The 56,350-nt window shown below is 61.5% G+C and carries 61 protein-coding genes and 1 pseudogene; 51 read left to right on the top strand and 11 right to left on the bottom strand.

The window, feature by feature from the left end; all coding sequences use genetic code 11:
- Nucleotides 1-273: 273 nt before the first annotated feature.
- Complete coding sequence (locus FJV43_RS06370; protein ID WP_239625494.1) at nt 274-660, bottom strand: hypothetical protein; 387 nt, start codon at nt 658-660, stop codon at nt 274-276.
- An 87-nt stretch (nt 661-747) separates the two neighbouring features.
- Between FJV43_RS06370 and FJV43_RS06365 the strand changes: the two genes are divergently transcribed.
- From FJV43_RS06365 to FJV43_RS06205, 33 genes and pseudogenes are all read left to right on the top strand, one after another.
- Nucleotides 748-1,440, top strand: coding sequence for a hypothetical protein (locus FJV43_RS06365; protein WP_239625492.1), 693 nt, complete (start codon nt 748-750; stop codon nt 1,438-1,440).
- Between the two features lie 89 nt (nt 1,441-1,529).
- On the top strand, nt 1,530-1,997 hold the full coding sequence (locus tag FJV43_RS06360) for a hypothetical protein (protein WP_239625490.1): 468 nt from the start codon (nt 1,530-1,532) through the stop codon (nt 1,995-1,997).
- 49 nt (nt 1,998-2,046) lie between these two features.
- Nucleotides 2,047-2,340 carry a hypothetical protein gene (locus FJV43_RS06355; RefSeq protein ID WP_239625488.1) on the top strand — a complete coding sequence of 98 codons (294 nt, stop codon included), beginning with the start codon at nt 2,047-2,049 and terminating at the stop codon, nt 2,338-2,340.
- A gap of 1,076 nt (nt 2,341-3,416) precedes the next feature.
- Nucleotides 3,417-5,054 carry a hypothetical protein gene (locus FJV43_RS06350; protein ID WP_239625486.1) on the top strand — a complete coding sequence of 546 codons (1,638 nt, stop codon included), beginning with the start codon at nt 3,417-3,419 and terminating at the stop codon, nt 5,052-5,054.
- Nucleotides 5,047-5,346: a hypothetical protein gene (locus FJV43_RS06345; protein ID WP_239625484.1), complete on the top strand. Its 300-nt coding sequence runs from the start codon at nt 5,047-5,049 to the stop codon at nt 5,344-5,346. The genes FJV43_RS06350 and FJV43_RS06345 overlap by 8 nt, the downstream gene beginning before the upstream one ends.
- 103 nt (nt 5,347-5,449) lie before the next feature.
- Nucleotides 5,450-6,562 carry a WD40 repeat domain-containing protein gene (locus tag FJV43_RS06340; protein WP_239625482.1) on the top strand — a complete coding sequence of 371 codons (1,113 nt, stop codon included), beginning with the start codon at nt 5,450-5,452 and terminating at the stop codon, nt 6,560-6,562.
- Nucleotides 6,559-7,286 (top strand): annotated as a pseudogene (locus FJV43_RS06335) (M23 family metallopeptidase). Before FJV43_RS06340 ends, FJV43_RS06335 begins: the two are co-directional and overlap by 4 nt.
- A gap of 90 nt (nt 7,287-7,376) precedes the next feature.
- Nucleotides 7,377-7,853, top strand: coding sequence for a hypothetical protein (locus FJV43_RS06330; protein ID WP_239625478.1), 477 nt, complete (start codon nt 7,377-7,379; stop codon nt 7,851-7,853).
- A complete protein-coding gene (locus FJV43_RS06325) occupies nt 7,811-8,344 on the top strand; it encodes a hypothetical protein (protein WP_239625476.1) in 534 nt (177 codons plus the stop codon). Before FJV43_RS06330 ends, FJV43_RS06325 begins: the two co-directional genes overlap by 43 nt.
- Nucleotides 8,345-8,353: 9 nt before the next feature.
- Complete coding sequence (locus FJV43_RS06320) at nt 8,354-8,989, top strand: hypothetical protein (RefSeq protein ID WP_239625475.1); 636 nt, start codon at nt 8,354-8,356, stop codon at nt 8,987-8,989.
- A gap of 242 nt (nt 8,990-9,231) precedes the next feature.
- Nucleotides 9,232-9,531 (top strand): hypothetical protein, encoded by a 300-nt coding sequence (locus tag FJV43_RS06315; protein ID WP_239625473.1) that lies wholly within the window; start codon nt 9,232-9,234, stop codon nt 9,529-9,531.
- Nucleotides 9,510-10,025 carry a hypothetical protein gene (locus tag FJV43_RS06310; protein ID WP_239625471.1) on the top strand — a complete coding sequence of 172 codons (516 nt, stop codon included), beginning with the start codon at nt 9,510-9,512 and terminating at the stop codon, nt 10,023-10,025. The genes FJV43_RS06315 and FJV43_RS06310 overlap by 22 nt, the downstream gene beginning before the upstream one ends.
- A 206-nt stretch (nt 10,026-10,231) precedes the next feature.
- The gene (locus tag FJV43_RS06305) at nt 10,232-11,194 is read left to right on the top strand and encodes a DUF5309 domain-containing protein (RefSeq protein ID WP_239625470.1); all 963 of its coding nucleotides are present in this window, start codon (nt 10,232-10,234) and stop codon (nt 11,192-11,194) included.
- 69 nt (nt 11,195-11,263) lie between these two features.
- Nucleotides 11,264-11,626, top strand: a complete 363-nt coding sequence (locus FJV43_RS06300; protein WP_239625468.1) for a hypothetical protein — start codon at nt 11,264-11,266, stop codon at nt 11,624-11,626.
- A 1-nt stretch (nt 11,627) separates the two neighbouring features.
- Nucleotides 11,628-11,939 (top strand): hypothetical protein, encoded by a 312-nt coding sequence (locus FJV43_RS06295; RefSeq protein WP_239625466.1) that lies wholly within the window; start codon nt 11,628-11,630, stop codon nt 11,937-11,939.
- An 8-nt stretch (nt 11,940-11,947) separates the two neighbouring features.
- Entirely contained in the window at nt 11,948-12,271 is a 324-nt protein-coding gene (locus tag FJV43_RS06290) for a hypothetical protein (RefSeq protein ID WP_239625464.1), read from the top strand.
- On the top strand, nt 12,268-12,921 hold the full coding sequence (locus FJV43_RS06285; protein ID WP_239625462.1) for a hypothetical protein: 654 nt from the start codon (nt 12,268-12,270) through the stop codon (nt 12,919-12,921). The genes FJV43_RS06290 and FJV43_RS06285 overlap by 4 nt, the downstream gene beginning before the upstream one ends.
- A 9-nt stretch (nt 12,922-12,930) precedes the next feature.
- Nucleotides 12,931-13,362 (top strand): hypothetical protein, encoded by a 432-nt coding sequence (locus FJV43_RS06280; protein WP_239625460.1) that lies wholly within the window; start codon nt 12,931-12,933, stop codon nt 13,360-13,362.
- A 1-nt stretch (nt 13,363) separates the two neighbouring features.
- Nucleotides 13,364-14,779 carry a hypothetical protein gene (locus FJV43_RS06275; RefSeq protein ID WP_239625458.1) on the top strand — a complete coding sequence of 472 codons (1,416 nt, stop codon included), beginning with the start codon at nt 13,364-13,366 and terminating at the stop codon, nt 14,777-14,779.
- 1,715 nt (nt 14,780-16,494) lie between these two features.
- Nucleotides 16,495-17,967 (top strand): hypothetical protein, encoded by a 1,473-nt coding sequence (locus FJV43_RS06270; protein ID WP_239625456.1) that lies wholly within the window; start codon nt 16,495-16,497, stop codon nt 17,965-17,967.
- Nucleotides 17,964-18,278 (top strand): hypothetical protein, encoded by a 315-nt coding sequence (locus FJV43_RS06265; protein ID WP_239625454.1) that lies wholly within the window; start codon nt 17,964-17,966, stop codon nt 18,276-18,278. Before FJV43_RS06270 ends, FJV43_RS06265 begins: the two co-directional genes overlap by 4 nt.
- 944 nt (nt 18,279-19,222) lie before the next feature.
- Entirely contained in the window at nt 19,223-19,843 is a 621-nt protein-coding gene (locus FJV43_RS06260; RefSeq protein ID WP_239625453.1) for a tetratricopeptide repeat protein, read from the top strand.
- Between the two features lie 760 nt (nt 19,844-20,603).
- Entirely contained in the window at nt 20,604-20,855 is a 252-nt protein-coding gene (locus tag FJV43_RS06255; protein ID WP_239625451.1) for a hypothetical protein, read from the top strand.
- Between the two features lie 265 nt (nt 20,856-21,120).
- On the top strand, nt 21,121-21,900 hold the full coding sequence (locus FJV43_RS06250; protein ID WP_239625450.1) for a hypothetical protein: 780 nt from the start codon (nt 21,121-21,123) through the stop codon (nt 21,898-21,900).
- A gap of 354 nt (nt 21,901-22,254) precedes the next feature.
- Nucleotides 22,255-22,533: a hypothetical protein gene (locus tag FJV43_RS06245; protein WP_239625448.1), complete on the top strand. Its 279-nt coding sequence runs from the start codon at nt 22,255-22,257 to the stop codon at nt 22,531-22,533.
- 76 nt (nt 22,534-22,609) lie between these two features.
- Nucleotides 22,610-23,473, top strand: a complete 864-nt coding sequence (locus tag FJV43_RS06240; protein WP_239625446.1) for a tail fiber domain-containing protein — start codon at nt 22,610-22,612, stop codon at nt 23,471-23,473.
- A 2-nt stretch (nt 23,474-23,475) separates the two neighbouring features.
- On the top strand, nt 23,476-24,675 hold the full coding sequence (locus FJV43_RS06235) for a hypothetical protein (protein WP_239625445.1): 1,200 nt from the start codon (nt 23,476-23,478) through the stop codon (nt 24,673-24,675).
- A gap of 78 nt (nt 24,676-24,753) precedes the next feature.
- Nucleotides 24,754-25,215 (top strand): hypothetical protein, encoded by a 462-nt coding sequence (locus FJV43_RS06230; protein ID WP_239625443.1) that lies wholly within the window; start codon nt 24,754-24,756, stop codon nt 25,213-25,215.
- 115 nt (nt 25,216-25,330) lie between these two features.
- Nucleotides 25,331-25,852 (top strand): hypothetical protein, encoded by a 522-nt coding sequence (locus tag FJV43_RS06225; RefSeq protein ID WP_239625442.1) that lies wholly within the window; start codon nt 25,331-25,333, stop codon nt 25,850-25,852.
- A gap of 58 nt (nt 25,853-25,910) precedes the next feature.
- Complete coding sequence (locus FJV43_RS06220; RefSeq protein ID WP_239625440.1) at nt 25,911-26,177, top strand: hypothetical protein; 267 nt, start codon at nt 25,911-25,913, stop codon at nt 26,175-26,177.
- A complete protein-coding gene (locus tag FJV43_RS06215) occupies nt 26,174-26,662 on the top strand; it encodes a hypothetical protein (protein WP_239625438.1) in 489 nt (162 codons plus the stop codon). Before FJV43_RS06220 ends, FJV43_RS06215 begins: the two co-directional genes overlap by 4 nt.
- Nucleotides 26,628-26,849: a hypothetical protein gene (locus FJV43_RS06210; RefSeq protein WP_239625437.1), complete on the top strand. Its 222-nt coding sequence runs from the start codon at nt 26,628-26,630 to the stop codon at nt 26,847-26,849. Before FJV43_RS06215 ends, FJV43_RS06210 begins: the two co-directional genes overlap by 35 nt.
- 73 nt (nt 26,850-26,922) lie before the next feature.
- Nucleotides 26,923-27,918 (top strand): tail fiber protein, encoded by a 996-nt coding sequence (locus tag FJV43_RS06205; RefSeq protein WP_239625435.1) that lies wholly within the window; start codon nt 26,923-26,925, stop codon nt 27,916-27,918.
- Between the two features lie 14 nt (nt 27,919-27,932).
- Here the strand turns inward: FJV43_RS06205 and FJV43_RS06200 are convergent, their stop codons facing one another.
- Together FJV43_RS06200 and FJV43_RS06195 are read right to left on the bottom strand one after the other, a co-directional pair.
- Nucleotides 27,933-28,877: a glycosyltransferase family 2 protein gene (locus tag FJV43_RS06200; protein ID WP_239625434.1), complete on the bottom strand. Its 945-nt coding sequence runs from the start codon at nt 28,875-28,877 to the stop codon at nt 27,933-27,935.
- A complete protein-coding gene (locus FJV43_RS06195) occupies nt 28,868-30,139 on the bottom strand; it encodes a hypothetical protein (protein ID WP_239625432.1) in 1,272 nt (423 codons plus the stop codon). The genes FJV43_RS06200 and FJV43_RS06195 overlap by 10 nt, the downstream gene beginning before the upstream one ends.
- Before the next feature lie 63 nt (nt 30,140-30,202).
- On the opposite strand from FJV43_RS06195, the gene FJV43_RS06190 reads away from it, so the two are divergent.
- From FJV43_RS06190 to FJV43_RS06155, 8 genes are all read left to right on the top strand, one after another.
- Nucleotides 30,203-30,892 carry a hypothetical protein gene (locus FJV43_RS06190; RefSeq protein WP_239625431.1) on the top strand — a complete coding sequence of 230 codons (690 nt, stop codon included), beginning with the start codon at nt 30,203-30,205 and terminating at the stop codon, nt 30,890-30,892.
- Nucleotides 30,889-31,119: a hypothetical protein gene (locus FJV43_RS06185; protein ID WP_239625429.1), complete on the top strand. Its 231-nt coding sequence runs from the start codon at nt 30,889-30,891 to the stop codon at nt 31,117-31,119. The genes FJV43_RS06190 and FJV43_RS06185 overlap by 4 nt, the downstream gene beginning before the upstream one ends.
- 1 nt (nt 31,120) lies before the next feature.
- On the top strand, nt 31,121-31,504 hold the full coding sequence (locus FJV43_RS06180) for a hypothetical protein (RefSeq protein WP_239625427.1): 384 nt from the start codon (nt 31,121-31,123) through the stop codon (nt 31,502-31,504).
- The gene (locus FJV43_RS06175) at nt 31,501-31,800 is read left to right on the top strand and encodes a hypothetical protein (protein ID WP_239625425.1); all 300 of its coding nucleotides are present in this window, start codon (nt 31,501-31,503) and stop codon (nt 31,798-31,800) included. The genes FJV43_RS06180 and FJV43_RS06175 overlap by 4 nt, the downstream gene beginning before the upstream one ends.
- Before the next feature lie 60 nt (nt 31,801-31,860).
- A complete protein-coding gene (locus FJV43_RS06170; RefSeq protein WP_239625424.1) occupies nt 31,861-32,289 on the top strand; it encodes a GNAT family N-acetyltransferase in 429 nt (142 codons plus the stop codon).
- A gap of 221 nt (nt 32,290-32,510) precedes the next feature.
- Nucleotides 32,511-33,779 (top strand): CoA transferase, encoded by a 1,269-nt coding sequence (locus FJV43_RS06165; protein ID WP_239625422.1) that lies wholly within the window; start codon nt 32,511-32,513, stop codon nt 33,777-33,779.
- Nucleotides 33,780-33,867: 88 nt separating this feature from the next.
- Nucleotides 33,868-35,073 carry an acyl-CoA dehydrogenase family protein gene (locus FJV43_RS06160; protein ID WP_239625420.1) on the top strand — a complete coding sequence of 402 codons (1,206 nt, stop codon included), beginning with the start codon at nt 33,868-33,870 and terminating at the stop codon, nt 35,071-35,073.
- Between the two features lie 9 nt (nt 35,074-35,082).
- Nucleotides 35,083-35,646 (top strand): flavin reductase family protein, encoded by a 564-nt coding sequence (locus tag FJV43_RS06155; RefSeq protein WP_239625419.1) that lies wholly within the window; start codon nt 35,083-35,085, stop codon nt 35,644-35,646.
- A gap of 15 nt (nt 35,647-35,661) precedes the next feature.
- Here the strand turns inward: FJV43_RS06155 and FJV43_RS06150 are convergent, their stop codons facing one another.
- The gene (locus tag FJV43_RS06150) at nt 35,662-36,579 is read right to left on the bottom strand and encodes an NAD(P)-dependent oxidoreductase (RefSeq protein ID WP_239625417.1); all 918 of its coding nucleotides are present in this window, start codon (nt 36,577-36,579) and stop codon (nt 35,662-35,664) included.
- 166 nt (nt 36,580-36,745) lie between these two features.
- On the opposite strand from FJV43_RS06150, the gene FJV43_RS06145 reads away from it, so the two are divergent.
- From FJV43_RS06145 to FJV43_RS06120, 6 genes are all read left to right on the top strand, one after another.
- Entirely contained in the window at nt 36,746-37,729 is a 984-nt protein-coding gene (locus FJV43_RS06145) for an ABC transporter substrate-binding protein (protein ID WP_239625416.1), read from the top strand.
- Between the two features lie 74 nt (nt 37,730-37,803).
- Entirely contained in the window at nt 37,804-39,498 is a 1,695-nt protein-coding gene (gene ilvD / locus FJV43_RS06140) for a dihydroxy-acid dehydratase (RefSeq protein WP_239625414.1), read from the top strand.
- Between the two features lie 127 nt (nt 39,499-39,625).
- Complete coding sequence (locus FJV43_RS06135; RefSeq protein WP_239629329.1) at nt 39,626-40,438, top strand: ABC transporter ATP-binding protein; 813 nt, start codon at nt 39,626-39,628, stop codon at nt 40,436-40,438.
- A complete protein-coding gene (locus FJV43_RS06130) occupies nt 40,435-41,220 on the top strand; it encodes an ABC transporter permease (RefSeq protein WP_239625413.1) in 786 nt (261 codons plus the stop codon). Before FJV43_RS06135 ends, FJV43_RS06130 begins: the two co-directional genes overlap by 4 nt.
- Nucleotides 41,217-41,984, top strand: coding sequence for an ABC transporter permease subunit (locus FJV43_RS06125; protein WP_239625411.1), 768 nt, complete (start codon nt 41,217-41,219; stop codon nt 41,982-41,984). Before FJV43_RS06130 ends, FJV43_RS06125 begins: the two co-directional genes overlap by 4 nt.
- A 31-nt stretch (nt 41,985-42,015) precedes the next feature.
- A complete protein-coding gene (locus FJV43_RS06120; RefSeq protein WP_239625410.1) occupies nt 42,016-43,062 on the top strand; it encodes a peptidase M29 in 1,047 nt (348 codons plus the stop codon).
- On the opposite strand, the gene FJV43_RS06115 is transcribed toward FJV43_RS06120, so the two are convergent.
- The 5 genes from FJV43_RS06115 to FJV43_RS06095 are packed head-to-tail and all read right to left on the bottom strand — an operon-like array spanning nt 43,059 to nt 48,777.
- Nucleotides 43,059-44,051, bottom strand: coding sequence for a 3-hydroxybutyryl-CoA dehydrogenase (locus FJV43_RS06115; protein ID WP_239625408.1), 993 nt, complete (start codon nt 44,049-44,051; stop codon nt 43,059-43,061). The two genes, FJV43_RS06120 and FJV43_RS06115, sit on opposite strands and share 4 nt — an antisense overlap.
- A gap of 3 nt (nt 44,052-44,054) precedes the next feature.
- Nucleotides 44,055-45,143, bottom strand: coding sequence for an NAD/NADP-dependent octopine/nopaline dehydrogenase family protein (locus tag FJV43_RS06110; protein WP_239625406.1), 1,089 nt, complete (start codon nt 45,141-45,143; stop codon nt 44,055-44,057).
- On the bottom strand, nt 45,140-46,675 hold the full coding sequence (locus FJV43_RS06105) for a long-chain fatty acid--CoA ligase (protein WP_239625404.1): 1,536 nt from the start codon (nt 46,673-46,675) through the stop codon (nt 45,140-45,142). The genes FJV43_RS06110 and FJV43_RS06105 overlap by 4 nt, the downstream gene beginning before the upstream one ends.
- A 2-nt stretch (nt 46,676-46,677) precedes the next feature.
- Nucleotides 46,678-47,967, bottom strand: coding sequence for an acyl-CoA dehydrogenase family protein (locus tag FJV43_RS06100; protein ID WP_239625403.1), 1,290 nt, complete (start codon nt 47,965-47,967; stop codon nt 46,678-46,680).
- Between the two features lie 12 nt (nt 47,968-47,979).
- A complete protein-coding gene (locus FJV43_RS06095) occupies nt 47,980-48,777 on the bottom strand; it encodes an alpha/beta fold hydrolase (RefSeq protein WP_239625401.1) in 798 nt (265 codons plus the stop codon).
- Nucleotides 48,778-48,988: 211 nt separating this feature from the next.
- On the opposite strand from FJV43_RS06095, the gene FJV43_RS06090 reads away from it, so the two are divergent.
- The 4 genes from FJV43_RS06090 (at nt 48,989) to FJV43_RS06075 (ending at nt 54,384) form a co-directional block, all read left to right on the top strand.
- The gene (locus FJV43_RS06090; RefSeq protein ID WP_239625399.1) at nt 48,989-49,750 is read left to right on the top strand and encodes an SDR family oxidoreductase; all 762 of its coding nucleotides are present in this window, start codon (nt 48,989-48,991) and stop codon (nt 49,748-49,750) included.
- A 43-nt stretch (nt 49,751-49,793) separates the two neighbouring features.
- A complete protein-coding gene (locus tag FJV43_RS06085; protein WP_239625398.1) occupies nt 49,794-50,630 on the top strand; it encodes an enoyl-CoA hydratase family protein in 837 nt (278 codons plus the stop codon).
- A gap of 100 nt (nt 50,631-50,730) precedes the next feature.
- Nucleotides 50,731-53,082, top strand: a complete 2,352-nt coding sequence (locus tag FJV43_RS06080) for a bifunctional salicylyl-CoA 5-hydroxylase/oxidoreductase (RefSeq protein WP_239625396.1) — start codon at nt 50,731-50,733, stop codon at nt 53,080-53,082.
- A 51-nt stretch (nt 53,083-53,133) separates the two neighbouring features.
- Nucleotides 53,134-54,384, top strand: coding sequence for a flavin-dependent oxidoreductase (locus FJV43_RS06075; RefSeq protein WP_239625394.1), 1,251 nt, complete (start codon nt 53,134-53,136; stop codon nt 54,382-54,384).
- 109 nt (nt 54,385-54,493) lie between these two features.
- Here the strand turns inward: FJV43_RS06075 and FJV43_RS06070 are convergent, their stop codons facing one another.
- Nucleotides 54,494-54,949 (bottom strand): cupin domain-containing protein, encoded by a 456-nt coding sequence (locus FJV43_RS06070; RefSeq protein WP_239625393.1) that lies wholly within the window; start codon nt 54,947-54,949, stop codon nt 54,494-54,496.
- A gap of 30 nt (nt 54,950-54,979) precedes the next feature.
- Nucleotides 54,980-56,155 carry an ABC transporter substrate-binding protein gene (locus FJV43_RS06065; protein ID WP_239625391.1) on the bottom strand — a complete coding sequence of 392 codons (1,176 nt, stop codon included), beginning with the start codon at nt 56,153-56,155 and terminating at the stop codon, nt 54,980-54,982.
- Nucleotides 56,156-56,350 lie beyond the last annotated feature (195 nt).

The raw sequence follows: 56,350 nt of genomic DNA, 5'->3' as shown, positions 1-56,350 counted from the left end.
TTGATTTGGTGGGGCGTCGGTTATGCCGTGGCACGACCGGTGCTACCTCTTGTTTCTTTCGGCAGGCTCCGGGTTGGGACTGCTCGCGACTCCAGCGGATTTGGTTGGGTGGGTCTGCGACGCACCGAAGAGGGGCGACTTGAAATCGAGGCCACTTTCGCCGCCCTGATCGGTCTGGTGATCTGTTGCGCCTTACTTGCAGCGGTTCTCCACTTTCTTCACTCGCGGTGATTTTGTGGTTCATCCAATGCTTTGCGCCAGCTCGGCACGCCGCTAGGCGAAGGAGCAGATCGCAAAGATCGATGCGATGCCGGCAATCGACCAGGCGAGCGCAAGACGCTCGTGCCGGGCGGCGTTCGCGAGATGAAGGCGGCCAGTATCGGTCAAGCAAGCGGGATCGCATTGGGAGATGCGGATCGACGCAGCATGACCTATCTTCAAGACGCGACCAATCGTCAATGACACGACGGTGAGAAGCAGGATTTCAAGTGATGCGAGCGACACAATGGCCGTCGTCTCGTGCATCCAGCGTGGGCGCGCGGGTAGCATCGACATCTGCGCGCCAGGCGCCACGCTGTTGAGCACCACGCGGAGGTCATTGAGATAAAGCCCCGCGATGAGAAGAAGACCGCAAACCCAGATCGCTGCGAGGATGGTCAATACCAAGGTCATGTCGGACGCCGTTCGGATCTCGAGCCGCTTTCAACATCGCCAAAAGATTCGCTGCGGTCAACAAAGGAGATTGTGATGGCGGAAAGCCACAACCCGGATCGATGGCCGGATGGCTTGTCGTTCTCTGCGCCGTTTCCGCTCCTGCCCATCGGCAGGATTGGCGGAACGTATTACTGGAATCCGGGCTCCGCGACGGCGCCGCGGTGGACCGTGAACCGCAGTCTGGGTGCGCCGGGAGCGGGATTGGAGACCGTTTTCCTTACACCTGGAATGACCAGCCGCGATACGCTCGGATTCGGTGTCAGCGGGAATGCTTCGACGTTCGTCCCGTCGGTGAGCTTGAATGCCACGTTCCCCGATCTGGGTGGGCTTCTTCCACGGCTCGCGGCACCCAAGGTGACGTCCGTGGGGGCAGGGGTGGGTACGCCGAACATGTCGCCCTCGTTGACGACGACGATGACGCCGGAGCAGATCGCCGATTGGCTGCAGATGTTCTTTGCTCCGCGCGCGATGGGCCCTTTGGATGAAGCGTCGCCGTTGGTGCGGACGTTGACGTCCGGCCGCGGCACGATTGGTGCCGCCGCAGCTGCGCCGCCTGTGGGATATCTGAACGCGGGCGACAGGAGCCCGTTAGGTGGCGGGATGGACGATTGGAGGGCGTCGGTCACACCTTCGGCGCCGCAAGAGTCAATCCAATCACCTGCCGCTGGACGGCCCGGTGGACTTCTTGGCCTCATCCAGGATGTCATGCGCGACAGGGGCTACTAGCCCGACCGGCTGCGTTTCGGCGCTGCTCGCAACTGAAAGTTCAACAAAACATGCCCATTCCCTTGCTAGCCCCGGCGCCGCCTGCGCCGATGGGCTCTCCTGTCACGCATGACGTGACCATCGTCACCACGCGCAAGCTTGCGCAGGCGTGGGTGATGGACGTGCCGCCCGAAGAATTCGGCATCGAGCGCAGTGCGCGCAGCATCGGCGATTGTAATTGTTGCTTCCACGAGGTCGTGACCAAGACCGAGGCGCAGCTGATCGCCGAAGGTTTTGACGCGAGCCAGATCAGGGCCTTGCTGCCGCACCCCGGCACGACCGAGATCGAGGCGCTGGCGCGCGACACCGTGGAGGAGCATCTGTCGGCGATCGCGGGCGGCGGCAGCGCCAGTTCGGCCGCACGGCTGGTGCGCATCACCGAGCATTATGTGCGGATGGACTACGAGGGCTCGGCGCCCCACTGCCTCTATCAGGTGATCATCGGCGGCGATCAGGCCGAGATCCTGGGCAGGCACGACAAGGACTGTATGCGGCTGGGAGCAAGTCGGCCGGATTGAACTGTTGTCGGTGCGATCAGTATGGCAGTATGATTTTGCTCAGTGATGTGTGATCGCCGACGACTTCTTGTTTTCGTCATGGAGCCAATATCAGATGGTAGTCGGGTGGTTTCTGGAGCTGATTTGGTGGGGCGTCGGTTATGCCGTGGCACGACTGGTGCTGCCTCTTGTATCTTTCGGCCATGTCCAGGTCGGGACTGCTCGCGACGCCGGCGGATTTGGTTGGCTAGGTTTGCGCCGCATCGAAAATGGACGACTTGAAATCGAGGCTACTTTCGCTGCCCTGATCGGCCTGGTGATTTTTTGCGCCGGGCTTGCAGGGGTTCTATATTTTATCCACTGAGCGAGCGCATTTTCGTTCCTCGTATCGGAAACGAGCGGATGACGCCGCACCTTTGGGTGTGCTGCGCCTTGGTTGTCTGACACGACCGCTAAACGGCGCGTCCCAATTTTGAAATATTCCACGATCCTCGATCAACGCTGCTCTTTCGAACCATCTGAGTTCGATCGACAGGGCTGTCGATCGACATTCGTAGAAAAAAGATATGGAGAGCGAATATGTCGCGACTGCCTACCAAAGTCGGAAAGGGAGCTGCGGTTTGGGCAGCGGCTCAAGCTATGGCCAACGAGATCATGAAGCTCGAGCTAAATCGCGATGAATCGTATGTCGATCGCATAAAACGAGAGCTCAATCTTCGGGGATATGAGCAAGCGCGAGCCCTCTACGATTCGAATCCTACCTATTGGCGGAAGCTGTATGGTAGCGATCCTCTTAACTCGCTAAATCATCCCGCCTCGCCGCCAAGCAGTTTACTGCCACAGGATCCGTCGGCGCACGACCGTGGCAATATTTACCTTAATTCGGAACCAATGGACGCCGGGACGCATGGCCCGTTCGGGACTGGCGGACAGTTCGTGCCAAGCCCGGCTGTCTCGTCACGGCCGCTCTACGAGACGCGCTCGTTTGCAGCGTCATCGGACGACGCCGCGCGAGGCGCTGTCGATCATAGGAGGCCGGTACGGCAGCTCGTCCGGGTGCCCGATGGAAGTAAGGCCCCGTCAGACGCGGAAGCGTTCAGGGCCGCGCCGATTCCCTTTGTGGATGGCACAATACGGGTCCAGCAGTCGCTCGACAACTCGCTTCCGGCGCCCGGGGCGGCGCCTTGGGATCTCTCGGACCGCTTCGGCAGTTGGAACGGCCTTGGTGGTGTATTCGGACCCCTGAGATAGATAAGTGAAGGTCGAGCCTGTCAGTGCGGTGCCGCTTCGGTGTACGCCACGCAGACTGCTCTTCCGGTCTGAAGCTGTAGCGCGGCAGCGCCAACTAAATTGGCGGCTCGCGGCAATTAGCGCCCGGCGCGATCGAAAGTTCAACAAAACATGCCCATTCCCTTGCTAGCCCCGGCGCCGCCCGCGCCGATGGGGTCTCCTGTCACGCATGACGTCACCATCGTCACCACGCGCAAGCTTGCGCAGGCGCGGGTGATGGGTGTGCCTCCCGAAGAGTTCGGCATCGAGCGCGGTGCGCGCGGCATCCGCGACTGCAATTATTGCTTCCACGAGGTCGTGACCAAGACCGAGGCGCAGCTGATCGCGGAAGGCTTCGATGCCGGGCAGATCAGGGCTTTGCAGCCCCATACGGGCACCACCGAGATCGAGACGCTGGCGCGCGACACCGTGGAAGAGCATCTGTCCGCGACCGCGGGCGGCGGCGGCGCCAATTCGGCCGCAAGGCTGGTGCGCATCACCGAGCACTATGTGCGGATGGATTACGAGGGCTCGGGCCGCCCCTGCCTCTACCAGGTGATCACCGGCGGCGATCAGGCCGAGATCCTGCGCAAGGACGGCAAGGACTGCATCACGCCGTTCGACGAGATGCCGTTTGCGGCGACCACGCCGGTGCCGGTGACCCATCGTTTCTTCGGCCGCTCGATCGCCGACCTCGTCATGCCACTGCAGCGCGAGAAGACGGCGCTGAAGCGCGGCGCGCTCGACAATCTCTATCTGCATAACAATCCTCGCGTCGAGGTTGCCGAGCAGAATGCCGGGCCGAACACGCTGGACGATTTGCTGGTGTCGCGGCCGGGCGGGGTGGTCCGCACCAAGACGGCGGGCGGGCTGAACTGGCAGGTGGTGCCCGACATCACGACGTCGATCTACCCGATGCTGCAATATATCGACGCCGAGCTCGAGATCCGCACCGGGCTCGGCAAGCAGACGCAGGGCATCGACGCCAACGCGTTGCAGAACCAGTCGGCGACGGCGGTCGCCCAGGTGTTCTCGGCCTCGCAGATGCGCATCAAGCTGATCGCGCGCATCATGGCCGAAGGCGTGCGCGATATCTTCGCGCTGCTGCATGGCACGATCCGCAAGCACGGCCAGCGCCAGGAGACGGTGCGGTTGCGCAATTCCTGGGTCGAGGTCAATCCGCGCAACTGGAAGACGCGCGACGACATGACCATCAATGTCGGCCTCGGCGCCGGCGGCAAGGCGCAGCAATTCGCCCAGACCATGGCGATCGCCAACGTCCAGAAGGAGCTGCTCGCGGGCGGCAAGCTCAACCTGGTCGGCGACCGCCAGCTCTACAACACGGCGGCCGAGCTGACCCGGATCATGGGGCACCGAAATCCCGATCAGTTCTTCAACGATCCCATGGCCGTCAATCCACAGACCGGGCAGTTGCTGCATCCGCTCCCGGCACCGCCGCAGCCGCCGCCCGACCCGAAGCTGCTGGCCTTGCAGGCGCGGCTCCAGGCCGACCAGCTCGCTGCCGCGCACAAGGCGCAGATGGAGCGCGAAAAGGCGCAAGCCGATGCAATCCACCAGCAGGTGAAGATGCAAGCCGAGATCGAGATCGCCAGGATCAGGGCGGGCCTGGATGCGAAGATCGCGGTGCTCGATGCGCATCTGAAGGCGCTTGGCCACGAGCAGAAGCGTGAGCATGCGCAGGAGCAGCATCGGATGGATGTCGCGGAAGCCGCGCTCGATTTCGCCGCATCGGCGGCGCGTCGCGAGATGAAAAGGCGGCCGAACGAGGGGGAGGGGAGCAATGTCTGACGAGAGCACTCTGGAGCGGGCGGCGGCAAGGGCAGTCAGGGCCAAAGCATTGCTCGATGATGAAATCCTGAATGAGGCGTTCGCGGCGCTCGAGAAGAGCTACGTCGCAGCCTGGCGTGCCACCACGGTGGACGACGCCGCCGGTCGCGAAAAGCTGTTCCTCGCCATCAACATCGTCGGCAAGGTGCGGGACCACCTCGCTGGCGTCGTTGCCAACGGCCAGCTGGCGCGGGCGGAGCTGAAGGAGCTCGCGGAGACGGCGGAGCGGCGGAAGCGGTTCGGGATCATTTAGTTCTTGCAACCAAGGCGAGAGCGTTCAATAATGTTCTTTGTTTGTTCTTTAGCTGGTGATGGGCATTGTGCAGGTGGCCTCACCCCAAGGCTTGAGTAATTGCATGCGGTTCTGCCCGATCGATCTTGATCTCCGTTCTTCGTTCTTTTTCGCTGTGCTGGGATTGCTTGTTACGGCCACTGTGTGCCGTGCCGAAGGGGCTTCGCCTGGACCGCCAGCCAAGCCTCCAGCCGTTCCGACCTTCGAGAAATTGCCGCATACGCCGCTGCCGAAAGGCGAGTTCATCGCGTGGTGCGGAGATCGGGAGCGCTATCTGCTCGCGACGGATGGTCAGTATGTCGACGCATACGATGGAAGCGCCAAGATCTCCGCCCCTTCCCCTACAGGGTCCAGATGGGTCCAATGCGGAGCGGACGGGCAGTACATCGTTTTTCCTGAGGATGATGCCGGACGTGTGCGGAAGTTCGAGCTCGAGACCGGCAAGAGTGCGATCCTGGCGACGTTCGACGGCCGATCACGTCCGGACATTGGCATAGCATTCTCCCCAGACATGAAGACCGTAGCTTCGGACAAGCCGCTGCAATTGACGGCCGAAGCCGGAGAGTTGCGCACCATCAGCGTCCCCGCGACGACGAGGCGGCCGGTCTCCAAAATCGTTTGGTCTCCCGACAGCTCGAAGTTCTTCGTGGCCTACTCCGATACAGTCGATGTCATGGACGCGCAGGGCAAGAGAATCGGAGGAGGCAAGATTCGAAAAGATTCGGCTGTCACCGCAGGGTGGTTCGACGCTGAACAGAAGTCACTGTTTCTGTTTCTCTTCTCGGACGAAATTCAGGGCATCGGCTCTTTTGTGAGATGCCGCATCGCGGATTGGCGATGTGTGCAACTCAAGGAGCGGGTTGAGCAGGCCGCAGGCGGTGGCAAGGGCTTGATGGGCATCGTCGTTCCGATCGACCGCCCGAAGCTGCCTGACGACGATTCAAGCGTTCCCTACCAGCGCTACGCGGCGGAGCTTCGCGACAATTCATTTCGTCTGCTGTTCCGGCAGGAGTTTACCCTGGCAGCCGGTCAAACCAACCCTCGGCTTTATGTGTCCCCATCGGCCGCTACCGCATTGCTGTCGTGGCGGCTGACGGAACGCGCGAAATGCCCCGATCCGGCCAACGACAAGTGCCAGCCCGGATGGATACTGGATATTGGAAAGGCCATTGAATGAGTGATCCTTACAACTCCGGGCCGCCGTTTCGCGGCACCTCGGCTTATGGCAGGCGAAAAGATCCGATGACCGGTGAACTCGGAAAATTCCACTCAGGCCAGGATTTCGCGGCCCGCCCCGGCACTCCGATTCCGGCAGCGGCACCTGGAGAAGTCGTTTACTCTGGTTTCAACGACAACTTTGGCAACACCGTCATCGTGAGGAATGAAGCGGGCTCTATGCTCATATGCAGGAAGGCAGCCCGATGCCGAAGCCCGGCCAGCGCGTCTGGCCCGGAGATATCGGCAACGTCGGAAGCACTGGTGCCCGCAGCACCGGACCTCATTTGCATTACTCGGTCATTAAAAATGAAAATGCGACCCCGGCCTTGGGACGAGACTATCGAAATGGAGGAGCTCTTGGCGTTGCCGTAAACCGCGACACCACGATTGACCCTGCAGGATTTGACACCAGTGTCCCTCATCTGGTTCAGGCGGCGGCCGCCGCCGGGGCGCCGGTCACTTTGGCTCCCCTGCGCGGATTGGGCTTTCCAAGTCGCGACGGTGTTGTTGCCGATCGCTATGGCGCTTGGAATTCTCGGCCGGGTGACCCTGCCGCCGCTCAATCGGCAACGGCACCGCGGCCCGGCGGATTGCCGGGCATGATCGCGGACTATCTGCGCCAGAGCCACGGCACGGCAGGCAACCATTGGCTTACCCGCGGTGCCATTCGTGACGGAAGATGATCCATTGTCGGAAGGGCGGCCCGCCAGTTTCAAAGATCGCTTCGGCGACTGGTCTGCCATTCGCCAATTGTCATCGCGCTGGGAGTCAAGGTGACTATCGGCGACGATGCATTGGCGCGTGCGCTCGTGAGGCTAGTCGGAAACCAGGCGGCGAACAGCATGCTCGTACGAAACTTCACGCGCGTCGGTGTGGTCGGCATCTTTCGTTCGCTCACAGGAATGCTCTCGTTCTGCACTTTCACTCTCCTCCTCTTCGGTCAGTCAGGCGCCCAAGAGAACTTGTTCGACAAGGCGGCATTCCATCGCGCGGCTGATTATTGCCGTAGTGTTGTCGAGCGTCCAATCGCGCTCAGCGACGATCAGGCAATCCTGTGTCTTGACGGCCGGATCGAGAAGGATGCCGACGTATCGCCGGCGAAGAAGCTGAAGGAAGGCGGTCGCTTCGTCGTTCGAAGCGCCGGAGGCGCATCGCGTCCGCGATTGCTCTTGCCGAGGTACTGCGTGAACGACGCGCGGTGGTCGTCGTGTACGACCAGTGCCTGTCGAGTTGCGCCAACTATCTTCTGATTGCGTCCGATCGGACCTACGTACTGAAGGGAGGTCTGGTTGCCTGGGACTATGAGAGCACCGATCCCGCGTTTCCATCCTGCGCCAACTTCGCGATGGAAAAGACGCGAGATGGAGATTTCCGCCTGCAGCGCGGCTCCTGTCGGCCCTTGCCGGCTGACGAGGCTCGTTGGCAGGACATCCTGCTGGCCCAAACCGGATTTTACAAGGAACGCATGGTCGACCCGTACTTCGAGCCGCCGCCGGACAATCGCTATCTGCGAAAGGCCGTGAAGTCCCTCTATACCGATACTCATGCTTACCACCATATCGGCTGGACTCTTCACCCCAGATACTTTGCGAACTTGTTCAAGGCAAAGATTGTCTACGAGTCCTATCCAGAGGGGGCAGGCCGAGGTGGACGAAATGGTGGCCCGGCTACGGCTCGACATGAAGGTGATTTACGATCCGTAGCCCGGGCGCTCGTTCGATGGCGAAGTGAACCAATTTGAGGGAATCATATGAATTCCGATCAGGCGCTGCCCGCTCGGGCAACTTTCGGCGGAGAGATTTTCCGGCGGCAACCCTGGCTGACCTACATCTTCGCAGCGATGACCCTTCTGGGCTGGTTCGGCGGGCGCTTCCTGACGTTCCTATTCCCGGACGCGTCCTACTGGTTGCTGCTGATCGGCGCATTTGGTGCGGTTGTGGCGCTGATCTGGCTGATCGCCTGCGCCTTTCTGCCCAAGCCTCGGAGCGCGCCGATTCTCCTTGCGACCCTGGTGATCATTCAGGCTGCAGGGATGATCAAAGCGCAGTCCGGCGGAGGCCTTACGGGATGGGGATTTCGCATCCACGCTTCGCCGATCGAGCAGTATCTTGCGAAGTGCAAGAAGTTCGATTTCGCAGAGAATGGCGAAATGCACACAATAAGCGCCTGCGAGAGCAGTGCTTTTGAGCCGGGATTTCCCCCCGGATTGGCGTATCTCACGGTCATACATGATCCCACGGGGAATCTTCTCAAGCCGGAGTCTAAGAGGTCGCAAGAATGGAACAGGGCGCTCTACAAAGTTAGAGAGACTGAAGCGGCGATCTTGAGGTTTGAGGGCGCTACACGGCTATCTAACGATTTCTATCTTGCTACTCTTTCATACTAGAGCTGCTCCCCAAGAGATCCGGCTGGCGTTCCGCGAAGGCCGGTGACCATTCTTACGTCCTAGATTGCAAAACCGGTTCGGTTGGCTCCTGTCATCAAGGCAACCAGCCAAGCTGGCGCGATCCGATCCGCATCCGGCGCACGCTCCGCGACCGTTGCGTGCAAGCGCTCTCGATCAGATCAACCGACGCGCATCTGCTGAAACGTCAGTGTGCACTGACTCGACATATTTAAGGAGATGATATGACAGATCCGACATTCTACGTTGCAGCACAGGAGCGCGGTAGCAGCAAGATAACCGGCTACGTTCCATCGACGTTTCTCATGCGTAACGGAAAGTATGTGATTGATCCAGCGGCCGGAGCATCACAGCAGTTCCTCTACTCCGATTCATTGGGGGGCAACAAAACGCCTGGCTCGATCGCGAATCCCAACAACTACGTGATCGTTCCAAGAGTCCATGATCAGGCTGCGGCCAGACGTGTCGCTGACTCGATCGCGGCGATGCGAGGGCTGGTACAGTGCCGGTATTGGCGCTGTTGACGCATTCATTCATGGCGGATGGACCCGAAGACCTGCAGCGCCATCAGCGCTGGGGCATCCCGTCAAACTCGTTCGTTCCCGCCTATACTAGCTCCGCGTCTGATCATTTCGGATATGTGACCGGGGCCGCGGGACTACCGCGCGAACTGGCCGAGACTGGTGGAGGGATGCGCAATCTGTTCAACAGGATCAGACATCCAAGGGATAACATTGACACCAGTGGAAAGCTCTTTCTGAGCAAGATCAATGAAGCCAATATTGCTCAAGGTTATGAAGCTGGCGCCGCGGCAAGGCAACAGCCGTCGGCCTATAGCGATTACGGCTATCCCGCCTCAGCTCGGAACACCGCAAAGGGGATCGGTGAGGGCGGTGGCGTCTTGTCGTTTCTGCCTTCGCTGACAGGCGTAAATCCGGACGAGCCAGCGCCGCCCGCGTGGCCGCCACAGACTGCTGCGCCGGTGCGCCATCTCAGTTCGTACATTGTGCGGCCATAGCGTCGCATTTCGCCGCAACGCCGCCCCCGCCTTTGGCGGGCTCCCGGCAAAGAGGTTTCGCGCTGCCGAACCGGAATCGCAATTCCGCGCGATCGTTTCAGGCGAGACCGCAACGTCGAAGATTGAAATATCCACGCCTTGACGCGCCGACGGCAGGACTACGGCCTGCACGCCAGGTGACGCGCGGCTTCTTTGAAGGAATCCCGATGGCCCTACCAACTTCAACTTTCGTCACCTACTCCGCGGTGGGCAACCGCGAAGACCTCAGCGACATGATCTATCGCATCGATCCCGTCGACACGCCGTTCATGAGCGGCGTCGACAAGGAGAAAGCGACTGCCGTCAACCACGAATGGCAGACGCAGGCTCTCGCGGCGGCTGACGCCGCCAATGCGCAGCTCGAAGGCGACGATCCCAACACCAACACGACCACGCCCACCGTGCGGCTCGGCAATCTCTGCCAGATCTCCTACAAGGTCGCGCGGGTCTCGGGCACGCAGCAGGCGGTGGATCACGCCGGCCGCGACAACGAGCTCGCCTATCAGGAGATGCTCAAGGGCCTCGAGCTCAAGCGCGACCTAGAGACTATCCTGTGCGGCACCAACCAGGCCAAGGTCGTCGGCAACACCACGACGCCGCGCAAGACGGCCTCCGTCCTGTCCTGGATCGTGTCAGCCACGTCGAAGGGCACCGCCGGCGGTGCGGCGGATCCGGCCGCGGCCGACGGCACCGGCACGCGAACCGACGGCACCCAGCTCGCCTTCACCGAGGTGCGCCTGAGGACCGTGCTCTCCTCGATCTGGACCAATGGCGGCAAGCCCGGCACCATCATGACCGGCGCCTTCAACAAGCAGGTGTTCTCGACCTTCACGGGACGCTCCACCGCAATCGAGGAGTCCAAGTCGAAGAAGATCGTTGCATCCGTCGATGCGTATGAGTCCGATTTCGGCAAGCTCAAGGTGGTCGCCAATCGCTTCCAGCGGCCGCGCGACGTCCTGGTGCTCGAGCTCGATAAATGGGCGGTGGCCTATCTCAACGGTCGCAACATGATCTCGATCCCGCTCGCCAAGACCGGCGATTCCGACCGCCGGCAGATCCTGGCCGAATACGCGCTGGTGTCCCGCAACGAGAAGGCCTCCGGCGGCATCTTCGACAACACCACTTCCTGAGCGACCACGATCATCCATCTCAACCTCGGGGCAGCCTTCGGGCTGCCCTTTCCTTTTGGAGAGCCAAAGATGCCGCTTCCCGGCAATCGTACCCTCAATACCGCCGAGCTCACCGCCTACACGCCGTCCTGCGGCGCGAGCCCCGTCGCCGCCTATGTCCGCGTTCCCTTTCGCTGTCGCTTGCTGAAAGTCGCCGGCATCCTCGGTGGTGCGATCACGACCGCCGACGGCACCATCACCGCCTCGTCCAATGCGACGACGCTGGCGACGTTCACCGTGACGCAGGCAGGATCCGCCACGGGCCAATTGTTCTCGGCCGTACCGCCGTCACCGACCTATCTCAATGAGGACGACGTGATCGCGCTGACCCCTTCGGGCGCTTCCGGCACGACGATCCCCATGCATTTCTCGATCTCCGTGAGGACCGCCTGACATGTCGTTCTTCTCCAAACAAAACTCTTCGCGTGTCGGTCCGACCCAGACAGTCGCGTATGACAGCAGCGTCGGCGCCACCAACGCATTCGGACCGGAGACCTTTCAGGTCCGCCTGGTCGCCAATTCAGGCTGCTGTTACCGGATCGGCGATGGCGCACAGACGGCCACCATTTCCGACCCCTATCTGCCGGCCAATGTGGTCGAGTACGTCACGGTCAGTCCTGGCCAGCGCATTGCCGCGCTGAAAGCCGCGACCAATGGCCTGGTCACTGCGACTGCCGGCACGCTGTGGGTGACGGAGTTGTCGTGATGGACGGCATGACGATCAGACCTCACCTCGACAGCAACGGCCGCGAGCTTGCGATCGAGCACATCCAGGACGTGGCGCCGATCCTGGAGTGGAACAGGCAGGCGCGCCAGGACGAGCAGCACGGTGACTGGGGGCGGCACGTCGCCCGCATTCCCAATGTCATCTACGTCCAATGGCTCAACGAGGAGCACGCAAGGGGCAACACCTCGCTGCGGCTGTTCACGCCCGAATTCGACGCGATCGTGCAGCGCAAGCTGGACGATCCCGAATGGGCCTACTTGCGAACCGACAGGCCGAAATTGCAGGCCGGCTGGTCAGCGGAGCTCACGTGACCCAGATCACCGATTACATATCGTTGCAAACGGCAGTGACCGAGTATCTTGCGCGCGATCAGGATGCGACGCTGATCGCGCGAATCCCGACATTCATTCAGCTCGCTGAGGCCAAGTTCAACCGCCAGCTCTTCGTCCGGCAGATGGAGCAGCGCGCGACGGCGGTGGTCGATCTCGGCTCAAACGAACCCGAGTTCATCTCGTTGCCATCGGATTTTCAATCCATGCGAAGGGTTCGGCTGTCGAGCGCGACAGGGAAGCCGAGCCTTGAATTCAAATCGGGAACGCAGATGGACGAATATCGCTTCGCGACGTCAGACATCGCCGCGCAGCCGCGGTACTTCACCGTGTTCGGCAACGAGCTGGAACTCGCACCGACGCCCGATGCTGCATACACCATCGAAATGGTCTACCGGCAGAACGTGCCGCCGCTCGGGTCGAGCAGCAGCAATTGGCTGCTGACCATGGCGCCCGACCTGTATCTCTACGGCGCTCTGCTTGAGACCGCTCCGTACATCAAGGAAGACGCCCGCATCCAGACCTGGGGCCTCGGGTTCACTTCGGCGCTTGCCGATCTGAACAATCTCGGGCTGACGTCGACCTTCAATGCCGGGCCGATGACGGTGCGCGTTTCCGGACAAGTCATCTAGGAGACGACAATGGCAAGTTTCAACAAGTTCTATTGCTTCGTGCAGGACGTCGCCAACGCGCTGCACGACATGAGAACAGGCACGGCACAGGTTTACAAGGTCTATCTGACCAACACGGCGCCGCTCGTCACCAACACGGTGTACAATACGCCGGCAGACCTTGCGGCAGGCAACGGGTATACCGCCGGCGGCAACAGCGTCGGCACCATCACCGGTGCGCAAACGACGGGGACGTTCAAGTTCGTCGGCGGCACCGATCCGGCATGGACCGCCTCGGGTGGATCGATCGGACCGTTTCAATATGCGGTGCTCTACAATTCGACGCCACCCACCAAGCCACTGATCGGCTGGTGGGACTATGGCACCGCGATCACGCTGACGAACGGCAATACCTTCACCATCGATCTCGACCAGACCAACGGCATTCTGACGATCACCTGACATGGCTGCTTTTCTCAACAATTGCCGGTTCATTCCGTCGGCCGGCGGCACGACGGATTGGGTCTATTCATCGACGGTCGGTGGCTGCCAATCGCCGGCGCTCGCCGGAGCGGTCGACGGTCGCAAGTACAAATTCATCGCGATCAGCAACGACCTGGCTCAATGGGAGATTGCGGAAGGGGTTTACACGGCCGCGAGTGGAACGTTTGCACGCGCGACCGTACTTTGTAATTCGTCAGGATCCGGCGTGGCCGCGGGGCAGTCGGGCGCGGGTTCCAGGATCAGCTTCATCGCCGCGCCGAACGTTGCCATCGTCGGCGTGAAGGAAGATCTGATTTCGATCGAAGAGCCGAACGGCTTCACCGCGGGTCAGATGGCGCAAGCCCGGGCCAATATCGGCGTGACCAAGAAGAACTATATCGTCAACGGCGGGATGCAGGTTTCACAGGAAAACGGCACGGCGGCGGGTACGACCTCCGGCTACTATCCGGTCGATCAGTGGCGAAACGAATTCAGCAACGCTGGTGCCGTCAGTACGGCACAAGTCGCAAGTTCGACACCAGGCGGGTCGCCATATCGCATTCGAGCGACGGTAATGACGGCAGATGCTTCCGTTGCGAGCGCGGACTATGCCGTCATCTCGCAAAAGATCGAAGGAAATCGCGTCGCCGATCTGAGGTTCGGCAATGCCGCGGCGAAGACGATCACGGTGCAATTTGGTGTCAAGGCGCCTGCCGGGACCTATTGCATTGCGGTTCGAAACGGCACCCAAAACCGGATCATCGTCGGCGAGTACACCATCGCCGCCGGCGAAGCAAACACTGACGTGGTCAAGAGCATAACCTTCGCGGGCGACGCGACCGGGACTTGGGCCTTCGACAATGCCGCCGGAATGGAGGTGATCTTCGTTCTGATGGCGGGTTCAAGCCTCGTCCAATCTCCCAATGCGTGGAGCGCGGCTTCCAGCGTTATCGCGACCCCGAATCAATTCAACTTCATGGGTACGGTCGGCAACGTGTTCGAGATGTTCGACGTCGGTCTCCATGAGGGCAATTCGGCCCCGCCGTTTCAGCTTCCGGACTTCAACGAGGAGTTGGACCGTTGTCAGCGCTACTGGGAAAAGAGCTATGACTACGCGACTGCGGTCGGAACCGCGACCAACAATGGCGTCCGCGGCTCGTTGCAGAACTCGGCGCCGGCTTCATATGGCGCGGGCACGTTCCTGAAACGCAAGCGCGTGGCGCCAACGGTCACGCTGTACTCGCCGAACAACGGCGCGTCCGGCAACGGATTTGATACCGTGAACCGCGCGGCCAGCGCCTCGAACGTCGGCGAAACGCAGTACATGATCGTCAACGCCTTCGGCTCCTCCACCACACCGATCCTCTACCATTTCACCGCGAGCGCGAGGCTGTAGATGTCTCTTCTCGGCTTTGACGCTCTCGGACGGTGGGCGCTCGGCCAGCTGCCGAGCAGCGGCAATTTTGTGCTTCTGACGACGCGAGGCTCGGTCGCTTTCGCAGGACAATCGGTGGCGTTCGCGACATCCGAGCCGGCGACGACTACCGGTTTCCTGGAGACAGGGATATCGGCCGGCTTCAAGGTGACACAACCGGGGAGTCCTGGGTCAGCCGCCTTCGCTGGCAATGCAGCAGCATTCGGAGTCCGACCAGCGAGCCTCGCTGGATCGTTCCTGTTGACTGGTGCAACGGCGAACTCGACGGTCCGCACGGCCGCTTCGGCGAATGCGATCCTTCTGTCAGGGACGTCGGTCCCATTTATCACGTCGCTCGGCTCTGGACCCGGCGCATTTGCGTGGGCTGGTGGCAGTACAGCCTACGACTGGGACCATGAGGCCTGGGTTCGGCGACCGTTCGACACAATGTCATGGCAGGTGGCGGCGACGTTGCCGCCGCCGGCCTGGAGTGGAGCCACCGCTGCTGCAAGCGCCTGGACGGCCGATGTGCAGAGCGAGAACGCCTGGATACCTGCTTCGATTGACCCCGAACCATGGACGGCCGAATAATGCCGCTTCGAGTTCTGGCGAAGACTGAGGGAATTTTGGAGCCTCGTTTCGCCTCGTGTAGGCATATCAGGTGGCGGCGGCGACTTTAATCGCTGCCTACGCGCGGCCAGTGGAAGCACTCAGGACTGGGAGGAATTTTGCCGGAGCATTATCTGATGAGCAAGACAGTGGAGGTGAAACTGCGAAACGAGCTTGCTGGTCGAAGACATATGAGAGCGGAAACAACAAGACCGAATGGTGTGACAATCAATTTGGCAACTTCGACGCCTCCCGCGCGGTTTGACATTGTTCCCTGTTTGTTCTATAGATGGCGTTTGCTCTGTATCTTTGTTTGACTGCAGTCTGTTGGACGTCCGAATGGGCTACGTCAATGCCGTGGAATGAACGCGCTCTCATAGAATATGAATTTAACTACGGTAGACAGCAACGTAAGGCGGTAGCTCGGCTCGGTTTTCCCGAACGCGATGAGGCGTACGAGGACGAGTGGGTTTGCTCATTTCAGATCGAGGGCCTCAAAGATAGTAAAGTCCGTAGAGCTCGAGGGGCGGATGGACTTCAAGCTCTGACAATTGCAAGTATGGCGGTTCGCGCCTCGCTCGACCGCTTGAAAATGGTCAAGGTTGGCCGGGAGCCTTACGAGGTCGTTTTTCCACGGTATTTGCCGTTCTGTTTCGGTGTCGAATTTCAACGCCAGCTATGCGAGATGGTCGATGAGGCCATAGCGAAGAAGAGGCGGCAGATCTCCAGGCGACGTCGGCAAAGAAGATCGCGCTTATGAGAACGGGCTGGCTGCCGGTTGGGTGCCTCGATTGCGTGGGCCCATCGCGGCTGATTCAAGGCCAACCATCGCGCCGGAATCCAGCGGCTAGATGGTCGCAAATCCAAACAAGTTCCTCGTCGTTCAGGCACCGCGCCCTGCCACAACATTGAAGATCGAATCTTCTTCAAGATCCTTGCCGGCCGTGGCTGGCGAGTGATGCCGACCGATCCGTTTCCGATGAGGATATGGCGAGCTTGGGTTTGCGAGGTGCGTGCTCGACACGGTCGCCACCGAATTGAGCGGAACAACGCATCTGCGCTTACACCTTGAAATGGAATTAGCGAATATGCCACTTCTTGCCTACGGCGAATACCGCCCTGATGTCAGCGACTATGAAGGCCTGGCCTCGCGCAACATCCTCAACGTCATTCCGCGCGGCGACGGTTATGGTCCGTTTCCTTCCTTCTCCGCCTACACGTCGGCACTGCCGGCGCCATGCCGGGGTGCGTTTTACGCGTTGAAGTCGGACGGCACGGTCGTCACCTTCGCCGGCACGAGCACCAAGCTCTACCGGCTCAACAATATCGACTTCACCTGGGTCGATGTCTCCAACGGAGCCTCGTCTTATTCGGCGCTGTCGGCAACCGCGCAATGGCAGTTTGCTCAGACCGGGAACTTCGTCTTTGCCACGCAGGCGAACGCCGTGTTGCAAGTCTTCGACCTTTCGTCGTCGACCGCCTTCACCGACGCACTCGGTGCGCCGCCGCAGGCCGCCTATATCAGCGTGGTCGGACGCTTCCTGGTGCTGTCAGGTCTGCTGTCGACGCCGTACAGGATCCAGTGGTCGGGGCTAAACAATTTCAACGCCGCCGACAGCTGGACCAGTGGGATCAAGTCGTCCGACTTCCAGGACTTTCCCGATGGCGGCATCGTTCGGGGCGTTGCCGGCGGCGAATCCGGCATCGTGTTCCAGGACCAGGCGATCCGGCGCATGTCCTATGTGCCGGGCTCGCCGATCATCTTTCAGATCGACCGCATCACCCAGGACAAGGGCCTCTACGCGCCATACTCGATCATCCGCGCCGGCGAGCGCATCTTCTTCTACGCCGGCCAGGGATTTCACAAGATCGAACCGGGCGGCGTGCCGCAGCAGATCGGCCGCGAAAAGGTCGACCGCAGCTTCCTCGCGGATCTCGACAAGGGCAATCTCCAGCTATTCATGGGCGCGGCCGATCCACGCTCGACACGGGTTTACTGGGCCTACAAGTCGGTCTCAGGCATCGTCGGCGCTTACGACAAGCTGCTCGGCTACGACTTCCTGCTCGACCGCTTCTTCCCGGTCGCAGTCACGGGCGAATACCTGCTCGGCATCTCACAGACGGGGCTGACGCTGGAGAATCTCGACAGCATCTCATCGTCGCTGGATGCGTTGACGCTGAGTCTCGATGCCTATGCGACCGCAGTGCAGCCGGAGATCGCGCAATTCTCGAATGCTCATGTGCTCGGCTTCTTCCGCGGTCCCAATCTGGAGGCGACGCTGGAAAGCGCGGAGCAGGGCACGGACGAAAACCGCATCACCATCCGCGGCTTTCGCCCGGTGACTGATGCGGCGACGCTGTTCGGGTCGGTGTCCTGGCGCGATACGCCGGCCGCAGCCGCAACGCCTGGTTCGGAAGTGCTGGTCAATGCGAGGACCGGCCGCTGCGACGTCAGGCGCGACACCCGCTACGCCCGTTTCAAGGTGCGCATCCCGGCTGCGACCGATTGGTCCTTCTGCGCCGGCATCGTTCCCGATCTCACACCCAACGGCACGCTATGACGGCTTACGTTCCGGGCATCACCGAGACCGACCTGAAGAAGATCGTGCTCGCGATTCAGCAGCTTGCGGCCGGCAGATCGAACGCCGTCGGCAGCGTGACGCTGACACCGGGTGCATCGAGCACGACGGTGACAACGGCGAATTGCGCGGCGGGATCGGTGCCGATCCTGGTGCCGGCATCAGCGAATGCCGCGGCAGAGGCAGGCAACGGGACGATGTATGTGAGCGCAGTTGCGAACGGCGCGTTCACGGTCACGCATGCGAACTCCGCGACGGCCGGGCGGGTGTTCTTGTATGCGGTGGTGGGGTGAGGCTATCGAAGCTGATTTCCCGTTAGGGAATAGTTGTGCCTCCTCGATTGCGGCCCTTTGATAAAGGTTGTTTTATTGCATTCGTGAGCAGGGGCGACGGGAGGAGCGAGTGATTTCGATAGCTGAACGTATTGTGTCCCTCTCGTTCAGCTATCGTATGATGAACTTGAATTCCTTCTGCGAGCTGAACGAGAGGGCTCCCCCCAGGCAACTAGTCTGGTCGGGTTGCCACAGGCACTTCAAGAGAAAGTCGCGCAGCTTGAAGGGAAGCGTACTCGCGCTAGATACCTTCTCACCGGCCTCGACGCTCTGAGTTTCAATCTCATGGAGTGGGAGTATTGGACTGATGCTGAACTCGTCTCAAGGGAGCTTGTGCGATTGTCCTTGACCTACGATGAGGTTTTTTTCTCGATGATGCTAGCTTGAGGCAAGCAGCCTGCCTCAAGCGCCTGGGCCGAACACAGGAATCTGAAGCCATAAAAAGTAAAATTCCAGAGGGCACAAGATTTTGGACGCGGAACAGATTTTGGTATGTTGAGGACGTGTAACTCGCAAAGGCTTTCGTGAAACCCCATATCAAGTCCGCTGCGCTGCAAACGACCGGATGAATTGCGGCGATTGGACAATTGGAGTTCAGTGCAGGATGTTTGGCGTTCGTCGCTCCTTTCTCTTTTAGCACCTGGTAGTCCCAGTGCGGACTCGTCACTCTTAGCCCGAAAGCCAGGTTCATATGGCGTGGCGATTGCGCCATCGCTGAAAGGCGATGGGATGCCTGTAACCGGAATGGTGGGACACCGCCGCCGTGGGAGCCGAAAAAATGGAGCCTGGATCCGGATGAGGAGGTGTTCATCAATCTAGGCCGCTGACGACACGTCGCCGCAGATGTCGAGTTGACAGGATTGCTCATGGGCGTTCGAATACGCGCTCAGATGGGAGACCGGGAAATGACGATCGAGCGGGATGATGATCCCCTTTGGAAACTGGCTGACTGGGTATGGCAATTGCGCCGAGAGCAGCCGCTTCATCGCGTCATCGACATCGTTGGCGAGCGGGCGGAGCAAGCAGATGGTGACGACTATCGCTTCCTTGCCCTTGACCTCGCGAGGCTGTTGCGTGAGGCCGGACGAAATGCCGAAGCAATCCGGACGCTCGATCAGGTGTCGGATCGCTATCCTGACGACGTTCGCCCTGCCATCAGCAAGGCACACATCTATCTCTCGGCGCTTGATCAACCCGAGCAAGCACTCAAGTGGATCGATATTGCATTGGAGCGAGCGCGTCGGACTGGGTTTTTTCGGAGAGAAGCGTTGGGTGACAAGGCTCGGATCTTGTTGAAACTCTCGCGCGGTGACGAACTGTCCGACGTGCTCGAGGAGATCATGTCCCTCCAAATGATGCGAGGTGTTCCCGATATCGGTCGAGAGCGCGATTTTGTCGATCGCGCACCACCGGGACTCATCCGAAAGAACGTCCTCGAGCGCTACAACGAGTTTCGTCCAAGGCGTCCGGAAGACGGTTCAACTGATGAACCACCAAAATTCGAACCGGCAAACGATCTAACGTGAAGCATCGATCGGCTTCGTTGAGCGTTTGTCGACAGTCCCGCGCCATCGTCGTCGGCCGCATTGACGAAGGCTCGATGCCCAAACGATCGGAGCGCCGACTGTGCTCGGCTTCTTCGCGGGCCAAATCTCGAGGTGTTGCAGGAAAGCGGAGCCAGGTCGCGGACCGGATGGGATCGTCATCCGGACTTCGTTGCGGATTTGGCTGCACCGCATCTGATCAATCGGATCATGTGCTGAGAAGGCTCGGATGGACAGCTTCTCGCCGGGACCGCAGTCGGCCCAGCGCATTGCGCCGCTGCCGGCTGCATCGTTGGCTGGCCCCGACGATCACCCGACTATAGACGCATCGCCGCAGGCTGGCTCCTTGGCCATAGGTGATCGTCCGACAATGCAATTCTGCCTGCTCGTCTTGCGGGCGGGCGAGGTTCTTGCTCGGATCCCGGCATGGAGGTGAATATGGTTTTCCGCGATGATCGCCTGCGCGGGCTGCTGACCAACGAGCCCGCAACGCATCAGTCGTTCCAGCCGCCGATTTCCTTCCCGGTTTGAAATGTCGGGCACTCACGTCCCCTGGCGCGATCCCTGCGCCGGCGGCACACAGCTCCTCTGCATCGATCCGGAACATGTGCGTTCGATCTGGCCGTTGACGGCGCCTCTGCTCAGGCAAGCGACCGTCGAAACAGGCTTATCGGCGTTCGCAACAATTGAGCGCGACATCCTCCGTGGCACCTCGCTGCTTTGGGTCGCCTGGAATGGCTCGATGATCGAGGCGGCTGCATCCACGAGCCTTCAGCAAACAGATGCCGGCAAGATCTGCGTCATCACGGCATGCGCCGGGACGGGTATGAAGCGCTGGCTGCCGCTGATCGGCGGGATCGAAACATATGCGCAAGCGGAGGGGTGTCGCTGCGTGCGCATCTTCGGCCGGAAGGGCTGGGCGCGCGTGCTGAAAGGATACGAGCAGACCTATGCGATCGTCGACAAGCGTCTGCCCTCGTCGACGGCAGGGTGATTGCTTCGCAAATGCTCACATAGGCTTTGGTCCTGGAAACCGCCTCGCGGCAGATAATTCTGATAGCGCGACGCGACTTGGGGTTGCGGTTGTTCTTGTTATGTTCTAGCATGGTTGTGTGTGCGCAAGCTCAAGGTCTCAGATGTCATGCGTCGAACCTCTTCTGGATGAATCTGGCGTCGCCAGGAGGAGGGGCGAATGGCGTTGCGCGCCGATGCTGAGCGCTCCCATTGCGCGGCCTTTCCGGATTTCGCGTGGCGGATGTTTGCTGCTCTACTTGTTGATCGCTGGCGGCGATGCAAGCCAGTCAGTGGCTCAGGAGACTGACTTTACACCTTACGCTCGGGCGGCCGACTATTGTCGCGGCGACGTCGCGCGGCCGATCGCGCTGTCACAGGACAGGCGCGTGCTTTGTCTTGATGGAGCAATCGCATCCGACCGGAACGTCGCAATCGCATCCGATTTGGCAGATCATGGCATCGCTGTCGTTCGCAGCCGCGGAGGAGATCCCGTACGGGCCGTTCAACTGGCGAACACGCTTCGAGACCGCAATGCGATCGTCGTCGTGCGGGATTTCTGCCTTTATGCCTGTGCCAGTTTTATCCTGCTGTCGTCGTCAGAGACTTACGTCTTGGACGGCGCATTGGTGGCGTGGGGGCTTTTTCAGCGATATCCCGATCGCCAGTGTATCGGCTTCATCGAGGGCAAGGACCAGGAGGGTGCTTTCCTAACGTGGGTGAGCTGCTCGTCGGACTACCCTGACGAGAGGCCGAGATCGCGGCTGTGGGAAGAATTTTATCGCGATAGAATTGTCGACACGGTCTACACCGATCCGCCGGAAAGCAGGTTCATCAGACGTCAACTGATGAATTTGTATCGGTCGACGGGCCAGTATCCCCTGGTGTTGTGGACTTGGAATCCTCGCCATCACGCCAGTGCGATCAAGACCAGGCTGGTCTATCAGCACTATCCGGAGAGCCAGGAAGAGGTCGACGCAATCGCGGGGCGATTGGGTCTGAACCGCCGGGTGATCTATGACCCTTGATAGGCGAGCAATCGACGAATTCTTGGTTCGGCGACGGTCCCTCGACCGGGTGTTCGCGCCGCACGCCGAGCAATAGACCGTTCACATGATTTTCATTCCGTGAGTGCAGAGATGGCGCGATCATTCAGAGATCCTTACACACGTGTACCCAATTTCGGGGTTGAAGGTGCGATACCGAAGCCGCCCTGGTGGGCAGATGTCGATCGTTGGAGAGTTGTCCCGCCGGCATTCCCTCCGTGGTCACCGCCGCCGCCGGTCCCTCGCGACGATTCAGATCCCTTCGGTGTCCCGCCAGAGATGCCGGCTCCGCTGCGGCCAAGGTCGGACAATGTGCAGCACCGCACCGAGTCTGATTTGACCGACTGGCTGTTCAAAGCTTACCGCGCCCTTCGCGAGGGGCGTGCAAAGCAACCTCCATGGCCGGACCAAGGCCGGGGTGCGCCGGACCCGTTTCTGGACACGCGTCCGTGGCAGGCAATCGAACCGCTGCCAAGCCTTCAACCCATGCCGTTTTACGCGGACCAGCTGGAAACGTTGCTGAAAATCCCGCTGAAGGACCTCAAGAGTCCGACGAGAAGCGGGCTTCCGGAAGAGAAGGCCGTCCAGCCGCCAATCTTCTTTCCGTTCGACTGACACATCGACGACCTGTCGATTTCATCCCCGTTCGCGTTCACACGCAAAGAACTCATACTCAGGGAAAACATCCTCCATGGGCGGACAATCCACCTCCACACAGACCGTGCAATCGCAGTCGGCACCATGGGCTGCCGCGCAGCCCGCACTGCAAGCGATGTTGGGCCAGATCAACACGGGACTCAACAATACCGGCCTGACGTCGGCGGAGAGCTCAGCGCTCGACACGCTGAAGAACAACGCTGCGGCAGGTAATCCCTATGCAGGCCAGATCGCAGGCTACGCGCAGTCGCTGCTCAGCGGCGGCGACGCCACCGCGCAGGCCGGCAACGTGCAGGATAACCTCTCGTCCTATCGTGATCGGCTGACACCCTACGCCAACGGCAGCATGGTCGGCAATAATCCGGCCCTGATGGCCCAGCTTGCACAGATCCGATCCGACGTGGGCGACTCCGTGAATTCGCAGTTTGCCGCTGCCGGTCGTGACTTCAGCGGTGCGAACCTCATGGCCTACGGAAGGGGTGTTGCGGCGGCGGAGGCGCCAGTGATCGCCGCGCAATACAATCAGGATGTCGCAAACCAGCTTGCCGCGGCAGGCGCGCTCTACAATGCCGGCAATACCACGGCGAACACGTTGACGCAGATGCAGCAGAGCGATCTCGCCAATCGGGGGCAGGGCGTCGCTGCCGCGCAAGCGGCACTGGATGCACAGAACTATGGAGCCAACGCGACTCTGGCGGCGGAGGCGCAGCGTCGCGGCATACCTGTGCAGGCGTTAGGCCTGCTCGCGCAGATCGGCGTGCCGATCGCCCAGCTTGGGACGCAGGGTAACAGCACGACGACGGGGACACAGCAGAAGTCCGGGGCCGAGCAGTTTGCAACGATCGCCGGCGGTATCAACAATCTGCTCAATCCGTTCAAGGGCATTTGGGGAGGCTAGCCATGGTGGTCCAAACTGAAGCGGAGCTGACCGGGGCTGCTTTCGACCTGGCGAACGCAGGTTATCCGCAAATGCCGGATCCGGGGAGGGACGGGGAAAGCCAGTCCTCGATCGACAGCGACGTCGCATCGCTGCGCGATGCCGCAGACCAGCTGTCCGATCAGCAGCCGAAAGTCGTCGTAAGGCAATACACAGACGTCGAAGGCAAGCCCGCAGCCGCAAACGAGGCCGTAACTCTCGCGCGCGCATCGCGAGATTATGCAGATGCAACGGTGGGCGACAGGCAATCCGCCGAAACCGAGACTTCGGAGGCGCTTGCCGCCAAGATCGATGCGCTGCGGGCGGAAGTCGCCGCCAACGATCCCGATGCGCCCGAGTTCTACGGCTTCGAGCAGCCCGAAGCCCACCAGGTGCGCGACGAGGAGATCGAGGCCCCATCAGATGCGCCTGAAGATCGGGGGAGGCGCCCTGCCGAACTCGACCCCGATATCGAGCAGTTCCTGCAGCATCCGCAGGTGCGCCTTGCGATCGAGGAGAAAGTGGGCGAGGTCGAGCGCGCGCGGCGGAGCTATGTCGAGGGCCTCGACGCGGCGATGCAGATCGCGCAAGCGAGCTTTGTCAGCCAGTTTCCAGAATTGGTCGGCCTTGCCCCGGAGCAGCTTCCGGCAGCCCTGGCGCAAATTGCGCATCAGGACCCCGCGAAGCTGGCGCGCATCCAGGCGCTGGTCGCGAGTAGCGAACAGTTGCGTGCGCGCCAGAATGAAGAGGTGCGGCGGATGGCGGATGCTTCGCGGCACGGCTTCCAGAACTATGCGAAGGCGGAGGACGCTCGCCTCGAGACGTTGCTCAAGGACGAGGCGCGAGAGGTCCGGCAAGCCGTGGCGCAGGAGATCATGGCGTCGGCCAAGGCCAGCGGCATCGAGCCCGATGAACTGCGGCGCCTGTTCGACAGCGAGCCCTTGATGCGCAATGCGACGTTCCAGCGCATGATGTACGACGCCGGGAAATACCGGTTGATGATGAAGGCGAGAGATGCCGTGAATGCGAAGCCGATGCCGCCGGTGCAGCGGCCGGGCATGGCTAGCAGCCGCGGGGAGCGTGATCAGCAAGATCTGCGGTCGCTGAGCGCCCGGCTTTCGAACACGGGCGATCTCAAGGATGCGGTCGCGCTCTACCAGGCGAAGACAGCGGGTCGACGGTGACTGGTTGATGCCGGCCTTTCGCCCGGTTGTACCTTGTTTGGCTCCGAATGCAGACTTGTGATACAGGATTGGATATCCATGTCGTTGAAGCGCATTTTATACGTGACGAGTCTCGCCACAGTTCTGCTCCCGTCGGTCGAGACATTCGCCGGTGATTACACCGTTTCCTATGCCTTCGATGGTACGACGAGGGCGGACGTCGCCAGAGGCGCGACAGGTGCGTCCAACGAAGTCGGGATCGCGAAAGAATGTCAGTACGGGCGGGGTTGCACCATCGAGCTGATAAAATCGGATCTGACGATATCGCTCAAGGTTGAGCGTTTAGGGTGGTCCAATAAGGTGACGGTCTTTGCCGACGGCGGCCGCAGCCGCAGCGACGGTTGTTGCTATTTTTTCGGTGGCGATCGCCTGGTTTCAAAGGAGCTTACCGAGCCATTGCTTCGCCTGCGGATCTACGAAGGGCAAGCTCGCAAGAGAAACGAATACGTTGAAAATCTGCCCTTAGGGCTTCTGTATCTGCAGTTCTCGGACTTCAAATAGTTCGGCGCCCGGGCGCGCCGCCAGCCCGTCTTTCACCCTTATTCGTCAGCTGAATCATTCTGCGATCCTTTGTTGATCGCGGGACCGCTTCGGCATGATTCTGCAGGAGTTCGTCATGGCTACAATCGAGCAACAATATCTGCCTCCCCCGGATTACGAGACGACGATCGCGGAGGCAGACCGTCCGCGTATTTACGATGCCGTTCGTAAGCAACTGGGCGATCTCCTGGAAGGCAATCAGTCCTACTATCCGGATGGTGTCCAGAAGGACTGGCAGGCCCGGGCGGATGATCTGGACCGCTACATCAAATCGTTCATGAGCTCGCAGGGGCGCGTCAATGATCCGGCGGATATCCTCGGAGATGTGGTCAGGTATCTCCGCGCACACGCCGAACACTTCCGCGACAGAATGAAGGAAATAGGGCCTTCCGATCCGATCGAGCTCCCGCCAGGGCTGTCGCCGACAACCCGAGACAGGAATGAACTGTACGTGGATCCAAATCCGTTTGCTCCTCCGATGAAGAATGCCCCCGTTCCACGCCAGGAATGGTCAATCTCGACCTCCTCCAATCGTCTCGCAGGCGGGGCGAGCAGGCCAGAGCGGCGCGTCGCCCCACCAATATTCTTTCCCTTCTAGAAGCCGCCAGTCGTCTCATCGCAGCCGATCAACTGAATTCACGGCAGGAAAGCACACCATGAGCGAAGACAATCGAAACTTTATCGAACGCGCCGAATCCATCACCAGAAATCTCTACGGGGAACCGTTGTCATCGGATCGTATAACGGAGAACTTCGCGCTCTATGGGCTGAAGAAGCGCGTGGCGGCGCTCGAGCGGTTCGATACCGAACTGGGCGGCGATATCGATTCCAGCCCTCACAGCCTGCGAAAGCGCGTTCAACTCGTCGATCTGCGCCGGCGGCTGGGCGACCTCCATGAGGCATTGCGCAAAGCCAAGCGATGACCCATCCGCTGCTGACGGCGCTTGCGCAGGCGCGCCTCCGCGATGCGCCGATATTCGCCAAGTGGTGTGAGCTCAACGGTGAGTCGGCCTGTCCAGCGACGCCTGCGTCGGTGGCGCGTTTTGTGGCCGACTGCGCGGCGTTGGGTATGAGCCGGCTCTGGCCGGCGGTACAGGACATATCGCGGATGCACGTATCACTGGGCCTCGCCGACCCCACTCTCGGCGGTGCGGCGGCGAGCGCGATAAATGCGATTGCGGCCATCCCGCCGCCTCGGTCCTGGCCGGGACTGTTCAAGCAGCGGTTCGCCGCACTACCCTACGACATCCAGGTTCATCTCGCCTCACACGAGGCACAGCGCGAACGCGCACTCCGGCGCGCACAGAATGATGCTGCCTCCGCCCGCCAGAAACTGGCGGCGTTCGAGGCCAAAACGAAGGATGGAAGGACCAATGGCAACGAAGCCGGAACGCGTGACCAGGATTGAAGACCGCATTGAGGAGCTGCGCGCCGAGATCGACGGGATCATCGACGCGCGCGTGGCCCGGATCGCAAGCGAAAGCCCCGGGGTTCCCGCAGGTGTGATCCGCAACCTCCTCACAGCCCGGGCGCCGTCCTGCCTTTGCGCGCAGTACATCGAGCTTTGCAGCAAAGAGACCAAGACGCCAGACTGACGGCAGGCGGCGGCGAGTTGATCGAGCCACGTACCGGCAGCTCATGAGCGTCTTTTCACACCAAGGATACAGCATGACTCTCTACAAGTGGTCCCAAACGGCGTCCGTCGACGCCACGGCGGATTCGACAATCAACTGGGCGGAAGGGCAGTCACCCGCCAGCGTCAACGACTCGGCGCGCGCGATGATGGCGGCGATTGCGAAATACCGGGATGACATGACCGGCGCGATCGTGACGACCGGCACCGCCACGGCCTATGCGGTCAGCAGCTATCAAGTGTTTCAGACGCTCGCGCAATTGAGCGGTCAGGTCATCGCGTTCACGCCGCATGCGACGAATGGCGCGACCGTAACGCTCAACGTCGATGGTCTTGGCGCGAAGCCACTTCGATCGGCGCCTTCGACCGACTTGCCGGCGGGCGTCCTAGTGCAAGGTACTCCTTACGCGGCGCTCTACAATTCGAGCGATGCAGCGTTCTATCTCCATGGGTTCTTCACAAATCCTTATTCCATCCCGATCGGGGCCAGCATCGATTTTTGGGGGCCTACTGCTCCCAACAGCTCGTTTGTGCTTGCCTATGGACAGGCAATCTCGAGAACGATCTATTCGGCCTTGTTTGCCATGTTCGGCACGACCTATGGATCAGGTGATGGCTCGACTACCTTCAACATTCCAGACATTCGTGGGCGTGTTGTGGCGGGTGTCGATACCATGGGCGGGCCGGCTGCCAGTCGCTTGACCGACGCCAATGTTGGATTTGGCGATACGCTTGGTGAGACTGGCGGCGCCCAATCTCGAACACTCGTCACGGCCAACCTGCCGCCTTACACGCCGTCCGGCTCAATCGGCGGAACGGGTCTCAGCAGCCAAACAAACGTTGTATTTTATAGTTCATCCATCACGCCGCCTGGCGGCGGCAATACCACGGTGGCGCAACTACAGACGGGACAAGTCTCAATCAACGGCAACCAGTATTCCTTTACGGGTAACGCACAGGGCGGCACGAGCACGCCGATTGTGACCGTTCAGCCGACGATCGTAGCCAACAAGCTTCTCCGGATTGTATAGGCGCGCAAGACTCTTTAAGGACGAGGTGGAGCGCCAGTGACGCCAAGAGCAAGGTAAGCCAATCTTTTCATCTCGCGACGACCACGAGTAACGGTGTCCAAGATGAGGCCAGACGAAGCAGACAGCATCGCCATTGTCATGAGGCCCATGGAGAGAACCGCTGTCGGTAGTCTTGGAACCAGCCCGGTCTCTAAGAACGTCACAACGATTGGAATTGCCAAAACTACCGATGCGGTCGCAAGCCCGGTCGCAACCCAGGCAAAGAATTGGAGCGGTCTTTCCGACCGATAGAGCTTCAACATAGTGAGCAATATGCGCAGGCCATCCCGCCACGTATTGAGCTTGGAATGAGAACCCATGGGCCTTTCGAAATAGGGCGTTTCCATCTCCCCAACAGGAAGGGACAATTCGAGAGCATGAACTGACAATTCGGTTTCGATCTCGAAGCCGCTCGACAACACCGGGAAAGACTTGACGAACCTGCGAGAAAACACCCGATAGCCGGACAGGACATCCCTAAACGCCCTGCCGAAGATCAGCGCCAAGAGCCCTGTTAGCATACGATTTCCGGCTCGATGGCCTCGCCGATATGCCTCCTCGGACTGATCGACGCGAACACCAACGACCATGTCTAGGTGTTCAGCGATAAGCTTTCCAATGAGCCTCGGCGCACTAGATGCATCATAAGTCGCGTCACCATCGACTAGAATATAGATGTCAGCATCAATGTCGGCGAACATTCGACGGACCACATGCCCCTTACCTTGGCTTCTCTCGGTCCGCACGATGGCTCCGCAATTGCTGGCTATCTCTGCGGTGCGATCTACGCAGTTGTTCTCATAGACGTAGATATCTGCTCCAGGCAAAGCGTCTCTAAAACCTGTGATTACCTTGCCGACAGTTGATTCTTCATTGTGACAAGGGACTAAGACGGCAATCTTCATCTGCGTCAGGGGCATCGAATTTCCTGTGAGCGGGAAGTCTCTCGTAACGAGCGCGTATATCGAGCTGTGAAGAGCTCTCGGGCGCTCGATACATTCGCCCCCATCAAGCCGGCGGCGAGTACGATTCCTATTGCAGCCGCGGCGCTCCTTGAGACGAATACGGCGTGGATCTGACTGTGGTTGCTCAGTGCTTCGAACCAGACGATCGGAATCAACACCGGCCAAAACTGGCTTAGCTCTGGCCGCTTCAGCGGTATGCGGAACAGTATCAGCAGGGGTACAAAAATTAGCATGCCCCAACTCAAGATGGCGTTCGTGAATACCTTGGCCGTCGCTGCGAGTGGGAAATGCCGTACGCTAGCGTAGTCCCCGTTAATCCTGAACATCGCGGCATTAAGGACATCGTTCTGGATATCAAAAGTCGGCTCTACGAGGTAAGCGGCAACCCATTTTGATGCCCATGTTACGCTGTAAGCCGAAAACCACACCACGACGCAAGCGATGGCGAGCCGATAGCCTCGTCCGGACGCCACAAGGAAGAACGCCATGAGCATTGGCAACCATGGCGGGTTGACCAAGAAGTCGACAAAATTGAAAACAGAACCAAGACCAGCTGTCGCAATGATCAATGTCCGATCAGCGGATTTCTTTCGGAGCAGCCAGGCGAATATCCCGGCGCCCCCGAGAATGATCGCAGTGCTGACCGTATGAGGTGTGACGTGCCAGATGCGAACGAAGTCGGACAAGAATAGAACAGGGGCGCAGAGCCCTATGGTCGGCCACGTTCCGATGAGCCGATCTGCTTGAAAGACAAAGAAAATAGCTGCGCTAGCGAGGACAGCAAGGTTTACGAACTTCAGAAGAAGTATCGGTAGGAGCGACGCCAGTGGCGCGCTGTAGATACGATATCCATGCCAATATCTTGCGTAGCTTTGCCAATTGACGCTGCTAGGGTTTTCGGCGGCCTGCTTGAGGTCGTCGCACGCGTGACGGTCGGATGCCGGCCTCGGTGCCATGATGCCGTTCTCTATTGCGCTCGTGCCCGGTTTCATGCCTTCGCCGAGCGCATAGCAGTCCGTAAACCGATCGCCGCTGGCAATGAGTTGATTCCGGTGCGAGGCGTCGACCAGGACGCCAGAATCAAAGGCGCTCTTGATGTGCTGCCAAGTCGTCTCCTTTGAGATGAGGTGGTCAAGGTTCGACATCGCAAAGAAATAGATCGGTTGCAGCAGCAATACCAAAGCTGCCGCGATCACCAGTGAACTGAGATTCCGCAAATTCATCCTCCCTGCCGGGAGCCAACTTACCATCAACCCATGGTAGCCGAAAGGACCTACCAAATGACGGACTTCAACGCCCTCACGCGGGCGAACCTAAGCCGCTGGCAAAATGCCAAGCTGACCCGGAAGACTTTGAGCGACAAGGTCGCTACGGCGCTGGTTTCCGCCAAGAAACGCTACCAGGCGGTCGAAGCCAAGACCGGCGTTCCGTGGGCCGTGATTGCCGTCATCCATGAACGGGAATCGTCCCAGAACTGGGGCCGGTCGCTGGCCCAGGGCGACCCCTGGAATAAAGTCTCCGTCCACGTTCCGGCGGGCCGAGGCCCGTTCAACTCGTGGGAAGACGCGGCGATCGACGCGCTGCTCAATTGCCACCCATATCTTGCGAAGCGCAAGGACTGGTCCCTCGCCGGCGTTCTGATCGCGCTCGAGATGTACAACGGTCTTGGCTACGCCAGCAAGGGCATTCCGAGCCCTTACCTCTGGGCCGGGACCAATCAATACAAGTCCGGAAAATACGTCGCCGATGGTCGGTTCGATCCGAGCCACGTCGACCAGCAACTCGGCTGTGTTGCGATGCTGCTCGCGATGATGGCGGTCGATCCCACCATTACCTTCACAGGCGCCAAGGTGGCGCCGTCGCCGCCGCAAGCACCGCACAAGGCGCCTTCCGTCGCCAACCCATCCAAGGGCTCCATCGGCGCGTTCATCGCCAATGTCTTCAACGCCATCTTCAAGAGGAAGTCATGACCACAGCGTTCGACAAGGTCAAGGCCTGGTTCAGAGATTCCGTGACGATCCTTTGGGCTCGCACTCAGTATGTTCTGGGAGTGCTGGGCGCCGGCCTGATCGCGGCATTCTCCGGCTATGATTTCACGCAGCTCACGAGCATGGACGCAAATTCTGCGTTCAAGATGCTGCTCGCGGTTGCTACCGCCGGCGTGCTCACCGAAATTGCCCGGCGCCGGACGCTCTAAGATGTGGATGACAATCCTCAGCTTTCTGGGCGGCCCCGTCATCAGGGGCCTGATCGACGCTTACCAGGCCAAGCTCAAGGCCGGCAATGTCGAGGCGAAGATCGCCGCAGATCTCGCCGCAAGCGAGATTGCCTCGCAGACGGCCGAGGCCAACGCGATCATGCGCTACCGCATCGCCGAGATCGGGCACTGGTACGAGCCTGACAAGTTGATGGGTTACTGCGTCGCTCTGTATTTCGCAAAGCTCCTGGTTTGGGACAAGGTTCTCGGATTGGGCTCGACCGACGCCCTGGCGGGATTTGCGGCGATCACCGCCAATCTCGTCGTCTCGTTCTACTTCGCCAAGCGCGGCTTCGAAAATGTCGCGAGGATCATCAAGCGATGAAGATACCCGATGACGAGATCAAGGCCATTGTCGCCGAAACCTTGGCTGAGCAGCACCGGCTCCAGCAGGACAGCATCGACGCGATCGTATTGAAGGCTGTGGCGTCGGTGCTGGCCTCATTCGGAATCGAGGATGACGACCGAAAGGAGCTGAGGGCCGATTTTCAGCACTTGCGAAGGTGGCGAAAGAGCGTGGAACAGGCGCAGAGCTACACCTTCAAGGCCGTGATCACCGTCATCGCCACAGGGCTCATGGGAGCGGTCTGGCTTGGCGTCAAGGTCGTGCTTGGCAAGTGAGCTTTCATCAACACAATGCCGCTCCTCCAGTCTCGTCATACCTTGCGCGCGGACCGATCCATGTACAAAATCCGCAATGTCGATCCATCTGACGACGACGTCGCCGATACTCTGTCTGAACTGCATCGGTGGACCTTCTTCAATTCGGCCGCCATGCCTCGGTTCGAGCTTGGATCGTGGTGGTTGGCCTATCATGGTGACGATGCGGTCGCCTTCGCCGGGGTCGTTCCATCCTCGCACGTCAGAAACGGCGGCTATTTTTCCAGGGTTGGCGTGCTGCAACGGCATTGGGGACGTGGCCTTCAGCGCAGATTGATGCGTGTCGTCGAGGCCAAGGGACGGCGCGTCGGCTGGAACAGCATCGTTTCCGACACGACCGATAACGCGGTATCCGCCAACAACTTCATTCAGGCGGGCTATCGGCTCTTCGAGCCCGAGGCGCCGTGGGCGTGGGCGCATACGCTCTATTGGCGGAAGCGGCTTCGATGAGCTGGGCTTCCGCCGCACGAAACGTATCGCGTAGCGGTACGAGACGTAGTGCTAGCTCGTATGTCTGGAACGTCCGTGGACCCGGCAGCCTGGAGCTGCCGGGTCCTTTTTGCGTATTGAAGCGATGCGGGTGAGGTACTTGCGAAGACGGCGGAGCCGGGCTTTAAGTTTGCTCTTGCGGGAAATTCGGCGGCCATAAGCCGATGTGAGGAGCGCTATCGATGCCAACCAAGCCTCAATTGCCGGAACGTTCAGCGCGAGGGACAGGAGGCCCGGCTGCGCTCGATGGTCTATTTGTCGTCGATTTTACGCGGGTGGTCGCCGGACCGGCCTGCACCCAGACGCTGGCCGATTTCGGCGCGCATGTCATCAAGATCGAGAATCCCGACGGTGGCGACGACACCCGCGCCTACGAGCAGGCCGAAATCGGCGGCGAAAGCGCCGCCTTTCTCAGCCTGAACCGCAACAAGCGTGGCATCGCGCTCGATCTTGCCGTGCCGGAGGCCCGCCAGATCGCGCTCGACCTGATCCGCAAGGCTGACGTGGTCGTCGAGAATTTCTCGAGCGGGGTCATGAAGAAGTTCGGGCTCGACTATGAGTCGGTCGCGCCGCTCAATCCACGGCTGGTCTATTGCTCGATCTCCGCCTACGGACGCACCGGGCCGTTTGCCTCGCGTCCCGGCTTCGATCCCATCACGCAGGCGGAAAGCGGCTTCATGTCGCTCAACGGATTTGCCGACGGCCCGGCGGTGCGTACCGGCCCGCCCATCGTGGACATGGCGACCGGGATGTCCGCCTGCAATGCCATCCTGCTCGCGCTGCTGGCGCGCAACCGGCTCGGCCGCGGGCAGCATGTCGAGGTCGCCCTGTTCGACGTCGCGATCGGAATGACCGGCTTCTACGGCATGGCCTACCTCATCAACGGCGAAAACCCCGGCCGCTTCGGCAATTCGCCGAGCGGGTCACCCACGGTCGGGGTCTACGAGGCCTCTGACGGACCGCTCTACATGGCCTGCGCCAACGACCGGCTCTACCGCCGGCTCGTGGTCGAGGTGCTGAATCGGCCCGATCTCATCACCGATCCGCAGTTTGCGACGCGCAAGGCCCGTTCGGAGAACAAGGAGCTGTTGCGCGCAGCCATCGCGGAGGTTTTCGCAAGCGATACTCTCGAGAACTGGATGGCGAAGATGAAGCTGGCCAATATTCCGGTGGGCTATCTCCGGACGGTCGAGGAGGGCTTCAACGCGCCAGAGGCGCGCGAGCGCCATCGCTTGAACCGGATTCCGCATCCTACGGCGGAATGGGTGCCGAATATCGAACCGCCGATCATGATGAGCCTGACCGGCGCGATCGATCCCGTTGCGGCCCCCCTGTTGGGCGAGCACACGAAGCAAGTCCTGCAGGATGCGCTCGGCTACGACGAACGTCGGATCGCGGAGTTCGCCGAGAAGGGCGCCTTTGGCGCGGTCAAGCCCCCAACCTCGGCTTGAGCGTTCCCTCGGCTTGATTTGGCGAAGGTCCCGCCGCATAAATGTGTGAAAGCGAGGGACACGAATGGCGCCTGGCCAGGAGCCAAGCATGATCCAGACCGCCGGCCGACAAGCCGGTGGAGAGGTCTATGCGGCGATGATTGCGAAGGCTGGGGCGCTCCTGCCGCGACTGAGAGAGCGCGCCGCGCGGACGGAGGAGCTGCGGCGTCTTCCGCCGGAGACCGAAAAGGATCTCCATGACGCCGGCCTGTTCCGGATGCTCCAACCGGCCCGGATCGGCGGCGCCGAGCTCGACTATGTCGCCCTCGTCGATTGCGCTGAGCTGCTCGGGCAGGCGGATGCGTCGGTAGCCTGGAATCTCGCCAACCTGGCGAGCCATCATTGGATGCTCGGCATGTTCGAGCAGAAGGCGCAGGATCTGGTCTGGGGCCGTGATCCGGACGCGCTGATCGCATCCTCGTTCATTTTTCCCGCCGGACGCGCTACGCGGGTCGCGGGTGGATACCGGCTGCACGGAAGCTGGCCGTTCTCCTCTGGGGTTGCCTCCTGCGAATGGAACATGCTGGCAAGCGTGGTTTACTCCGACGATGAGGCGGACGGCATCGAGTATCGAATCTTCCTGCTGCCGAAGGGCGATTACAAGGTGCTGGACACCTGGAATGTCGCAGGATTGCGCGGGACGGGGTCTTGCGACGTGGAAGTCCGGGACGCTTTCGTGGCCGACCACATGACGGTCGCTGTCGGTGAGCTCTCAGGTGGCCCGACGCCGGGAAGCAAGGTCAATCCGAATCCGCTGTATGCGTTACCCGTGTTCTCGCTCTTCCCATACGTTCTCTCCGGCGTCGCGCTGGGGAATGCGCAGGCATGCCTCGACGACTACACAGAGGTCGCGCGTCATCGCATTTCAACCTACAATCGTGCCAAGCTGAGCGATTTTCAAAGCACGCAGATCAAGATCGCGGAAGCATCGGCGAAGATCGACGCCGCACGCCTGATCATGCGGTCGGCCTGCCTCGATGCCATGACAGACGCTCGGCGCGGCCATATCCCTGACATGGCGACCAAGACCAGATATCGGCGCGACGGATCTTTCTCAGTGAACTTGTGCACGGACGCGGTCTCGATGCTGTTTGCCGCGAGTGGCGCGCGTGGTCTATTCACAAGCGGCATGTTGCAGCGGCAGTTCCGCGATGCGCACGCGATCAACTCGCATCTCGCGTTCAACTTCGATGCGGCCGGGACCAATTATGGACGAGTGGCACTCGGCCTGCCGTCCGAGAATCTGACGCTGTGAGGCCGGCCGATGAATGATCTGCCGAAGCAGCCCCGCGCTCCCGATCCCGCCAACGAGTTTGCGAGCGACAACTCGCAGATCGATCCTCGCGACTTTCGCAACGCGCTTGGAACCTATGCAACGGGGGTAACGATCATCACGGCGGCAGCGCCTGACGGCAAGCCCTACGGGCTGACGTGCAATTCGTTCGCCTCGGTCTCTCTGAACCCGCCGCTGGTTCTGTGGAGCCTCGTCGTCTATTCCTCGAGCCTGGCCATCTTCCAGAACGCCAGCCATTTCACCGTCAACGTGCTTGGTGCTTCGCAACAGGCGCTTGCGAACAAATTCGCAAAATCATCGGACGACAAGTTCACCGGCTTGGACTGGGCGCCGGGCCTCGGCAACGCGCCGGTACTCGCCGAGAGCGTCGCCAACTTTCAATGCCGCTCCGTGAATCGCTACTATGGCGGCGACCACGTGATCTTTCTCGGCGCGGTCGAGGCCTACACCTACAATGCGAAGGAGCCGCTGCTCTTCGCCCGGGGGGCGTTCGGCCGCTTCATGGCCGACGATGAACGCAAGAAGGCGCCGTAACGCGCTTCAGGTCGCCTAGACAGCCTGGCGTTCCGGCGCCGATAGCTTGTAGATTTCCAACGCGTCCGCTTCCGCACCTCGCGCGGCCTTCGCCAGCCTGAAAAGTTGTCCGGCAAGGGTGGCCATCGGCACTGGCGTCGACGTCGCCTGTGCGACATCGGCGACCGTATCGAGATCCTTGAGCATCGTGGCGATGTGACCGAGCGGTGGGTTGTGAATGCCCTGGACCATCCGCGGCACGAACAGCTGGAGCGGGATGGAATCCGCAAAGCCGCCGGCGAGCGCTTCGGGCAACCGGTTGGCATCGATTCCGGCATTCACGGCAAGGCGCGTCGCTTCCGCGAGGACGGCCATCGCGCATCCGACGATCACCTGGTTACACAGCTTCGTGGTCTGGCCGGCGCCGATCGGGCCCATGTGAGTGAACCTGCGCGCCATGGCCAGCACATAGGGCCGCACCCTCTCGATGTCGCCAGCTTCCCCGCCCGCCATGATGGCGAGCGTGCCTTCCTCGGCGCCCTTCGTGCCCCCGGACACGGGCGCATCGATCCAGCCCGCGCCATTCGCGTCCTTCAGTCGCGCTGCGAGATCGCGCGCAGCGTCGGGATGTATGGACGAGAAGTCGACGATAAGTTTGCCTGCGCCGGGTGCCGCTGCCAGACCTTCGGGCCCGAAGATCACCTCCTCGACCGCGGCCGCATCGGTCACGCACATGAAGATGATATCCGAGTTCACCAGGAGATCACGAGGCGTGACCGCGCGCTTGGCGCCGGCCTCGGCAAGCGGCGCCACCTTGCCCTCCGAGCGGTTCCAGACAGCGACCTGATAGCCGGCCTTGAGCAGGCGTCGGGTCATCGGCGTGCCCATGAGCCCAAGGCCGAGATAGCCGAGCCTCTCAGTACCTTGCGGGTTTGCCTTGCTCGCATCAGCCATAGGTTGCCTCCTTCTGTCGCAATGCGACGGCCCCTTTACCATACATTGTGCATCCGACGGCAAAACCGCCCGGCTTGCATGGCTTGCCTGATTGTTTGAACCATGAAACATTTGAGGCGGTCGGGTTGGGGGCGCCTGTCGGCGCCGGAGCAGCGGAGTGGGTACGATGCGAACCGTTTCGAAATGGATCCTGGCTTTGGGGGCGGCAGCAGCCGTGAGCGCGGCGGCAAGCCCGTCATGGGGGCAGCAGACGATCCGCGTCGGCTGGACGATCCCGGCCGAGGAATCCAAGTACTGGATGATGCGCAGGCCGGCCGAGTTTCCCAGTATCGGCAAGACCTACAACATCGAATGGACCCAATTCCAGGGCACCGCGCCGATGACGCAAGCATTGGCGGCCGGCGCGCTGGACTGCGCGACGCAGGCGCCACTGTCGCTCTCCAATGGCGTGGTCGGCGGCAATCTCAAGGCCTATATCGTTGCGCAACACGTCTTCGAAAAGCCTGGCGGTTTCTCGGTCTATTGGGCCGTCAAGGATGACTCGCCCATCAAGACAATCGCCGATCTCAAGGGCAAAACGGTCGGTATTTCGGTGATCGGTGGCGGCACGCAAGGGCCATTCAACCTGCTCTTGAAGCAGAATGGCGTCGATCCGGCCAAGGACATCAAGCTGGTCGAAGTCGGCTTTGCAGTTTCCGAGGACGCGCTGCGCCAAGGCCGCGTCGATGCCGTCAACATGAACCAGCCGTTTGCCGCACGCGCGGAGGCCAAGGGCGGCACGAGGAAGCTGTTCTCGCTGTCCCAGGCCATGCCGAACATCGTGCACATCCTGGAAGCCTGCCGTGCCGATTTCGTCGACAAGAATCCGGAACTGGTCAAAGCCTATGTCCGCGACATCACGTCAGGCATGAAGAAGGCGCTGGCGAACCGTGAAGAGACCTTGAAGGTCGTATCGGAGGTGCTGAAGGCGCCCGTTCCGGTGCTTGAGACCTATCTGCTCAAAGACAATGATTTCGGTCGCGATCCAGGCGCAGCACCAAACTTCCCCGCGATCCAGAAGATGCTGGATATCTATGCAGAGACAGGAATGCTGCCCAAGTTGGATGTCGCGCAGTTCAAGCATCAGACGATCGTCGCTCCGCTGGAATAGAAGCGGGCGAACGATCGTGCGTGAGACCGCAGCGTTCCGGATCATCCGGGACGCTGCATGAAGAAGATGCACATATGAAGAAATTGCGATCACGCGTCACCACGGACGGGCTCGACCGGGCCCCGCATCGTGCATTCATGCGCGCCATGGGGCTGGACGACGCTGCGATCGCCAAACCGATGGTAGGCATCGTCAGCATGAAGGGCGAGCAGACGCCCTGCAACATGACTCACGATTTCCAGGTGGCCGCCGCCAAGACCGGAGTCGAGGAAGCCGGCGGCACACCGCGCGAATTCTCGACCGTCTCGGTCTCCGACGGCATCAGCATGAACCACGAGGGCATGAAGTTCTCCCTGTTCTCGCGGGAACTGATCGCCGATTCGATCGAAGCCGTCGTGCATGGGCTGGCCTACGATGCGCTGATCGGGTATGGCGGATGCGATAAGACGCTTCCCGGCGTGATGATGGGTATGGTTCGCTGCAACGTTCCGTCCATTTTCATCTATGGCGGCAGCTCGCTGCCGGGCCGCGTGGACGGTCGAACGTTGACGGTGCTGGACTCCTATGAGGCTGTCGGCAGCTTCATGACCGGCGAGATCGACGGCGCCACGCTCGAGCGGATCGAGCGCGCCTGCTTGCCGACGATCGGCGCGTGCGCCGGCCAGTTCACCGCGAATACCATGGGAATGGTGTCGGAGGCGATGGGCCTGACCATTCCCAACGTCTCGATGGTGCCCGGTGTCTATGCCGAGCGGGCGCAGATGTCACGACGCGCGGGGCGGCTGATCATGGAGATGCTGGAGCGTGGTGGACCGCTGCCGCGCGATATCGTGACGCGCAAATCCCTGGAGAACGGCGCGGCGGTCGTGGCCGCGACGGGCGGCTCGACCAACGCTGCGTTGCACCTTCCTGCCATCGCGAACGAGGCCGGCATTGCATTCACGATCGACGATGTGGGCGAGGTATTTGCCAGGACGCCGCTGATCGGAAATCTGCGGCCTGGTGGCAAATACACGGCGAAAGATGTCTACGACATCGGCGGCGCGGCGGTGGTGATCCGCGAGCTGATCCAGAGCGGGCATATCGATGGCAGTTGCATCACCATCACGGGCCGAACGCTTGCCGAAGAATATGGTGCGGCCAATGCTCCCGATGGCGAGGTCGTTTACGCGTCTCGTGCGCCTATCATGCCAGATGGGGGCGTTGCAGTTCTGAAGGGCAACCTCTGTCCGGACGGTGCGGTGATCAAGGTTGCCGGTTTGAAGAGCCAGTTCTTCGAGGGCGTCGCGCGCGTTTTCGAGGATGAGGAAGCCTGCGTCAAAGCGGTTCGTGACCGCAGCTACAAGGCGGGCGAGGTCCTCGTGATCCGCAACGAAGGGCCGGTCGGCGGCCCCGGCATGCGTGAGATGCTCGGTGTCACCGCGCTGATCTACGGACAGGGCATGGGCGAAAAAGTTGCCCTGATCACCGATGGGCGGTTCTCGGGGGCGACCCGCGGCATGTGCATCGGCTATGTGTCTCCCGAGGCGTTTGTTGGCGGTCCATTGGCGCTTGTTCGCGACGGCGACAGGATCCGGATCGATGCTGTAAATCGGCAGATGGATGTCTTGCTCGACGAGCAGGAGCTCACCGCGCGGCGGCGCGATTGGAAGCAACGCCCGCCGCGTCACCGTGCAGGTGCGCTCGCAAAATATGCGCGGCTGGTCGGCCAAGCGCCGGGCGGAGCCGTTACGCATGAAGGTCCGGCAGAATGGCCGTGGTTCGAATGACGCACCGCACGTGTGCGGAGACGACGGCCTGTCTGGCAGGTTTCTTGCTAAGCTCGTGCCGCTGAATGTTCGCGCGAGTGAGACGAGATACGGGATGACGGTAGTGGCTGCGAGATCGAGCGAATGGATGAGACCGGTGACACCACAAGAGCCGGCTTCCGCAATCATCGAGATCGATCGCGTCTCGCAGGTCTTTCAGACCTCAGCGCGCAAGGATCATTTGGCGCTGTCGGACATCTCGCTGACGATCGAGGAGGGCGCCTTCGTCTCAATCCTCGGTCCGTCCGGCTGCGGCAAGTCGACACTGCTCTATATCGTCGGTGGCTTTGTCAGCCCGACCAGCGGCATGGCGAAGATCAAGGGACATGCGATTACCGGGCCCGGTCCGGATCGCGGACCGGTGTTCCAGGAGTTTGCTTTGTTTCCCTGGAAGACCGTGCTGGGAAATGTGATGTATGGCCCACGCCAGCAAGGTGTGCGCGCCGCCGAGGCCGAAGCGCAGAGCCGGGCCCTGATCGAGATGGTCGGTCTCAAAGGCTTTGAGAATTTCTACCCCAAGGAATTGTCCGGCGGCATGAAGCAACGCGTGGCGCTGGCGCGGACGCTCGCCTACCATCCCGAAGTTCTGCTGATGGACGAGCCATTCGGCGCGCTCGACGCGCACACCCGGACTCGCCTGCAGAACGATCTTCTGACCATCTGGGAGCGCGACCGCAAGACGGTGCTGTTCGTCACCCATTCGGTCGACGAGGCCGTCTTCCTCTCGGACAAGGTCGTCATGATGTCGAAATCTCCGGGCCGCATCCGGCAGGTCATCGACATTGATCTGCCGCGGCCGCGCCGCCGCAATGAGCTGTTGCTCGATCCCCGCTATCAGAAGTACGTCGTCGATATCGAGCGCATGTTCGATGAGAGCGACGAAGCCGGGCATGTCTCATGATGACACCGGCTGCGTTGACCAAGCGGGCTGCTCCGGTGCTGGCCTGCATCGGATTGCTGGCGGTGTGGCAGGTTGCCTCGCTGGCGCTGGAGAACGACAGCTTCCCGACGGCGATCGAGGCGGTCCGGGCAATTCCGGACATTCTCGGCGACAAGGAGTCCCTGATCAACATCCTTGCTTCGCTTCGCCGCATGGCGATCGGGTTCGGTGTGGCGGTGCTGGTTTCGATTCCACTGGGCCTGTTGATGGGACGCAGCCGGGGCGTCGCGGCCTTCTTCAATCCGCTCCTGATGGTGATTTATCCGGTGCCGAAGGCCGCCTTGATGCCGATTATCATGCTTTGGCTGGGCGTCGGCGACATCACCAAGACACTGGTGATCTTTCTGGGAGTCAGCCTCCCCGTGATCTACCACAGCTTCGAGGGTTCCAAGGCCGTCGAAGAGAAGATGCTTTGGTCGGGGGCTGCGATGGGGCTTTCGCCCGCACAACGGTTGGTGCGGATCGTGCTGCCCGCAGCGCTGCCGGAAATCCTGACCGGGTGCCGCACGGGATTGGTGCTGGCGCTGATCACGATGATCACAAGTGAGATGATTGCCCGTCAATCTGGCGCCGGCAATATCCTGTTCAATGCGCTCGACATGGGCCAATACGACACCGTCTTTGCGATGATCATCATCGTGGGGGCGATGGGAATTTTCCTCGACGCGCTTTTCGAAAGGGCCCGTGCCAGACTTGTGCGTTGGTCCGAACCGCAGTTCGACATGCCGCTGAGCTTCTCATGATGTCGCGCTTTTTCTCCCCAAACGTCTTTCTTGGGATTGCCCCGATCGTGCTGGTGATCGCGGTATGGCAGGGCCTTGTGTCATTCGGCTTTGCGCCCGCGGTCTTGCTGCCGCCGCCGGGGTTCGTCTTCGGCCGGCTGCTTCAGCAGCTCGTGACGTTCGCGTTTCAGCAGGAGATCGCGGCAACGCTGATCCGGCTGTTTGCGGGGTTTGCGATTGCGGTCGTGCTTGGCGTGAGCATCGGTATCGCGGCTGCCGCCAACCCCGCGATCAACGCCGTGGTCCGTCCTATCGTCCGCGTATTGGCGCCGTTGCCCAAGGTTGCCCTCTATCCGGCGCTCCTGCTCCTGCTCGGGTTCGGCCACGGATCGAAGATCACGTTGGTGGCGGCGGACGCGCTCTTTCCCATTCTGCTCTCCACCTATTACGGTGCATCGGCCGTCGAGCAGAAGCTGATCTGGTCGGCCATGGCGGCAGGAACGCCGCGCTATGAAATCCTCTTCAAAGTGGTGCTGCCGGCCGCGATGCCGTCGATCCTGACGGGATGCCGGATCGGCCTTGTCATTTCCTGCATCGTGGTGTTTCTGGCCGAGATGATCACGTCGACGGACGGATTGGGGCACGCGCTGGTGACGGCGGCCCGAACCTTCCAGGCCGTCGATATGTTCGTGCCCCTGATCACGATCTCGCTGCTGGGGCTGATCCTGAACGGCCTGCTGGGAGCGCTGCGCTCGTACTTGCTCCGGGGCTTCCCTGAAGCGTAACAACAAGAACTCTGAAGACCGGGAGAGAACCATGCTGGCCGATCGCATCGAAGCAAAATGGATTGACGCATTCTGCGAGATATTCGAGCGATGCGCCGTCAAGGCCGGCGATACCGCGGCGATCCTCTCGGAAACCCAGTCGCGTGCGTTGAACGTGCATCTGGCGGAGCTTGCCCTGCTGCGGATGGGAGCGCGGCCGTTTCATGTGGTGATGCCGACGCCGCGTAACCGGAACATCGTTCCGGTTCGTTCGACCGGAGCGAGCGAGGCGATCCAGCGGCTTGGACCGGTGATCAGCGCGCTGCAGCAGGCCGGTTTCGTGGTGGATTGCACCATCGAGGGCCTGATGCACGCGGTGGAGACGCCTGAGATCCTCAAAGCCGGCGCGCGGATCCTGGTGATCTCCAATGAGCATCCCGAAGCGCTGGAGCGCATGGTGCCGGATTCCGCGCTCGAGAAGCGCGTTCGTGCAGCGGCCAAGATGTTACGCGCGACCAAGCGCATGCGGGTGACCTCGAAGGCCGGCACGGCGCTCGATGTCGACATGGTCGGCGCCTCCACGGTCGGTGTGTGGGGTTGGACCGACAAACCCGGCACCCTGGCGCATTGGCCCGGCGGAATCGTCGTCAGCTTTCCCAAGAGCGGAACCATCAACGGCACGCTGGTGATGGCGCCCGGCGACATCAATCTCACTTTCAAGCGCTACCTGACGTCTCCTGTGAAGATGACGTTGAAGGACGACTATGTCGTCGAGCTGGAAGGGGAAGGCACGGATGCTGCGATGATGCGTGCCTATCTCGCCGCCTGGGGCGATCGCGAAGCCTACGCCGTGTCGCATGTCGGCTTCGGCATGAATCCGGGCGCGCGCTACGAGGCGCTGTCGATGTACGACCAGCGCGACACCAACGGCACCGAGATTCGGGCCGTCTCCGGCAATTTCCTGTTCTCGACCGGCGCGAATGAATTTGCAGGGCGCTACACGGCAGGACATTTCGACCTGCCGATGATGGGAACGACGATTGAGCTCGACGGCGTTGCGGTGGTCCGGGAGGGCGTGCTCCAGGACGTCTTCGGCTAGTTGCGGTCGAGCACCGGGGGGCGCGCCAGTCCGAAATGCCGGAGCAGGTCGACCATGGCCTGGAGCCGCTTCGCGCGATAGGCGTCGATGTCGAGCCCGGAATAATCGAGAAATCCTGCACCCGTGCGCAGGCCGATCCGGCCTTCATGCATGTTGCGTGAAATGACGTCCGGCGCCCGATAGCGCTCGCTGCCGAGTGCGCCTTCGAGATAGCGGCTTGCATAGTACAGGATGTCGCCGCCGCCCCAGTCGATGAACTCGAGCAGCCCGAGCACGGCATAGCGGAAGCCGAAGCCATAGCGGATCGCCTTGTCGATCTCTTCGGCGCTGGCGACGCCTTCTTCGACCATGCGAGCGGCCTCGTTCATCGCCAGCGCCTGGATGCGCGGGACGATGAAGCCAGGCGTCGCCGCACAGACCACGGGCACCTTGCCGATGCCTTCGAGCAGTGCCTTGACCTCCTCGATGATGGCGGGATCGGTGGCTTTGCCGGGGGAAACTTCGACCAGCGGGATCAGGTAGGCCGGATTGAGCCAATGCACGTTGAGAAAGCGACGAGGGTTCACGATTGCGCCGGAGAGATCGTCGACAAGAATGGTCGATGTCGTCGATGCGATGATCGTGTCCGGGCCGACTTGCCTTGAGGCGGCCCCCAGCACCTCCCGCTTGAGCTCGACGACCTCGGGAACGCCCTCGAACACCATGCCGGCCTCAGAGAGCGCTGGACCGCTTTCGCCGGCCGCGACCACCGAGACCCGCGCGATGAGCGGCTCGACGTCTGCTTCGCTCAGCAGCCCGAGCTTCGACAGGCTGGCAAAGGTCTTCCTGACCTCGCCGAGTGCGTCCGCTTCCAGCTTGTTGAAATCCTCCGCGGAGCGCGCCTTGATGTCGATCATCGTGACCCTGTGGCCCGCATAGGCGAACGCGACCGCGATGCCGCGTCCCATGCGGCCGGCGCCGAGGCAGGCGATATTGACGTGATTGGTCATCGATCAGAATCCGTTGCGAAGCAGCGTCTGCAACTCAGCCTTCCTGAGATTGCCGAGCCCCAGCGTTTCGAGCGTTCGGCCACCTTGCGCAAAATCCTCGCCGCAGACCACGCCACCTATCGACAGGAACGCTTTGGCGAGCGGCGTGGCCACACCAGCCAGATCGGCGACGGACACCAGCAGAGACAGCCCGAGCCGCAGATCCTCGCGCATGTAGCGGTGCTCGCTCAGCACGATCCGTTCGCGCCAGTCGCCGGAATCGGTCAGCCGGTCGTGCGAGCCCCGGCCATACATCCAGATCTCGCCTTCTCTCGCGTAATGATGAGCGAGCGGGAAATGTGGTGCAGCATAGCCGAGCGCCTCGCGCACGGCGATCCGCTCGGCATCGAGCGCGTCGGTGACCCGCCGGATCGCGGCTTGCGTGCCTTCCTTGTGAATGTCCCAACGTTCGAAATGTTCGATCGGGCCGGCGTTCATCACGATCAGCGGCGGATGGATGATGGGTCCTGCATTCATCAGCGCGCCTGACAGAGCATCCCCGCACGGCTCGATCACGCCCGGGAAAGCGCGTCCGATGACATCGAGTGCGTGGGGCGCCTGGTCGAGCGGGAACACACCGACTGGCAATCGCTTGGCGCGGATGGTGATCGCGACCTCGAATGGTCCGTGCTTGCGGGTCAGCCACGGCAGCGTGCCGGTCTCCGCAAAGCTTGCCTTGGCGTGGTTGCCGGCATCCCGCGCCGCTTGGGCGAAGATCATCGAGCCGAATGTCGCCGGCGGCAGAAACACGACGTGGCCGTCTCGCAGATGCGGGGCGAGCAGGCGGGCGATATCCGGCTGTGCGAAAGCGGGGGCGGGGCACAGGATCAGCTCCGTGCCGTTGACGGCTGCGGCGATATCGGTCGTGACCAGCGCGAGTTTCACGTCGTGGCGGCCGTTGTGATCCTTGACCGTGATGCGCGCGCCCGCGGTACGATGTGCCGCGACCTGATCGGCATCGCGGCGCCAAAGCCGCACCTCATGTCCCGACAGTGCAAAATCGCCCGCGGCCGCGAAAGAGCCGTTCCCCCCACCCAGAACCGCAATCTTCAAGATGCTTCTCCTTGCGTGCGGGACTGCGTATCAAGTTGCTTCAGCAGGAAATGCTGGACCTTGCCGAGCGCCGTCCGCGGCAGATCGGTGACGAAGACGATCTCGCGCGGAACCTTATAGCGCGCGAGTTGCGCCTGAAGATGCGCCCTCAATTCGTCCGCCTCGAGCCGGCAGCCGGATCTCGCAATGACATAGGCGATCGGCACCTCGTCCCAGCGCGGGTCGGGCCGGCCGATCACGGCGCATTCGCTGACGTCAGGATGTTCGAGCAGGACACGCTCGACCTCGGCCGGGTAGACGTTTTCCCCGCCGGATATGATCATGTTCTTCTTGCGGTCGCGGACCCAGAAATAGCCGTCAGAATCGCACAGGCCGATATCGCCGGTGCGATACCAGCCGTCGTGCAAGGCGTCGCGCGTTGCGGCCTCGTTGCCCCAATATTCAAAGAACACGTTGGGCCCGCGCACCGCGATCTCGCCCGGCGTGCCCGCGGGCATCTCATTGCCAGCCTGATCGATCACTTTGGCTTCACAGCACAGGCCGGCAAGGCCGGTCGATCCCAGGCGCGAAAGGTCGCCGCCGAGCCTTGTGTAGATTGCGATCGGGCAGGTCTCGGTCGAGCCGTAGACCTGAAGCACCGGGACATCGCGCGTGACAAAGCGCTCGATCAGGTGCGGAGGCACGATGGTCGAGCCTGTTGCGACGGCCTTGAGTGACGAAAGATCGGCGGTCGCCCAGGCGGGATGCTCGCTCACCGCCTGGATGATCGCAGGCACCAGCACCGTGAGCGTCGGCCGCTCCTGTTCGATGGCAGCAAGCGCGGTATCGGGCGTAAAGCGCGCATGGATCGTGACCGTCGCGCCCAGTTGGAGCGCCGGCGTCGTCTGGATGTTGAGGCCGCCGACGTGGAAGAACGGCAGCACGGTCAGCACGTGGTCGTCGGACGTCATGTTGTGCATGTGCTGGCTCATGACGCTGTTCCAGAACAGTGCCTCCTGGCGCAGCACTGCGCCTTTCGGCCGCCCGGTCGTTCCCGACGTGTAGACGATGAGCAGCGGACACGAGAGATCGGTGTGCGGATTTCGGCTGGTGCCGTCGCTCCTGGCCAGCAGGCCTTCGAATGTTGTGCCGCCGGGCGGTACGAAGTCGAGGCCGACGACGGCAGTCCCCGGTGCGGACTGCGCGAGCGTGGAAAGAAGTCCCTCAAATGCTTGCTCAAGCACGAGAACCTTGGCGCCGGCATCGCTGAGAATGAACAGCTGCTCGGCGATAGCCAGCCGCCAGTTCAGTGGCACCAGGATAGCCCCGAGCCGCGCGCACGCGTAGAGCAGCACCAGATAATCGGGCCGGTTCAGGCTCAGAATCGCGACGCGGTCGCCGCGGCCGACGCCAAGCTCCTGCTTCAAGGTGGTTGCGGTCCGTTCGATGCGTGCGGCGAATGCCGCATAGCTCAGCCGCTTCCCTTCGAAGGAAATAGCCGTCTTGTCTGGAGCGAACGCCGCGTTGCGGTCTATCAGGCTACAGAGGTCCACCGTCAGTCGTCCGTTTCACCGGCCTCGTACAGCGCTTCGCGCCCGATCCGGTCGAGGCAGAGCTCGGCGGTCCAGGGCAGCATCAGCGAGCCGCAGCGGCTGTCGCGATAGATCCGCTCGAGCGGCAGCGACCTGAGCATGGCCTGACCGCCGCAGGTGCGGATCGCGAGCGCGGCAAGCTCATTGGCGCCCTCCATCACCGAATATTGCGCGGCATAGGCCCGCAGCACCTGCTCCTTGCTCGGATTGGCGCAGGCTTCGGTGACGGCCTGGAACCAGATCCCCTTGATCTGCTCCAGCTTGATCTGCATCTGCGCGACCGCGATCTGCTTGGTCGGGTACATCCGCCGCTTGACCGGCGGCATGCCGGGCACCTCGCCGCGCAAGTAGCGCACGGTGAAGTCATAGGCCGCTTGCGCGAGGCCCATATAGGTCGGCGACAGCGTCAGGAACATGTGCGGCCAGCGCATCGCGGCCTGGAAATAGACGCCACGCGGCATCAGCGCAGAATCCTCCGGCACGAACACGTCCTTGAACAGAAGCGTCCGCGAGACCGTGCCGCGCATGCCGAGCGGATCCCAATCGCCGACGACAGAGACCCCTTCCGACTTGGCGGGGATGGCGAGGTAAAGCGTGTTGCGGCGCGAGGCCTTCTCGCCTTCTTCGATTTCGGTGCAAAGCACGCCGTAATAGTCGGCATGGCCGGAGAGCGATGCAAAGATCTTCTTGCCATTGACGATCCAGCCGCCCTCCACCGGCCTTGCTTCCGTGCCGAACGCGACACCGCCGGCCGCCGCTGCGCCACCTTCAGAGAAGGGTTGCGAGTAGATCGCGCCCTCCTCGACGATGCGCCTGTAGTGAACCGCGCGCCGCCGCTCGTGCTCGGCGCGCGTCTGCTCATCCATGTCGAGATCGTCGGCCAGCGGGCCCGACCATAGTGTCGAGCACACATGCATGTTCCAGGTCAGCGCGGTTGCGCCGCAATAGCGGCCGATCTCGGCGGCAGCCAAGGCATAGGTCTGGTAGTTCGCGCCAAGTCCGCCGTGCTTCTTGGGGACTGCGATGCCGAGCAGCCCGACGCGATGCAAGTCGCGATAGTTTTCGGTCGGGAAGATCGCCTCGCGATCATAGGTCGCGGCGCGACCGGCAAAGACGCTCTGGCCGATCTCGCGGGCACGCGCAATGATGCCGGCCTGTTCGTCGCTCAGGCGGAAAGCAACGGGATCGAAGATCGGCGCATCCAGCGCGACCTTGTTGGTCGTGCCAATAGTCTTGCTGACTTGCATGGTCATCGCGCAGTTACCTTAGACTTTGGTCGCGAGAGAGTTCAGAAACCCGCCGAGAGCTTCGTCAAAGGCGGCAGGGCGTTCGAGATTGGCGAGATGGCCTACGCCGGCGAGCTCGACATATGCAGCCCCAGGGATATAGGTCGCGGTCTTTGCCATCATCGGGGCGGGCGCATTGTTGTCCTTGGAGCCAGACAGAAGCAGCGTGGGGACGGAGATATCCCCAAGCGTGCTGCGCTGATCGAAGCCGATGAGAGCCAGCATCATGGCGCGATAGCTTGCCTCGGGCACGCTTCCCATGCATTCGCGCGCCAGCTCCATCCCGTTCGGATCGGGATCATCGCCGACCAGCTCCTCCACCAGCGTTGGCGCCAGCGACTTCATGGTCTCCCCACGATCGAGCGGCCCGAGCCGTGCCGCGATGAATGATTTCTGCCAATCGCCGTCAGCCTTCCCGAAGGCAGGGCTGGTCTGCGCCAGCACGACCGCTCGTGCCAGTCCGGGGGACTGCACCAGCCATTTCTGGACGATCATGCCGCCGATGGAATGGCCGACCAGAATAGGTTTGACCGCACCAAGCTGCTCGATGAATTGCTGAAGCGCATCGGCCAGGGCAGCGATGCTGACGCTGGCGAGCGGCGCCGATCCGCCATAGCCCGGCATGTCCCACGCGATCGTGTGGAAGCGGTCGCCGAACGTGGCAAGCTGCTGCCGCCAGCTTCGCGCCGCGCCGCCAATGCCATGCAGGAAGATCAGGGGTATCGCGCCCGGATCGCCCGCGGCTTCATAGGCGAAGCGTCCGTCCTTTGTTATCATTGGCGCAGGCTGCGACACGCGACATCCTTTTGCTTGGCCCGTCGATGCTAACAGGCCTGTGGGGGATGGGAAGAGATAATTTTATACTTAAAGCAATTTCCGGGCCGCTTCTGTGCGGCGGTGTTCGGGAGGCGAGCGCCGGTTTCGTTGCAAAAATTTGAGGGTTAAAATATATCGGAAGAACGATCACGAGATCCGAGGGAGACAGCGCATGTCCGGATTGCCGCACTCGCCGCACGCACTGGTGACCGGCGGCGGTCGCGGCATCGGCCGCGCGATAGCTGCTTCTCTCGTCGGCGCTGGCGCGACCGTAACCGTGCTTGGCCGGAACGCGGCGGTTCTCGAAGAGGCAGTCAATGCGGGTGCGGCGCACTTTGCGGCCGTCGCTGATGTTTCGAACGAAGCGTCCCTGAAAGCTGCCATTGCCGGAGCGAGTGCGCGCAAGCCGATCGACATCCTGATTGCCAATGCGGGCAGCGCCGAATCGGCGCCGTTCGCGAAATCGGATGCCGCCCTTTTTGCGCGCATGATGGATGTCAATTTCATGGGCGTCGTGCATGCCGCCCGGGCCGTGCTGCCGGGCATGAAGGATCGGCCCTATGGCCGTATCGTTGCTGTCGCGTCGACGGCCGGGCTCAAGGGCTATGCCTATGTCAGCGCGTATGCTGCTGCAAAGCACGCCGTAGTCGGTCTCGTGCGTTCGCTCGCCCTCGAGATGGCCGGAAGCAATGTGACCGTGAATGCGGTGTGTCCGGGCTTCACCGACACCGATCTCGTTGCCGGCAGCATCGATAACATCATGAAGAAGACGGGGCGTAGCCGAGAGCAGGCGGTCGCAGAGCTCGCGAAACACAATCCGCAAGGACGCCTGATCACGCCTCAGGAAGTGGCAGACACGGTTCTCTGGCTGTGCGGTGAAGGCGCGAGCGCAATCACCGGGCAGGCGATTGCCGTGGCCGGGGGCGAGGTCTAGCGTGCCCGGTTCAGTCGGGGAACAAGGAAGCCAAGGAGATCGCATGAGCAGACCCGCCAATCCCGTCACCGTGCCGCTTGCAGACTACTCGCCGCAGCACTTTATGCTGGCTGTGGTCGACGGCGTTGCGACGGTCACGCTCAACCGCCCCGAACGAAAGAATCCACTGACGTTCGAAAGCTATCGGGAGCTGACCGATTTCTTCCGTGCCTGCGCCTTCGACGATGCGGTCAAATCCATCGTGGTCACCGGTGCCGGCGGCAATTTCTCGTCGGGCGGCGACGTGTTCGAGATCATCGGCCCGCTCGTGAAGATGGACACGAAGGGGCTGACCGCCTTCACTCGGATGACCGGCGACCTCGTCAAGGCGATGCGGGCCTGTCCGCAGCCGATCGTTGCCGCGGTCGGGGGCATTTGCGCCGGGGCCGGGGCGATCATCGCCATGGCATCTGACATGCGCCTTGCGGCGAGCGGGGCCAAGGTGGCGTTCCTGTTCAACAAGGTGGGGCTGGCCGGCTGCGACATGGGTGCCTGCGCAATCCTGCCGCGGATCATCGGGCAGTCGCGCGCCTCCGAGTTGCTCTACACCGGCCGGTTCATGACCGCGGAAGAGGGCGAGCGCTGGGGCTTCTTCAGCCGCATCGTCACGCCGGAGCAGGTGCTGCCTCAGGCGCAAATTCTGGCGAAGCAGATCGCGGAAGGGCCGACTTTCGCCAACACCATGACCAAGCGGATGCTGGCCATGGAATGGGCGATGTCGGTGGAGGAGGCGATCGAGGCGGAGGCCGTTGCCCAAGCGTTGTGCATGACCACGGCGGATTTCGAGCGAGCCTTCGAGGCTTTCGCCAACAAGGTCAAGCCGGTATTCAGGGGCGACTAGACCGATCGCCTTAACGGCGTCCATGTCAGCAACGGGGACTTGCGCGGAATTATTTTAGGCTTAAAATAGTTTCGTGGCCGGGTGAATTGGCGAGGCTCCCATGAAAGTCGCGATCATCGGTGGCGGACCTGCGGGTCTCTATGCTGCGATCCTGCTCAAGAAGCAGCGCCCGGCCGCCGACATTACGGTATACGAGCGCAATCGGGCCGACGACACCTTCGGCTTCGGCGTGGTGTTCTCCGACGCCACGCTGGACAATTTCGAGAAGCACGATCTTCCGAGTTACCGCCGTATCACCCAGGAGTTCGCATACTGGGATGACATCGCGGTGCACTTTCGCGGCACGGTGCATCGCGTCGGCGGCAACGGCTTTTGCGGCTGCTCACGACGCAAGCTCCTTTTGATCCTTCAGGAGCGCGCTCGCGAGCTTGGCGTCGTCTTGCATTTCGAGATGGACATCGACGACGAGTCCCGCTTCGCCGATGCCGATCTCATTCTCATCGCCGACGGCATCAACAGTCGCTTCCGCGAGAAATACGTCGACCATTTCCAGCCGGAGGTCGACATCCGCTCCAACAAATTCGCCTGGATGGGATCGACCAGGCCGCTCGATGCCTTCACCTTCATCTTCCAGGAGACCGAGTGGGGGCCGTTCATCGCCCATGCCTATCAGTATGAGGCCGGGCATTCGACCTGGATATTCGAGACCGATCCGGAGACGTTCGAGCGGGCGGGACTGACAGGGCTGGACGAAGCTCAGTCCGCCGCGCGGATGGCAGACATCTTCGGCTGGTTCCTCGGCGAGCATCGATTGCTGACCAACCGCTCGATGTGGCGCAACTTCCCCATGATCCGCAGCAAGCGCTGGGTCAAGGACAACATGGTTCTGCTCGGCGACGCCAAGGCGAGCGCGCATTTCTCGATCGGCTCGGGCACCAAGCTCGCGATGGAAGACGCGATCGCGCTGGCCGAGGCGATGGAGAAGGCGCCCAGCATCGAGGCGGCGCTGGAAGTCTATGAGCACGGCCGCCGTGAGGAGGTCGAGAAGACGCAGCATGCCGCCGACGTCTCGCTGGTCTGGTTCGAGCATGTCGACCGCTTCTGGGATTTTGACCCGGTGCAGTTCGCATTCGGCGTGATGACGCGCTCGAAGGCGATCACCTACGATAATCTTAAGCTCCGCGCGCCGGATTTCGTGGCGGAGGTCGAGAAGTCGTTTGCCAGGCAGGTGCGCAGCAGCGGCTTCGATGTCGATACCGATCGACCGATGGTACCGCTGTTCCAGCCGTTCCGTCTACGTGAGATGAAGCTCGCCAATCGTGCGGTGATGTCGCCGATGTGCATGTATTCGGCGAAGGAGGGTGTGCCGACAGACTTCCACCTGGTCCATTACGGCTCGCGCGCGATCGGCGGCGCCGGGCTGATCTTTACCGAGATGACCTGCGTTGGCCGCGATGCCCGGATCACGCCCGGCTGCGCCGGCCTGTGGAACGACGAGCAGGAAGCCGCATGGCGGCGCATTGTTGATTTCGTCCACGGCAACTCGGCCGCAAGAATCTGCCTTCAGTTGGGGCACGCCGGTCGCAAGGGCGCAACCAAGCTGATGTGGGACGGTATGGATCGGCCTCTGGACGAGGGCAGCTGGGAAACCGTTTCGGCATCGCCGCTACCCTATTTCCCCGACAGCCAAGTCCCGCGCGAGCTCGACCGCTCCGGCATGAACGCGGTGAGGGACGCTTTCGTTGCGGCAGCCGAGCGCGGCGAGCGCTGCGGCTTCGACATGCTCGAATTGCACTGCGCCCACGGCTATCTGCTTGCCAGCTTCATCTCACCGCTGACCAATACCCGCACGGACGAATATGGCGGCTCGCTCGCCAACCGGCTGCGTTTTCCGCTCGAGATCTTCGAAGCGCTGCGCGCGGTGTGGCCGTCGCACAAGCCGATGTCGGTGCGCATCTCCGCAACCGATTGGGCTGACGGCGGCATCACCGGCGATGATGCCGTCGCCATCGCGCGCGCCTTTGCCGAGGCGGGCGTCGATCTCGTCGACGTCTCGACCGGCCAGACGGTGCGCGATGCGCAGCCGGTCTACGGGCGCATGTTCCAGACGCCGTTCTCCGATCAGGTCCGCAACGAGGCGCGGGTAGCCACCATGTGCGTCGGCAACATCACCACGGCGGACCAGGCCAACACCATTCTGGCCGCTGGCCGGGCGGATCTCGTCGCGCTCGGCCGTCCGCATCTCGTCGATCCCTTCTTTACCATGAAGGCGGCGGCCTGGTACGGCGCCAACGACGCATTCTGCCCGCCGCAATATCTGCCGGGAAAGGATCAGATTTTCCGCAACAGCGTGCGCGACCGGCAGGATCTGGAGGAGCTGAGAATTAAGGCTAAGCCCAGGACCCGGGCCGAGCTCAAGGCGGAGGCGACAAAGCCGCTTGCGGCGGAGTGACCGACCGTGCGACGTTAACCCCGTTGCCTGTGTTTCGAGTGGAGTAAGGCGATGAAGGCGATTATCGTCGGTGGCGGTATCGGTGGTCTCACCACGGCGTTGATGTTCCGCTCACGGGGCCTGGATTGCGAGATCTTCGAGCAGGCCGACACCATCCGCGAACTCGGCGTCGGCATCAACACGCTGCCGCATGCGATGCGCGAGTTGGCCGGGCTCGGCCTGTTGCAGAGGCTGGACGACGTCGCGATCCGCACCGATCAGCTCTATTACCTCAACCGCCACGGCCAGGAAGTCTGGCGCGAACCCCGCGGCATCGACGCCGGTCACGATGTGCCGCAATTCTCGATCCATCGTGGGCGCCTTCAGGGCGTCATCCATCGTGCCGTCGAGGAACGGCTCGGGCCGGACGCAATTCACACCGGCTGCCGGCTTGGTGCCTTCACGCAGGATGAGGGCGGCGTCACCGCTTACTTCTTCGATCGTGCCGGCACGCACGTCCACACCGCGCGTGGGGATATCCTGATCGGCGCCGACGGCATCCACTCACGCGTCCGCGAGACGCTGTTCCCGAGCGAGGGGCCGCCGTGCTGGAACGGCTTGATGCTGTGGCGCGGCGCCCGCGACTGGCCGCTGTTCCTCACCGGCAAATCGATGATTGTGGCCGGCGGTCTCAATGCCAAGGTGGTGATCTATCCGATCGCGGAAGGATCGAGCGCGGCAAGCCGCCTCACCAATTGGGCGGTGCTGGTCAAAGTGGGCGAGGGCAATGCACCGCCGCCGCGGAAAGAAGACTGGTCGCGGCCGGGGCGGCGCGAGGAGCTGATGCCGCATGTGGCACGCTTCTCCGTTCCGTATATTGACGTCAAGAGCCTGATCTCGGCGACGCCCGAATTCTACGAGTATCCGACCTGCGACCGCGATCCCTTGCCCTATTGGTCGTCCGGGCGTGTCACGCTGCTCGGCGACGCCGCGCATCCCATGTATCCGGTCGGCTCGAACGGCGCCTCGCAGGCGATCCTCGACGCGCGCTGCCTTGCGGATGTGCTGGTGCGTGCCGAGCATCCGCGCCAGGCGCTGCTCGAATACGAGAAGAAGCGCCTGCCGATGACGGCCGAGATCGTCCGCTCCAATCGGCGCGGCGGTCCTGAGGGCGTCATCGACGCCGTCGAGCAGCTTGCGCCTGACGGCTTCGACAATGTCGATAACGTCCTGAGCTATTCCCAGCGCGAGGCGATCGTGCGTGGCTACGCCACCAAGGCCGGATTTGCCGCCGTCCCGGGACTTGCGGCGGTACGCGCCTGAAGTCGCCGGTAGATCGGGATGAATTTGAGGATCGGCGCCAGCCCGGAACTCAAATCACCTCTCCCCGCTGGGGAGAGGTGGCCGCGCTTCACAAGCCCAACTTTCCACTTTAGTCGCCGGGAGGCGGCGGCAGGAAGTGGATGTTGAACTCGGCGGCCATCGTCACCACGTCCTCCGGCCTCTGCTCCTTCATGTTGTGAAGGCCCCAGAACAGGTCGAACAGCTTGCGGCTTGGGGAGACCCAGAACAGCACTTTTGCGGTCTGCTCCGACTTGTTGAAGATGCCGTGAGGCACGCCCATGCCGAGCCGGATCAGGTCGCCGGTGGTCGCCTGCGACTCCGAATTGCCGAGCATGAAATCGAGCTTGCCCTCCAGCATGTAGAGATACTCATCCTGATCGGGATGAATGTGCGGCGGCACGAACGTGCCCGGCGGAAGTGTCGCATGCCAGGAGAAGCTGTGTTCGGCGTAGCTCTTCGGCACATAGGTCTGGCCGAGGATGCTCCAGGAAATGCCCTGGATGCCCTCATTCGCCCGGGTGATGCCGGTGATTTCGCTCTTCATTGCAGTCCTCCCGTAACGCGATACGCGGCCTTAATTCGCCGCCTTGCAGTCCTTGGCATAGCGGTCGCCGTAGTTCTCGAAGACCTTCTGGACGATCTCGGTCTGGAACTTGCCGTCCGGACGCTTGGCGACTTTGGTCAGGTAGAAATCCTGGATGGGATAGCCGTTGGTGTTGAACTTGAAGGTGCCGCGCAGCGAGGTGAAATCGGCCTTCTTGAGCGCCGCCCGAACGGCGTCCTTGTTCGATAGATCGCCCTTCACCGCCTTGACCGCGCTGTCGATCAGCATCGCGGCGTCATAGGCCTGAAAGGCGTAGGTGCCGGGCACGATGTTATAAGCGGCCTCATAGGCGGCAACGAACTTCTTGTTCTGGGGATTGTCGAGATTGGGCGCCCAGTTCGCGCCGCCGAACATGCCGACCGCTGCGTCCTGCTGCGCCGGCAGGGTCGATTCATCCACCGTGAAAGCCGAGAGCACCGGAATGGTGTCGGCAAGGCCGGCCTGCCGGTATTGCTTGACGAGATTGACGCCGAGGCCGCCGGGCATGAACGTGAACAGTGCATCGGGCTTCTGCGACGAGATCTTGGACAACTCCGGCTGGAAGTCCAGCGTGTTCAGCGGCATGTAGGATTCCTCGACGATCTCGCCCTTGTAGTCCAGCTTGAACCCGGCCACCGAATCCTTGCCGGCCTGATAGTTCGGCACCATCAGGTACATGCGCTTGTAGCCGCGATCCTGCGCGACCTTGCCGAGGATCTCGTGCACCTGATCGTTCTGATACGAAGTCACATAGAAGAACGGGTTGCAGTCCTTGCCGGCAAAGGTCGACGGCCCGGCATTGGGGCTGATCAGGAAGGTCTTCGATTCCGTGATGGGCCGGTGGATCGCCTGGAGGATGTTGGAGAAGATCGGTCCGACCACGAAGTCGACCTTCTCGCGCTCAAGAAGGCCCTTGACCTTGGTCACCGCTGCATCCGGTTTCAACTCGTCGTCGACGACGACGACCTCGACATCGCGGCCGCCCATCTTGCTGCCGAGATCTTTCACGGCAAGCGTGAAGCCGTCCCGAACCTGTTGGCCAAGCGCGGCCGCAGGTCCCGACAGGGTCACGATCACACCCAGCTTGATTTTTTCCTGGGCAAGGGCAGGGGTCACCACGGTGCCGAGCAGCGCGGCGGCTGCGGCCAAGGTCATTTGCGTCTTCATGATCTGTCCCTCGTGACGATTGGCTTGCGCTGCAAGCCACGTACTCCAAATTCAAACTTATGCCGATGATGGTCGCCGCGGCAAGCCGAGCTCGAGGCGTCGCATTCTGCGGAGAGCGCCGCATGCAAGCGGCGCGCCAATTATTTGAAGCCTAAAGAAATTGTCCTGCGGTCGATTGTTGCAGCTTTGGACTTG

It is taken from the genome of Bradyrhizobium sp. I71, assembly GCF_022354745.1.
In the GTDB taxonomy this organism is placed as follows: Bacteria; Pseudomonadota; Alphaproteobacteria; order Rhizobiales; family Xanthobacteraceae; genus Bradyrhizobium; species Bradyrhizobium liaoningense.
The sequence above is the reverse complement of the archived record's forward strand: the minus strand, read 5'-3'. Positions and strand labels throughout refer to the sequence as shown.

Bases quoted from the DNA above. Each gene is read 5' to 3' on its own strand.
- FJV43_RS06320 (WP_239625475.1), top strand. From the start codon at position 8,354: ATGAATTCCGATCAGGCGCTGCCCGCTCGGGCAACTTTCGGCGGAGAG.
- FJV43_RS06260 (WP_239625453.1), top strand. From the start codon at position 19,223: ATGACGATCGAGCGGGATGATGATCCCCTTTGGAAACTGGCTGACTGG.
- FJV43_RS06165 (WP_239625422.1), top strand. From the start codon at position 32,511: ATGCCAACCAAGCCTCAATTGCCGGAACGTTCAGCGCGAGGGACAGGA.
- FJV43_RS06075 (WP_239625394.1), top strand. From the start codon at position 53,134: ATGAAGGCGATTATCGTCGGTGGCGGTATCGGTGGTCTCACCACGGCG.
- FJV43_RS06095 (WP_239625401.1), bottom strand. From the start codon at position 48,777: ATGATAACAAAGGACGGACGCTTCGCCTATGAAGCCGCGGGCGATCCG.
- FJV43_RS06360 (WP_239625490.1), top strand. From the start codon at position 1,530: ATGGGCTCTCCTGTCACGCATGACGTGACCATCGTCACCACGCGCAAG.
- FJV43_RS06275 (WP_239625458.1), top strand. From the start codon at position 13,364: ATGGCTGCTTTTCTCAACAATTGCCGGTTCATTCCGTCGGCCGGCGGC.
- FJV43_RS06350 (WP_239625486.1), top strand. From the start codon at position 3,417: ATGGGGTCTCCTGTCACGCATGACGTCACCATCGTCACCACGCGCAAG.
- FJV43_RS06175 (WP_239625425.1), top strand. From the start codon at position 31,501: ATGAAGATACCCGATGACGAGATCAAGGCCATTGTCGCCGAAACCTTG.
- FJV43_RS06085 (WP_239625398.1), top strand. From the start codon at position 49,794: ATGAGCAGACCCGCCAATCCCGTCACCGTGCCGCTTGCAGACTACTCG.
- FJV43_RS06155 (WP_239625419.1), top strand. From the start codon at position 35,083: ATGAATGATCTGCCGAAGCAGCCCCGCGCTCCCGATCCCGCCAACGAG.
- FJV43_RS06200 (WP_239625434.1), bottom strand. From the start codon at position 28,877: ATGCCCCTGACGCAGATGAAGATTGCCGTCTTAGTCCCTTGTCACAAT.
- FJV43_RS06345 (WP_239625484.1), top strand. From the start codon at position 5,047: ATGTCTGACGAGAGCACTCTGGAGCGGGCGGCGGCAAGGGCAGTCAGG.
- FJV43_RS06340 (WP_239625482.1), top strand. From the start codon at position 5,450: ATGCGGTTCTGCCCGATCGATCTTGATCTCCGTTCTTCGTTCTTTTTC.
- FJV43_RS06270 (WP_239625456.1), top strand. From the start codon at position 16,495: ATGCCACTTCTTGCCTACGGCGAATACCGCCCTGATGTCAGCGACTAT.
- FJV43_RS06255 (WP_239625451.1), top strand. From the start codon at position 20,604: ATGATCGAGGCGGCTGCATCCACGAGCCTTCAGCAAACAGATGCCGGC.
- FJV43_RS06240 (WP_239625446.1), top strand. From the start codon at position 22,610: ATGGGCGGACAATCCACCTCCACACAGACCGTGCAATCGCAGTCGGCA.
- FJV43_RS06180 (WP_239625427.1), top strand. From the start codon at position 31,121: ATGTGGATGACAATCCTCAGCTTTCTGGGCGGCCCCGTCATCAGGGGC.
- FJV43_RS06225 (WP_239625442.1), top strand. From the start codon at position 25,331: ATGGCTACAATCGAGCAACAATATCTGCCTCCCCCGGATTACGAGACG.
- FJV43_RS06065 (WP_239625391.1), bottom strand. From the start codon at position 56,155: ATGAAGACGCAAATGACCTTGGCCGCAGCCGCCGCGCTGCTCGGCACC.
- FJV43_RS06185 (WP_239625429.1), top strand. From the start codon at position 30,889: ATGACCACAGCGTTCGACAAGGTCAAGGCCTGGTTCAGAGATTCCGTG.
- FJV43_RS06145 (WP_239625416.1), top strand. From the start codon at position 36,746: ATGCGAACCGTTTCGAAATGGATCCTGGCTTTGGGGGCGGCAGCAGCC.
- FJV43_RS06120 (WP_239625410.1), top strand. From the start codon at position 42,016: ATGCTGGCCGATCGCATCGAAGCAAAATGGATTGACGCATTCTGCGAG.
- ilvD (WP_239625414.1), top strand. From the start codon at position 37,804: ATGAAGAAATTGCGATCACGCGTCACCACGGACGGGCTCGACCGGGCC.
- FJV43_RS06100 (WP_239625403.1), bottom strand. From the start codon at position 47,967: ATGACCATGCAAGTCAGCAAGACTATTGGCACGACCAACAAGGTCGCG.
- FJV43_RS06230 (WP_239625443.1), top strand. From the start codon at position 24,754: ATGTCGTTGAAGCGCATTTTATACGTGACGAGTCTCGCCACAGTTCTG.
- FJV43_RS06295 (WP_239625466.1), top strand. From the start codon at position 11,628: ATGTCGTTCTTCTCCAAACAAAACTCTTCGCGTGTCGGTCCGACCCAG.
- FJV43_RS06365 (WP_239625492.1), top strand. From the start codon at position 748: ATGGCGGAAAGCCACAACCCGGATCGATGGCCGGATGGCTTGTCGTTC.
- FJV43_RS06300 (WP_239625468.1), top strand. From the start codon at position 11,264: ATGCCGCTTCCCGGCAATCGTACCCTCAATACCGCCGAGCTCACCGCC.
- FJV43_RS06170 (WP_239625424.1), top strand. From the start codon at position 31,861: ATGTACAAAATCCGCAATGTCGATCCATCTGACGACGACGTCGCCGAT.
- FJV43_RS06220 (WP_239625440.1), top strand. From the start codon at position 25,911: ATGAGCGAAGACAATCGAAACTTTATCGAACGCGCCGAATCCATCACC.
- FJV43_RS06290 (WP_239625464.1), top strand. From the start codon at position 11,948: ATGACGATCAGACCTCACCTCGACAGCAACGGCCGCGAGCTTGCGATC.
- FJV43_RS06130 (WP_239625413.1), top strand. From the start codon at position 40,435: ATGATGACACCGGCTGCGTTGACCAAGCGGGCTGCTCCGGTGCTGGCC.
- FJV43_RS06125 (WP_239625411.1), top strand. From the start codon at position 41,217: ATGATGTCGCGCTTTTTCTCCCCAAACGTCTTTCTTGGGATTGCCCCG.
- FJV43_RS06280 (WP_239625460.1), top strand. From the start codon at position 12,931: ATGGCAAGTTTCAACAAGTTCTATTGCTTCGTGCAGGACGTCGCCAAC.
- FJV43_RS06160 (WP_239625420.1), top strand. From the start codon at position 33,868: ATGATCCAGACCGCCGGCCGACAAGCCGGTGGAGAGGTCTATGCGGCG.
- FJV43_RS06210 (WP_239625437.1), top strand. From the start codon at position 26,628: ATGGCAACGAAGCCGGAACGCGTGACCAGGATTGAAGACCGCATTGAG.
- FJV43_RS06215 (WP_239625438.1), top strand. From the start codon at position 26,174: ATGACCCATCCGCTGCTGACGGCGCTTGCGCAGGCGCGCCTCCGCGAT.
- FJV43_RS06090 (WP_239625399.1), top strand. From the start codon at position 48,989: ATGTCCGGATTGCCGCACTCGCCGCACGCACTGGTGACCGGCGGCGGT.
- FJV43_RS06115 (WP_239625408.1), bottom strand. From the start codon at position 44,051: ATGACCAATCACGTCAATATCGCCTGCCTCGGCGCCGGCCGCATGGGA.
- FJV43_RS06135 (WP_239629329.1), top strand. From the start codon at position 39,626: ATGAGACCGGTGACACCACAAGAGCCGGCTTCCGCAATCATCGAGATC.
- FJV43_RS06190 (WP_239625431.1), top strand. From the start codon at position 30,203: ATGACGGACTTCAACGCCCTCACGCGGGCGAACCTAAGCCGCTGGCAA.
- FJV43_RS06315 (WP_239625473.1), top strand. From the start codon at position 9,232: ATGACAGATCCGACATTCTACGTTGCAGCACAGGAGCGCGGTAGCAGC.
- FJV43_RS06150 (WP_239625417.1), bottom strand. From the start codon at position 36,579: ATGGCTGATGCGAGCAAGGCAAACCCGCAAGGTACTGAGAGGCTCGGC.
- FJV43_RS06205 (WP_239625435.1), top strand. From the start codon at position 26,923: ATGACTCTCTACAAGTGGTCCCAAACGGCGTCCGTCGACGCCACGGCG.
- FJV43_RS06305 (WP_239625470.1), top strand. From the start codon at position 10,232: ATGGCCCTACCAACTTCAACTTTCGTCACCTACTCCGCGGTGGGCAAC.
- FJV43_RS06080 (WP_239625396.1), top strand. From the start codon at position 50,731: ATGAAAGTCGCGATCATCGGTGGCGGACCTGCGGGTCTCTATGCTGCG.
- FJV43_RS06070 (WP_239625393.1), bottom strand. From the start codon at position 54,949: ATGAAGAGCGAAATCACCGGCATCACCCGGGCGAATGAGGGCATCCAG.
- FJV43_RS06265 (WP_239625454.1), top strand. From the start codon at position 17,964: ATGACGGCTTACGTTCCGGGCATCACCGAGACCGACCTGAAGAAGATC.
- FJV43_RS06235 (WP_239625445.1), top strand. From the start codon at position 23,476: ATGGTGGTCCAAACTGAAGCGGAGCTGACCGGGGCTGCTTTCGACCTG.